The 57671-nt window shown below is 70.3% G+C and carries 45 protein-coding genes, 2 pseudogenes and 1 riboswitch (1 of these 48 running past the window's edge); of the genes and pseudogenes, 22 read left to right on the forward strand and 25 right to left on the reverse strand.

The annotated features are described in order from the left end of the window. Positions 1–18: 18 nt before the first annotated feature. The 4 genes from ACTWQO_RS37905 to ACTWQO_RS37920 are packed head-to-tail and all read left to right on the forward strand — an operon-like array spanning position 19 to position 11532. Positions 19–6996, forward strand: a complete 6978-nt coding sequence (locus ACTWQO_RS37905; RefSeq protein ID WP_443241921.1) for a hypothetical protein — start codon at positions 19–21, stop codon at positions 6994–6996. Next, on the forward strand, positions 6993–9602 hold the full coding sequence (locus ACTWQO_RS37910; RefSeq protein WP_443241922.1) for a right-handed parallel beta-helix repeat-containing protein: 2610 nt from the start codon (positions 6993–6995) through the stop codon (positions 9600–9602). Before ACTWQO_RS37905 ends, ACTWQO_RS37910 begins: the two co-directional genes overlap by 4 nt. A gap of 52 nt (positions 9603–9654) precedes the next feature. Beyond that, the gene (locus ACTWQO_RS37915; protein WP_443241923.1) at positions 9655–10497 is read left to right on the forward strand and encodes an RICIN domain-containing protein; all 843 of its coding nucleotides are present in this window, start codon (positions 9655–9657) and stop codon (positions 10495–10497) included. A gap of 21 nt (positions 10498–10518) precedes the next feature. After that, on the forward strand, positions 10519–11532 hold the full coding sequence (locus ACTWQO_RS37920; RefSeq protein WP_443241924.1) for a hypothetical protein: 1014 nt from the start codon (positions 10519–10521) through the stop codon (positions 11530–11532). 102 nt (positions 11533–11634) lie between these two features. Here ACTWQO_RS37920 and ACTWQO_RS37925 read toward each other — a convergent pair. The 5 genes and pseudogenes from ACTWQO_RS37925 to ACTWQO_RS37945 form a co-directional block, all read right to left on the reverse strand. After that, positions 11635–12572, reverse strand: a pseudogene (locus tag ACTWQO_RS37925) (dihydrodipicolinate synthase family protein). Beyond that, a complete protein-coding gene (locus ACTWQO_RS37930) occupies positions 12569–13600 on the reverse strand; it encodes an oligopeptide/dipeptide ABC transporter ATP-binding protein (RefSeq protein ID WP_443241925.1) in 1032 nt (343 codons plus the stop codon). The pseudogene ACTWQO_RS37925 and the gene ACTWQO_RS37930 overlap by 4 nt, the downstream one beginning before the upstream one ends. Continuing rightward, positions 13597–15567, reverse strand: a complete 1971-nt coding sequence (locus ACTWQO_RS37935) for a dipeptide/oligopeptide/nickel ABC transporter permease/ATP-binding protein (protein WP_443241926.1) — start codon at positions 15565–15567, stop codon at positions 13597–13599. The genes ACTWQO_RS37930 and ACTWQO_RS37935 overlap by 4 nt, the downstream gene beginning before the upstream one ends. Next, entirely contained in the window at positions 15567–16526 is a 960-nt protein-coding gene (locus tag ACTWQO_RS37940) for an ABC transporter permease (RefSeq protein ID WP_443241927.1), read from the reverse strand. Before ACTWQO_RS37940 ends, ACTWQO_RS37935 begins: the two co-directional genes overlap by 1 nt. 27 nt (positions 16527–16553) lie before the next feature. Then, positions 16554–18179 carry an ABC transporter substrate-binding protein gene (locus ACTWQO_RS37945; protein ID WP_443241928.1) on the reverse strand — a complete coding sequence of 542 codons (1626 nt, stop codon included), beginning with the start codon at positions 18177–18179 and terminating at the stop codon, positions 16554–16556. Positions 18180–18414: 235 nt separating this feature from the next. On the opposite strand from ACTWQO_RS37945, the gene ACTWQO_RS37950 reads away from it, so the two are divergent. Continuing rightward, entirely contained in the window at positions 18415–19134 is a 720-nt protein-coding gene (locus ACTWQO_RS37950) for a FadR/GntR family transcriptional regulator (RefSeq protein WP_443241929.1), read from the forward strand. 180 nt (positions 19135–19314) lie between these two features. After that, positions 19315–20442: an abortive phage infection protein gene (locus ACTWQO_RS37955; RefSeq protein ID WP_443241930.1), complete on the forward strand. Its 1128-nt coding sequence runs from the start codon at positions 19315–19317 to the stop codon at positions 20440–20442. 77 nt (positions 20443–20519) lie between these two features. On the opposite strand, the gene ACTWQO_RS37960 is transcribed toward ACTWQO_RS37955, so the two are convergent. The 3 genes from ACTWQO_RS37960 to ACTWQO_RS37970 form a co-directional block, all read right to left on the reverse strand. Beyond that, positions 20520–22007 carry an alpha/beta hydrolase gene (locus ACTWQO_RS37960; protein WP_443241931.1) on the reverse strand — a complete coding sequence of 496 codons (1488 nt, stop codon included), beginning with the start codon at positions 22005–22007 and terminating at the stop codon, positions 20520–20522. Between the two features lie 100 nt (positions 22008–22107). Then, positions 22108–22926 (reverse strand): ABC transporter permease, encoded by an 819-nt coding sequence (locus ACTWQO_RS37965; RefSeq protein ID WP_443241932.1) that lies wholly within the window; start codon positions 22924–22926, stop codon positions 22108–22110. Beyond that, positions 22923–23837, reverse strand: a complete 915-nt coding sequence (locus tag ACTWQO_RS37970; RefSeq protein WP_443241933.1) for an ABC transporter ATP-binding protein — start codon at positions 23835–23837, stop codon at positions 22923–22925. The genes ACTWQO_RS37965 and ACTWQO_RS37970 overlap by 4 nt, the downstream gene beginning before the upstream one ends. A 133-nt stretch (positions 23838–23970) precedes the next feature. On the opposite strand from ACTWQO_RS37970, the gene ACTWQO_RS37975 reads away from it, so the two are divergent. The 3 genes from ACTWQO_RS37975 to ACTWQO_RS37985 all read left to right on the forward strand — a co-directional run bounded on the left by ACTWQO_RS37975 (position 23971) and on the right by ACTWQO_RS37985 (position 29713). Next, entirely contained in the window at positions 23971–25164 is a 1194-nt protein-coding gene (locus ACTWQO_RS37975) for a sensor histidine kinase (protein WP_443241934.1), read from the forward strand. Next, on the forward strand, positions 25161–25814 hold the full coding sequence (locus ACTWQO_RS37980; RefSeq protein WP_443241935.1) for a response regulator transcription factor: 654 nt from the start codon (positions 25161–25163) through the stop codon (positions 25812–25814). The genes ACTWQO_RS37975 and ACTWQO_RS37980 overlap by 4 nt, the downstream gene beginning before the upstream one ends. 92 nt (positions 25815–25906) lie before the next feature. Next, the gene (locus ACTWQO_RS37985) at positions 25907–29713 is read left to right on the forward strand and encodes a chondroitinase-B domain-containing protein (protein WP_443241936.1); all 3807 of its coding nucleotides are present in this window, start codon (positions 25907–25909) and stop codon (positions 29711–29713) included. Between the two features lie 109 nt (positions 29714–29822). Here the strand turns inward: ACTWQO_RS37985 and ACTWQO_RS37990 are convergent, their stop codons facing one another. From ACTWQO_RS37990 to ACTWQO_RS38015, 6 genes are all read right to left on the reverse strand, one after another. Next, entirely contained in the window at positions 29823–31085 is a 1263-nt protein-coding gene (locus ACTWQO_RS37990; protein ID WP_443241937.1) for a hypothetical protein, read from the reverse strand. 132 nt (positions 31086–31217) lie between these two features. After that, a complete protein-coding gene (locus ACTWQO_RS37995; protein WP_443241938.1) occupies positions 31218–32210 on the reverse strand; it encodes an ABC transporter substrate-binding protein in 993 nt (330 codons plus the stop codon). Between the two features lie 12 nt (positions 32211–32222). Then, entirely contained in the window at positions 32223–32990 is a 768-nt protein-coding gene (locus tag ACTWQO_RS38000; RefSeq protein ID WP_443241939.1) for an ABC transporter ATP-binding protein, read from the reverse strand. Next, entirely contained in the window at positions 32990–34042 is a 1053-nt protein-coding gene (locus tag ACTWQO_RS38005; RefSeq protein ID WP_443241940.1) for a FecCD family ABC transporter permease, read from the reverse strand. The genes ACTWQO_RS38000 and ACTWQO_RS38005 overlap by 1 nt, the downstream gene beginning before the upstream one ends. Positions 34043–34089: 47 nt before the next feature. After that, positions 34090–34214, reverse strand: a riboswitch (cobalamin riboswitch). After that, positions 34212–34400 (reverse strand): DUF397 domain-containing protein, encoded by a 189-nt coding sequence (locus ACTWQO_RS38010; protein WP_443241941.1) that lies wholly within the window; start codon positions 34398–34400, stop codon positions 34212–34214. It overlaps the preceding riboswitch by 3 nt. Further along, complete coding sequence (locus ACTWQO_RS38015) at positions 34382–35215, reverse strand: helix-turn-helix domain-containing protein (RefSeq protein ID WP_443241942.1); 834 nt, start codon at positions 35213–35215, stop codon at positions 34382–34384. Before ACTWQO_RS38015 ends, ACTWQO_RS38010 begins: the two co-directional genes overlap by 19 nt. Before the next feature lie 116 nt (positions 35216–35331). Between ACTWQO_RS38015 and ACTWQO_RS38020 the strand changes: the two genes are divergently transcribed. Genes ACTWQO_RS38020 through ACTWQO_RS38040 form a run of 5 tightly spaced genes read left to right on the forward strand, consistent with a single transcriptional unit; the run spans position 35332 to position 38030 of the window. Beyond that, positions 35332–35538: a hypothetical protein gene (locus ACTWQO_RS38020; protein ID WP_301980867.1), complete on the forward strand. Its 207-nt coding sequence runs from the start codon at positions 35332–35334 to the stop codon at positions 35536–35538. Next, positions 35535–35750, forward strand: coding sequence for a hypothetical protein (locus ACTWQO_RS38025; RefSeq protein WP_301980866.1), 216 nt, complete (start codon positions 35535–35537; stop codon positions 35748–35750). The genes ACTWQO_RS38020 and ACTWQO_RS38025 overlap by 4 nt, the downstream gene beginning before the upstream one ends. Positions 35751–35774: 24 nt before the next feature. Then, positions 35775–36389 carry a DUF1266 domain-containing protein gene (locus ACTWQO_RS38030; RefSeq protein WP_443241943.1) on the forward strand — a complete coding sequence of 205 codons (615 nt, stop codon included), beginning with the start codon at positions 35775–35777 and terminating at the stop codon, positions 36387–36389. Positions 36390–36415: 26 nt separating this feature from the next. Further along, entirely contained in the window at positions 36416–37162 is a 747-nt protein-coding gene (recO, locus tag ACTWQO_RS38035) for a DNA repair protein RecO (protein WP_443241944.1), read from the forward strand. Positions 37163–37196: 34 nt separating this feature from the next. Beyond that, entirely contained in the window at positions 37197–38030 is an 834-nt protein-coding gene (locus tag ACTWQO_RS38040) for an isoprenyl transferase (protein WP_443241945.1), read from the forward strand. Between the two features lie 39 nt (positions 38031–38069). Here ACTWQO_RS38040 and ACTWQO_RS38045 read toward each other — a convergent pair whose 3' ends face one another. The 4 genes from ACTWQO_RS38045 to ACTWQO_RS38060 form a co-directional block, all read right to left on the reverse strand. Beyond that, positions 38070–38486 carry a Fur family transcriptional regulator gene (locus ACTWQO_RS38045; RefSeq protein ID WP_443241946.1) on the reverse strand — a complete coding sequence of 139 codons (417 nt, stop codon included), beginning with the start codon at positions 38484–38486 and terminating at the stop codon, positions 38070–38072. A 112-nt stretch (positions 38487–38598) separates the two neighbouring features. Further along, positions 38599–39501: a metal ABC transporter permease gene (locus ACTWQO_RS38050; protein WP_443241947.1), complete on the reverse strand. Its 903-nt coding sequence runs from the start codon at positions 39499–39501 to the stop codon at positions 38599–38601. Further along, a complete protein-coding gene (locus ACTWQO_RS38055; RefSeq protein ID WP_443241948.1) occupies positions 39501–40283 on the reverse strand; it encodes a metal ABC transporter ATP-binding protein in 783 nt (260 codons plus the stop codon). Before ACTWQO_RS38055 ends, ACTWQO_RS38050 begins: the two co-directional genes overlap by 1 nt. A gap of 33 nt (positions 40284–40316) precedes the next feature. Beyond that, positions 40317–41285 (reverse strand): metal ABC transporter solute-binding protein, Zn/Mn family, encoded by a 969-nt coding sequence (locus ACTWQO_RS38060; protein WP_443241949.1) that lies wholly within the window; start codon positions 41283–41285, stop codon positions 40317–40319. Between the two features lie 160 nt (positions 41286–41445). Between ACTWQO_RS38060 and ACTWQO_RS38065 the strand changes: the two genes are divergently transcribed. The 3 genes from ACTWQO_RS38065 to ACTWQO_RS38075 all read left to right on the forward strand — a co-directional run bounded on the left by ACTWQO_RS38065 (position 41446) and on the right by ACTWQO_RS38075 (position 44598). Further along, a complete protein-coding gene (locus ACTWQO_RS38065) occupies positions 41446–42828 on the forward strand; it encodes a glycine--tRNA ligase (protein ID WP_210574321.1) in 1383 nt (460 codons plus the stop codon). 158 nt (positions 42829–42986) lie between these two features. Further along, positions 42987–43919 carry a DUF4394 domain-containing protein gene (locus tag ACTWQO_RS38070; RefSeq protein ID WP_443241950.1) on the forward strand — a complete coding sequence of 311 codons (933 nt, stop codon included), beginning with the start codon at positions 42987–42989 and terminating at the stop codon, positions 43917–43919. A 67-nt stretch (positions 43920–43986) separates the two neighbouring features. Continuing rightward, positions 43987–44598, forward strand: coding sequence for a LysE family translocator (locus ACTWQO_RS38075; RefSeq protein ID WP_443241951.1), 612 nt, complete (start codon positions 43987–43989; stop codon positions 44596–44598). Between the two features lie 131 nt (positions 44599–44729). Here the strand turns inward: ACTWQO_RS38075 and ACTWQO_RS38080 are convergent. Continuing rightward, a pseudogene (locus ACTWQO_RS38080) lies at positions 44730–46223 on the reverse strand (EamA family transporter); the annotation flags it as partial. A gap of 79 nt (positions 46224–46302) precedes the next feature. Here ACTWQO_RS38080 and ACTWQO_RS38085 point away from each other — a divergent pair. Beyond that, complete coding sequence (locus ACTWQO_RS38085; protein ID WP_443241952.1) at positions 46303–47217, forward strand: LysR family transcriptional regulator; 915 nt, start codon at positions 46303–46305, stop codon at positions 47215–47217. Here ACTWQO_RS38085 and ACTWQO_RS38090 read toward each other — a convergent pair. Beyond that, a complete protein-coding gene (locus ACTWQO_RS38090; protein WP_443241953.1) occupies positions 47195–48241 on the reverse strand; it encodes a chitinase in 1047 nt (348 codons plus the stop codon). The two genes, ACTWQO_RS38085 and ACTWQO_RS38090, sit on opposite strands and share 23 nt — an antisense overlap. Positions 48242–48417: 176 nt before the next feature. Here ACTWQO_RS38090 and ACTWQO_RS38095 point away from each other — a divergent pair, with 176 nt between their 5' ends. Both ACTWQO_RS38095 and ACTWQO_RS38100 read left to right on the forward strand, forming a co-directional pair. Next, complete coding sequence (locus ACTWQO_RS38095; protein WP_443241954.1) at positions 48418–49437, forward strand: aldo/keto reductase; 1020 nt, start codon at positions 48418–48420, stop codon at positions 49435–49437. Positions 49438–49465: 28 nt separating this feature from the next. Then, complete coding sequence (locus ACTWQO_RS38100) at positions 49466–50056, forward strand: TetR/AcrR family transcriptional regulator (RefSeq protein ID WP_443241955.1); 591 nt, start codon at positions 49466–49468, stop codon at positions 50054–50056. Here ACTWQO_RS38100 and ACTWQO_RS38105 read toward each other — a convergent pair. The 3 genes from ACTWQO_RS38105 to ACTWQO_RS38115 form a co-directional block, all read right to left on the reverse strand. After that, a complete protein-coding gene (locus tag ACTWQO_RS38105) occupies positions 50053–51207 on the reverse strand; it encodes a serine hydrolase domain-containing protein (RefSeq protein ID WP_443241956.1) in 1155 nt (384 codons plus the stop codon). The two genes, ACTWQO_RS38100 and ACTWQO_RS38105, sit on opposite strands and share 4 nt — an antisense overlap. Positions 51208–51289: 82 nt before the next feature. After that, positions 51290–51496: a hypothetical protein gene (locus ACTWQO_RS38110; protein WP_365278836.1), complete on the reverse strand. Its 207-nt coding sequence runs from the start codon at positions 51494–51496 to the stop codon at positions 51290–51292. A gap of 112 nt (positions 51497–51608) precedes the next feature. Beyond that, positions 51609–53024 carry an MFS transporter gene (locus ACTWQO_RS38115; protein ID WP_443241971.1) on the reverse strand — a complete coding sequence of 472 codons (1416 nt, stop codon included), beginning with the start codon at positions 53022–53024 and terminating at the stop codon, positions 51609–51611. Between the two features lie 116 nt (positions 53025–53140). On the opposite strand from ACTWQO_RS38115, the gene ACTWQO_RS38120 reads away from it, so the two are divergent. Beyond that, positions 53141–54025, forward strand: a complete 885-nt coding sequence (locus ACTWQO_RS38120; RefSeq protein ID WP_443241957.1) for a helix-turn-helix transcriptional regulator — start codon at positions 53141–53143, stop codon at positions 54023–54025. Positions 54026–54077: 52 nt separating this feature from the next. Here the strand turns inward: ACTWQO_RS38120 and ACTWQO_RS38125 are convergent, their stop codons facing one another. Continuing rightward, positions 54078–55529, reverse strand: a complete 1452-nt coding sequence (locus ACTWQO_RS38125) for an MFS transporter (protein ID WP_443241958.1) — start codon at positions 55527–55529, stop codon at positions 54078–54080. A 64-nt stretch (positions 55530–55593) separates the two neighbouring features. Here ACTWQO_RS38125 and dusB point away from each other — a divergent pair, with 64 nt between their 5' ends. Then, positions 55594–56745: a tRNA dihydrouridine synthase DusB gene (gene dusB, locus ACTWQO_RS38130; RefSeq protein WP_443241959.1), complete on the forward strand. Its 1152-nt coding sequence runs from the start codon at positions 55594–55596 to the stop codon at positions 56743–56745. A 64-nt stretch (positions 56746–56809) separates the two neighbouring features. On the opposite strand, the gene ACTWQO_RS38135 is transcribed toward dusB, so the two are convergent. Further along, positions 56810–57671, reverse strand: the 3' end of a protein-coding gene (locus ACTWQO_RS38135; RefSeq protein WP_443241960.1) for a CDP-alcohol phosphatidyltransferase. 932 nt of this gene lie beyond the right edge of the window; 862 of the gene's 1794 nt are visible here — the last part of the coding sequence; its start codon lies off the right edge, out of view; it ends in the stop codon at positions 56810–56812.

Here is a 57671-nt window from a genome sequence, read left to right on the forward strand (position 1 = left end):
GTACCGAGTCTGGGTTCGGTGGCGTCCGGTCCGACCGCGGTGCGGGTGGACATGCCCTCGGTGGACGCGCGGGTGACCGACATCCCCTCGGCCATCCCCTCGGCGCACGGCGTCGGTTCCGTGTCGCCACCGTCCGTCGGCCAGGTCGATGTCCCGGCCGTCGCCCAGGTCAACGTGCCCACGATGGGCCTTGGGCAGGTCAACGCGCCCACGGTGAACATGGGGGGCGTGCCGGACGTCCCCGCGGTGGGCGTGCACCAGGTCAACGTGCCTAGCCTCGGGGCGGTGGCGAACGGCCCGACGACGGCGCGGGTGGACGCCCCGGGGATGGCCGCCCGGGTGACTGACATCCCCTCGGTGAACGGCGTCGGCTCGACCCTGGGCCGGGTGGATGTCCCGTCGGTCGGCAGCGTGAACGTGCCATCCGTCGGCCGCGTGGACGTCCCGTCGGTCGCCGGCGTGAACGTGAACCTGTCGACGGTGGGCCGGGTGGATGTCCCGGCGGCGGGTGGGGTGAGTCTGTCGACCGTGGGTCGGGTGGATGTGCCGGCCGCGGGTGGTGTGGGTGTGGCGCCGGTGGGGCGCGTGGATGTGCCGGCGGCGGGTGGGGTCGGTGTGCCGCCGGTGGGCCGGGTGGATGCTCCGGCCACGGGAGGCGTGAACGTTCCGTCCGCGGGTCGCGTCGACGTTCCGGCCACCGGGAGCGTCAATGTGCCGTCCGTGGGCCGCGTGGACCTCCCCGGCACCGGCAACGCGGGCGGACCGACAGGGGTCGTGTCGGACGTCCCGGCCGGGGCCGCCCACGTGGACGCACCGCCCGCGTCCGCTCTCGGCCGGGTGGACGCGCCCGTCACCGGCACGCCCGCGGTGAACCCGGCGCCGGCGAACGCGCTGACCGGGACCCCGACACCGGGCGGAGTCCAGCACACGCCCACGGGCGGGCTCGACGGCAGCCCGGCCTCGCACGTACCGCCGCCCGGCACCGGGGGACCGGCCAGGAACGGCGGCCTGGGCCTGCCCGGCAACGACAGCCTCGTCGTCGACCTGCCCAGGCTCGGCCGCGTCGACCTGACCGCGTTCCGTGACCAGCACCGCAGCATCCGGGTCTTCGTGCAGGACGGCCAGTCGCTGAACTTCCAGCACACCTTCACCAACATCCCCGGCCTGCCCAACGTGCGGGTCGAAGTCACCCCGACGGCCACCGGGCCGCGGGTCGTCCCCGACACTCCGGGAGTCCGGGCGACCTACGAGACACCGTCGGGCGGAGGCGACCAGTTCCTGCGGGTGGAGCAGGACCTCGGCAACGGCTCGGTCCGCCGGACCGACTACCACCTGAACGCCGGCCTGAACCACCAGCAGATCGGTACCCAGATCGTCCGGGGCATCGAGCTCCAGACCCTCACGCCTCAGGCCCCGCCTCCGCACATCACCGTGGCCGGACCCTCCGGAACCAACAGCGCACCCGCCCACGCCGTCAACGTGCCCGGCCTGGACGGCGTCCGCGTCGACATCACCCCGGGGTCGCGCCCCAACATCGTCAACCCGGACGGTGTCCAGGGTCTGCGCGCAGAACGCATCGGCCAAGGCAACGTCGTCCGCATCGAGCACGTCAACGGGGGCGAGACCCGCCACTGGGACTTCGACGTGGACGCCCACGGCACCCGTCTGGTCGGCGCCGAGCACCAGATCACCCTGCAGAGCGGCCACTTCGGCGGTACGAGGGTCGGCATCGACGTACTGCCGGGCGGCACAAACGGAATACGGCACCTCGACGCGGCCGGGGCACCCCAGCCGGGCGGTGTCACCCAGGTCGGCGGCGAGTACCGCGTCCCCGGGCCAGGCAACCGCACGGTCGTCTACGACGCCAACTTCACGCACGCGTATGACGAACTTCCGTTGAACGGGGGTGCGTTGGGTGGTGGGGTGCTGCGGATCGACGCCAACGGTACGGTCGGTGTGATCGGTCGGCCCGGCGTCAACGTCACGGTCTTGCCGGGCAACGGCGGTTTCCATGTGGGTGAGGCGAACGGCAGCTGGCTGCGGGTGTACGGGGCCGACGGTGGTTATGTGCACCGGGTTCTGCCGGTGCCGGGCGGCAACTTGGTCCGTTTCCCGGAGGGGACCCGTACGACGCACGATCTGCTCGATGCGGGCGGCAATCCGGTGCCGGGCGCTCGTGTGGAGCCACAGCAGCCGACCGGTTTCCGTGTCGAGAGCGGTGCCGGTCAGCCGCACGTCGTGGTCGACGGCGCGGGTGTTCAGACGCATACGGCCCGGCCGCTGAACGGTGGTGCGGCGAACGGCCAGTTCGTCCACACGCCCGTCGCGGGCCAGCCGGGCGGGATCATCCGTACCGACGCGGCGGGGGCACCCCAGGGCGGCATCACCCAGGTCGGCGGCGAGTACCGCATGCCGGGCGCCAACAACCGGTTCGTGGTGTACGACGCAAACTTCACGCACGCGTACGACGAACTCCCGCTGACCGGGGGCGCATTGAACGGTGGGGCACTGCGGATCGACCACAACGGCACGGTCGGTGTGACCGGTCGGCCCGGCGTCAACGTCACGGTCTTGCCGGGCAACGGCGGTTTCCATGTGGGTGAGGCGAACGGCAGCTGGCTGCGGGTGTACGGGGCCGACGGTGGTTACGTCCACCGGGTTCTGCCGGTGCCGGGCGGCAATATGGTCCGCTTCCCCGAGGGGGGCCGTACGACGCACGATCTGCTCGACGCTGGCGGCAATCCGGTGCCGGGCGCTCGTGTGGAGCCACAGCAGCCGACCGGTTTCCGTATCGAGAGCGGTGCCGGTCAGCCGCACGTCGTGGTCGACGGCGCGGGTGTTCAGACGCACACGGCCCGGCCGCTGAACGGCGGTGCGGCGAACGGCCAGTTCGTCCACACGCCCGTCGCGGGCCAGCCGGGCGGGATCATCCGTACCGACGCGGCGGGGGCACCCCAGGGCGGCATCACCCAGGTCGGCGGCGAGTACCGCGTCCCGGGCGCAAACAACCGCACGGTCGTCTACGACGCCAACTACCAGCACGTGTACGACGAACTCCCGCTGACCGGGGGCGCGTTGAATGGCGGGGTGCTACGGATCGACCCCGCCGGCACGGTCCGGCTGAACGGGTACCCGACCGCGACCGCCGTCCCCCAGCCGGGCGACGGCAACGGCTTCCGCGTCCTCCGCGGCAACGACCATGTCGCCGTGGACATCAGGGGTAACCACACCGCCGATGTCCGGGAGCTGACCGGCGGCACCGGCCCCCACACGAACGGCGAGTTCGTCCACATGCCGGTCAACGGACCGGCCGTACTCAAGCAGGGCGACGGCTCCGCCATCCCGAACTCCCACATCACCGTTCGCGCCGACGGCAGTTTCCTCGTCGATCACCCGACCGCCCTCCGCGTCCACCGGGCGGCGGACGGCCGCGTCGACATCGACACCGTCCGGCTCCAGAACGCGGTCGGTGTGCCGGTCGGCCAGAACGTCCGCGCCCACCCCGGCGGGGCCCTGGAGCTGGTGGACAACAACCTGGCCGAGATACCGAACATCAAGGTCACCGCGCGGCCCGGCGGCGGACACCGTGTGGAGCAGACGGACGGCGGCTTCCAGCTCTACGGCATCAACGGCAGGCTGGACCGCTCCGTGATCGACACCGGCCATGGCGGCGTCTTCCGCGTCGACGACGGGAACGGCACGCACCTGTACGACAGCGTCCGGCTCGGCGACGGCATCGGCACCCGCTTCCTGCGTACGGACCTGAACCAGCTCCGCGTCCTGGACGCCGACCTGACCCCGACACCCGGCAACGTCACCCGCGAGCCGAGCGGCCAGTACCGGGTCGACGGTGTCGGCGCCCCGCACCAGGGCGAGTTCAAGCGGTACGACGCCGACGGCCGTCTCGCCTTCCAGCGGATCAACGTCATCCACGAGGGCCAGATCAAGCCCAACCAGCACATCGAGGTGACCTACCCGAACCCGGCCGGGGGCGGCGGCGCCAAGCCGACCTGGCAGCGGATCCACCTGGACGCGGCCGGCAACCCGGTGCCACCGACCGGGAACCGGCCCTGGTACGACGGCGGGACGGTCGACCTCAAGGGCGTCGACCACGGCCGGGTCCGGCTGCTCGGCCACTCCGGCACCGAGGTGTTCGAGCGCCGCCCGCTGCCGTTCGGCACCGGCGGCTCCATCGATGCCTTCCACTCCGCCGCCGGGGTCGGCGCGTTCGGCCGCTTCAACCAGCGCGGTGTGTGGACCGAGTTCGACGGGGCCGGCGCGGCGGTCCGCTACGGCACCCGGCACTGGGGCGAGAGCGGCCGCAGCTACTTCGACGTCACCACGGTCCGGGGCGTCGACACCCGCGTCCGCCATTTCCAGCAGAACCCGGACGGCGGCCATGTGCTGGCGAGCCTGGACCGATCGGTCTGGACGCAGAGCGCGGGCCGCGGCACCTGGCACCGCTTCGACGCGGACTACAACCACCTGGCGGAGGGGGCCAGGAAGTGGGGTCCGGGCCGGGGCTGGACGGACACCATGGCCCACCCGAAGACCGGCGCGAACACCGTCGTCCACGAGAAGTTCGGCCGCTTCACCCCGACCCCGCACGACGTACGCCGCTACTTCCAGGTGGAGATGGGCGCGGACGGCATCCCCAAGCGGGACTGGATGTCCCACTCGCCGCACGGCAAGGAGAACGGCCGCGGTACGACGCTGAGCAACGGCGACTTCCTGGAGACCCACCGGATCGCCGAGCAGCGCCCGCCGTTCTTCGCACGCTGGGCGATGAGCGGGGACTACCGGGCCACCAGCCTGGCCGACGCGAGCTGGCTGCGGTTCGACGGCAAATACCAGATCCACGAGTGGAAGCTCACGCCCGCCGCCGGCGGACTGCCCGAGCGGGGTGTGCGGTTCGTCAGCATGAGCGGTGTCACGACGGACATCGCGAGGAACGGACAGGTCGTCCGGGTGACCGGCAAGACGGCGAGCGGCAATGACCTCACCGTCGGCGACGTCCCGCTGCCGAACGGTGTCAACCGGCAGGCCAACTACCTGCCCTGGTCCGAGGGCGCGGGCAAGCTCGACGGCCACCGCACGTACGTGGCCGCCGACTTCCACGTGCCGCCGGGCCACCAGCGAGGCGACATCCTCTTCCAGGACCGCTTCACCCCCAACCGGGCCGACGGCGACTGGTACTCGCCCGACCCGAACAAGCAGTGGGAGGTCGCCCGCACCGGCTTCAAGGACGGCACGGTGATCGAGTACCGGCCCGCCCCCGCCGTCCGCCCGGACGGCCAGGCGGGCAACGGCGACATCGCCTTCCGGCAGAACATCCACGCGGGCACCGGCGACTGGACGAAGTACGATCCCCACGGCATGGTCGTCGGCCGCAAGGACACCTGGCCCGACCCGGCCGGCGGCGGCAACAACACCGTCACGATCACCGCCACGGGCCCGGCGGGCGCCAAGACCCTGGAGTGGCACGGCCCGAACGGCACCCACGGCATCCGGCAGACACAGCACCAGCGGGGCATGGAGACCTGGGCCTGGGACAAGGAGTCGTTCCAGGACTTCGACGGGGGAAGGCTGATCCGCGAGCACCGGCTGCTCGGGGACGGCACCACCGTCGACGCCTGGCGTGTCAGCCGGGACCCGAACACCGGCGCCGAGACCTGGCAGTGGAACAAGATCGACCGGCACGGCAACGTCATGGACTTCGGCGGCGGCGCCCCGCACCGGGTGCGGAACTGGATCGACTCCAACGGCAATGTGCTCCCCGGCTGGCGGCCCGACGCCCGCTGGCAGGACCAGGTGGCCACTCCGGACCCGAACAACCCGGCCACCATCAACACCATGACCGTGCAGGAGATCCCGGCCCGCCCGGCCACCGGACCGATCCACAGCTGGGCCACCGACGCGCCGTTCCGGGTGCGCGAGTACGTGCCCGACGTGGGCGGCACGTTCAACTCCAACGTGTGGAAGGAGTTCGACAACGGGATCGACATCCGCCGCAAGACCGATCTCGGCGACGGCACCTTCCTGGAGAGCGAGGAGTGGCACAAGCAGTGGCGGCGCTACGGCGGCCCGACCGGCACGACACTCCTGGAGCAGCGCGCCATCTCCGGGTACATCTGGAGCAGCGACACCTTCGGCCGGACCACGCTCATCGGCCGTGAGACCAACTTCATCGGCGCGCTCGGCGAGTACCGGGGCTTCAGCCGGATGTGGCGCGAGCCCAACCGCTGGGACTTCGGCCGCAGTGTCGGCGGCGAGTCCGTGTACACCCCGTTCGCCGGGAAGGCCGCCCAGATGCTGGCCGTCGAGATGGGCCAGGAGTGGCTGCTCGACTTCAGCATGAACCTGGTCGTCTACGGCATCGTCGCGGCCGCCACCGGCGGCGAGTTCGGCTGGAACGACGTCGCCAAGGCGGCCTTCGGCGCGACCGTCAGCGCGGGCGTCAAGGGCACCCTCTCCGCCGGGCACCTCGCCACCTTCCGGGGCGGGCCCTGGAAGACCGGCCTCGGCCAGATCGACATGGGCCAGCCGTACTCCCGGCGCCCCAACGACGACAGCTGGCAGAGCGAGTTCGCGGGCAACGAGAAGGTCACCCGCTGGCGCTCGGGCACGTACGACTTCGGCCTCGGCATCTTCGGCGGTGCCCTCTCCGGCTTCATCGGCGGCAGCGCGAGCGCGGCGATCTTCGGTGTGAAGGACAAGGACGGCAACACCGTCCACCTCTACGGCACCGACGCGCTGCTCGTGGGCGCGGCCGGTGCGGCGGCCGGCGTGATCGGAGGCGTCACCACCGGCCTCGGCCGGACGATCCTGACCCAGAACCTGGCCGGACGCTGGTACCACCGCCAGGGCTTCTTCGACATCTTCGTGGTGGCGGGCATGGGCAAGCTGGCCGACAAGATCTTCGCCAACATGTACTTGACAGGCGCGATCCGCGACTCGGTCGTCGGGGACGTCGGAAACAGCGGGGGCGGCGCATGACGGACCGGACCATCAGGGTCGCGCCGAAGGGCCGGGGCGCCCACCGCAGCATCGCCTCGGCGCTCGCCGCCGCGCCCGCGGGCGCGGTCGTCACCGTCGCGCCCGGCGAGTACGAGGAGACCCTGCGGCTCGACCGGCGTGTCACGCTGGAGCCGGAGTACGGCCCCGGCTCGGTCGTCCTGCGGGCCCCCGCGGGCATCGCCCTCACCGTCACCGCCCCGGAGTGCCTGCTGACCGGCCTGGTGCTGCGCGGCGCGGACCCCGTGGAGGCGCTGATCCGGGTCGAGGATGCCGCCGGGCTCAGCCTGGAGGACTGCCGGCTCGGCCACGGCCGCATCGAGGTGCTCGGCTCCCCGGACGGCTCCGGAGCTGTCGCCAACGCCGCCCTGGACCTGGACAGCGACCTGGCCGCCGAGCTGGCGGACCCGCTGGGCGGCGGAGTCCTGGTGCTGCGCGGGACCCGGCTCAGCGGTGCCCAGCACACCGCACTGCACCTCGCCGGGGACGCCCGCGCCCGTGTCGAGGACACGGTGATCGAGTCGGTCGACGGCATCGGCGCCGTACTGTCCGGCACGGCCGTGCTGCTCGCCGAGCGGCTGCGGATCCAGGAGAACTCCGGATCCGCGCTGCGAGTTCGCGGAGCATCACGGCTGCTGGTGCGCGACGCGCGCCTGGTGGGCGCCGGACGCAACGGCGTCCTCGTCCAGGACACCGCCGAAGCGCTGCTGGCCGAGTGCCGGATCGAGGGCGTGGCCCGCTCCGGTGTCCAGATCTCGCACGAGGCCCGGGCCGAGCTGACCGACTGCCGGATCACCGGGGCGGGCGGCCACGGCCTGGAGGCCGGCGACGCGTCCCGGCTGACGGCACGTGGCTGCCATGTGCTGGACCCGGCGGGCCGTGGGCTGCTGGCGGCGGGCGGAGCGACGGTGATGCTGGCCGACTCGCTGTTCGCCCGCACGGGCGGACCGGCCCTGCAGCTGGACGAGCGGGCGGTCGCGGTGGTGACCGGCTGCCGGGTGTCCGGCAGCGGGGAGCACGCCCTGGTGGCCGCCGACAGCGCGCAGGCCGAGGTCACCCGGACCACGCTGGCCGGGGCGCGGGCGTGCGGAGTGCAGGTGGACGACGAGGCACAGGTGGTGCTGGCCGCCGTACGGGTGGAGGACGGCGAGACGGGCGTACGGGTGCGCTCCGGCCGGGAGTCGCAGCTCCTGGACTGCTCGGTGACCGGTCAGCGGCGGGGCGGTGTCGAGCTGACGGCCGACGCGGTCGCCGTGCTGCGCGGTACCCGTGTCGCCGAGGTGGGCGGCGCGGGCGTGACCGTCGACACCGGGGCCCGGCTGGTCATGGAGGGCGGCGGAGTCTCCGGGGCGGGGGCCGGCGGCCTGGTCCTGGGACAGAAGGCACAGGCCGAGGTGCGGGGCATACGGATCGACGGCACCGGCAAGAACGGCATCCTCGTCGGCGAGGAGTCCGGCGGCACCTTCGACCACTGCGATGTCTCGGCCACCGCGTTCCCCGCGCTGCACATGGCCCGGGGCGCCACCCCGCGATTCCGGGGCTGCCGGGTCTTCGACTGCGGCCACGACGCGCAACTCGCCGAGGGCGCCGAGCCGGAGTTCGAGGACTGCGCCGCGATCCGGGTCGGCACGGCCCTGCTCCCGACGCTCTCGGACCTGCCGACGGCTCCCGCCACACCCCGCACACCCGCGGGAACCCCGGCCACCCCCGCCGAGCCGGCGACCGGCACCCCCGGCCTGGCCCAGCGGGGCGAGCCCGAACCCGAGCCGGAGACCCTGGAGGACCTGCTCGCCGAGCTGAACGAACTCGTCGGCCTGGACGGCGTCAAACGCGACGTCGGCGGCATGGTCAAGCTGATGCAGACCGTGCGGCTGCGCGAGCAGGCGGGCCTGCCCGCCCCGCCGCTCAGCCGCCACCTGGTCTTCGCCGGCAACCCCGGCACCGGCAAGACGACCGTCGCCCGCCTCTACGGCCGCCTCCTCAAGGCTCTCGGCCTGCTCGCCCGCGGCCACCTGGTCGAGGTCGACCGCAGCGCCCTCGTCGGCGAGTACGTCGGCCACACCGGCCCGAAGACCACCGAGGCCTTCCACCGCGCCCGGGGCGGCGTCCTCTTCATCGACGAGGCGTACGCCCTGGTCCCGGCCGGGGCCGCGAACGACTTCGGCGGCGAGGCGATCGCCACCCTGGTCAAGCTGATGGAGGACCACCGGGACGAGGTCGTCGTCATCGCCGCCGGATACCCGGACGACATGGACCGCTTCATCGGCTCCAACCCCGGCCTGTCCTCCCGCTTCACCCGCAGTCTGGTCTTCGCCGACTACTCCACGGCCGAACTGGTCAGCATCGTCGAGCACCACGCCCAGCGCCACCAGTACGAACTCAGCACGGCCGCCCGCAAGGCGCTGGCCGAGCACGTCGAACTGATTCCGCGCAACGACCGGTTCGGCAACGGCCGCACGGCCCGCCAGCTCTTCCAGACCATGACGGAACGTCAGGCCATGCGGGTCGCCGAACTGACCGCGCCCGAGGCGGCCCAACTCGTGCTGCTGGACGAGCAGGACCTGCCCCAGCCCGCCACACCCGTCTGACCGTCCCCTGTCCCTCCTACGGCCCCCACTCCCGACTCCCGGAGCAACCCCCATGCCCCCGAAGCCCTCGAAATCCCCGCAGCGCTTCTCGGAGACCTTCGCCGGCAGACCCGCCCGCTCGCCCCGCGGCCTCGTGCCCGGGCGCCGGGTCTGGATCAGCCTGGGCTGGGCCGGTGCCGTGGCTGCCGTCTGCGCCCTCGGCATCCCGCTGGTAGGCAGCGGGGCCCCTGCCTCGGACAACGGCGCCGAAGTGACCGCGGCGGGCGGCATCCCGGCCACGTCGCCCGCTCCGTCGCCCACGCCCACGCCCTCCCTCAAGTCCGCACCCCCCTCCAGAACCCCGGGGAAGACCACGAAGGAGACCGGGACCCCGGACACGGCCCAGGCCCCGAACCACCCGGGCACCGTAGCCACTGTCACCGCCACCGCGAGTAGCAAGCCACCCGCCGCCAAGCAGAAGCCCGCCCCCGAGACCAGGCGCACCCCCGAATCCACCACCTCCGGCCAGGACTTCTCCCGCCCCCTCGGCCAGATATCCGGCCACTACGACGGGTTCATCGGCAAGTGCGTCCAACTCGTCGGCAGCGCCCTCCAGTTGTACGGCTGCGACGGAGGCTCCGACCAGCAGTGGCAGTTCGCCGCCAACGGCACCCTCCGCAAGGACGGCCGCTGTCTGTCCCTGGCCGGCCGCTCCACCAGCGACGGCACCCGGGTCGTCATGGCCTCCTGCGACGCGACCACGGTCACCCAGTGGCGCTACAGCGCCGCCTACGACATCGTCAACGTCGCCGCCGACAAGTGCCTCGATGTCGCCAACGCCGCCACCACCGACGGCGCTCCGCTCCAGATCGCCTGGTGCTCGGGCAACGCGGCCCAGAAGTGGACGGTCCCCTGAGCGGGTCCGCGGAAGCCGTTCGTGACGTACCAGACGTACCAGAAGACGATGCCCGACTCACCGTCCACGATTCCCGGAGCACCCCCGATGCCCACACCGTCACCGAAGCCTTCGAAGTCCCCGAAGTTCTCAAAGTCGCCGAACGGCTTCTCGGACACCTTCGCCCGCAAACCGGCCCGTTCACCCCGTGGTCTCGTGCCAGGGCGTCGGGTCTGGCTCAGCCTGGGCTGGGGCGGTGCCCTGACGGCCGTCCTCGCCGTCGGCGTCACGCTCGTCGGCAGTGACGTCTTCACCTCGGACGACAGCGGCAAAGTGGTCACCGCGGAGAGCGTCCCCACCTCACCCGCTCCCTCGCGCACCCCTTCGCCCACACCCACTCCGACGCCCACCAGAACCAAGTCCACCCCCACCCCCAAAGCCGTGGTCCCGCCCCCTCCGCCCGTCGTGACACCGGAGACCTCGTCCGCGGCACCGGTCGCGTCGGCGCCGGCCGCCGGTACGGGGTCCGGGGGCGACGTGACGAAGGAGGCGGCCAAGCCGCGGGTGAGGACCGCCGCGGTCGCCGTGCAGGCGCTGGCCACGCGGAATCCGGGCCGGCACATCTGCTACCGGGCCTATGTGGAGAACCTCGGCTGGCAGGCCGCGGTGTGCGACGGCGCCACCGCCGGCACGGTGGGCCAGGGCAGGCCGATCAAGGCGCTGAACATCGCCGTGTCCGGCACCAACGGCACAGCCGCCACCGCCTTCGTCCACAACCCCGACTCGACCGACGGCAAGGGGCACTACCCCACTGGGTGGAAGGGCGCGGTCGACGGCATCGACAACTACATCGGCAGCAGCAAGAACAGCGCTCCGGACATGCTGGGTTTCGCCATCAACGTCGGTGAGAGCACGAGTGTCATCTGCCAGACCTCGAACGTCCGCAACGAGGGCTGGCACGGCATGGGTTGCGACGAACCCGGCGGCGAGAACCTGATCTTCGGCGGAACCCTGAACAACGACCTGTGGCTAGAAGCAGTCAAGTTCACTGTGTGAGCTGACCTTGAGCGAAGCGCCCCGATAGGGGCGCGGGGCTGTATCGATATGCGGCTCCGCCGCGTGGGCGCGACCAGCCACAACGGCGCCGCAAAGAACCGACTACAACAACCCCGCCGCAGCGAGATGCTTCCCCACCCTCTCCACCTCGTCCTCCGCCAGCGGCACCTGCGGCTCCGCCGTCGCCGCGCACGCGATGACGCCCCGCAACTGCAACGCCGCCTTGAACGCACCGAGCGCCGAAGAACTGCCCCCCATCCGCGCCGGATCACCGACGCCCACCATGCCGAACAGCCCGCACAGCCGCTCCTGTTCGGCGCGGGCCCGGTCCCAGTCGCCCGCGCGGCAGAGCCGGTAGAGGCGGACGTAGCCGTGCGGGTCGACGTTGGCGAGGCCGGGCACCGCCCCGTCCGCGCCCAGCGCGAGCGCCGCGTCGACGATCACCTCGGAGCCGGTCAGCACGCTGAAGCCGGTGATGCCGGGGTGGGTGCGGACGCCGGTCACGACGGTGCGGAAGGCGCCCAGGTCGCCGCTGGAGTCCTTCAGCCCGGCCAGCACGCCGTCGGTGGCGAGCTCCAGGACCAGGTCGGCGGGGAGCTTCGTGTGGACGGCCATCGGGAGGTCGTACGCCACGACGGGCACGGGGGAGGCGGCGGCGATCCGCCGGTAGTGGCGGGCGATCTCGGCGCGGTGGGTGCGCGTGTAGAAGGGCGCCGTCACGACGACCGCGTCCGCGCCCTCCTCCGTCACCTCCGCCACATGGTCCAGCACCCGCGGTGTGTCGTCATGTCGATCGCGCCGGCCAGCAGCGGCAGCCGCCCGCCCAGATGCGCCGCCACCGACTTCACGACCAGCCTGCGCTGCCCGTCCGTCAGAAACGCGGCCTCCGAGGACGACCCGAGCACGAACAGCCCGTCCACCCCGCCGTCGATGAGATGGTCGACCAGCCTGAGCAGCGAGTCCACGTCCACCTCGCGCTCCGGCGTCAGAGGCGTGCAGACGGGCGGGATCACTCCGGTCAGCGGGGTGGGGAGTTTCATGTCGGCTCCTGGTGCTCTTCCGGTACGGCCGCCTGGCTCACGAGGTCGCGGGTCGGTCGGCCCTCCTCCACTGGATGGTGACACCGGAACCGGTGCGCAGGAGTGGACGCAACGGAAAATTCGGGCATCGTGTCGGCGCACTCCCCGTCCGCCTTCCAGCAGCGGGTCCGGAAGGGGCACCCGCTCGGCGGGCGTGTCGCCGACGGCACCGGTCCGATCAGCGGGATCGGGTCGATCGGGTGCAGCAGTCCGGGGGTCGCCGAGAACAGGGCACGGGTGTACGGGTGCCGGGAACCCTCCGTCACCAGTTCGGCCGGTGCCTCCTCCACGATCCGGCCCAGGTACATCGTGATCACGCGGTCGCTCATCCGCCGCACCGTCTGGATGTCGTGCGAGACGAAGACCAGCGCGAGCCCCAGGCGCTCCTTCAGGTCGAGCAGCAGATTCAGGATCTGGGCGCGCACCGACACGTCGAGCGCGCTGGTCGGCTCGTCCGCGATCACGAGATCGGGGTCGAGGGCGAGGGCCCGGGCGATGGCGACGCGTTGCCGCTGGCCTCCGGAGAGCTGGCCGGGGAGCGCGTCGGTGAGCGCCTTCGGCAGGCCGACCAGGGACATCAACTCCCGTACGCGTGCGTCCCGTTCCTTCGCTGTGCCCTGCCGGTGCACATCCAGCGGGTCCCGCAGGATCTGCCGGACCGTCAGGCGCCGGTTCAGCGCGGTGGACGGGTCCTGGAAGATCATGCCGGTGTGGCGGCCGACCGCCGCCCGGCGTTCGGCGGGCGCCATGCTCCACAGGTCACGGCCCCGGAAGGACACCGTGCCGGACGTCGGCCGCTCCACGCCGACCAGCACCTTCGCCAGCGTCGACTTGCCGCAGCCGGACTCGCCGACGACGCCGACCGTCTCGCCGGACGCGATGGCGAGATCGGCACCGGTCAGGGCGTACACCCGGTCCCGGGTGAACAGGCCGCCGCTGCGGGCCTTGTGGACGACATGCGTGTCGGACAGCTCGACGAGCGCGCTCACTGGGCGACCTCCACGTCCATCAGGTCGACGGCCGGATGGTGGCAGGCCGCCGTATGCGTGCGGGTACCCGCCAGGACGGGAGCAGTCGTACGGCAGACCTCGCTCGCCCGCGGACACCGGTCGGCGAACCGGCAGCCCGCCGGGAAGTCCGCGGGGGACGGCACGACGCCCTTGACCTGCGTCATCCGCTCGGCCGCGCTTTCCAGGGACAGCACGCTGCCGAGCAGTCCGCGCGTGTAGTGGTGGGCGGGTGCCTCCACCAGGTCGGCGGTCACGCCCGTCTCCACGATCTGCCCGCCGTACATCACCACCACCCGGTCGGTGATGTCGGCGATCAGCGCGAGGTCGTGCGAGACGAGGATCAGCGCGAACCCCAGCTCCTCCCGCAGCCGGAGCAGCAGCTCCATGATCTGCGCCTGCACGGTCACATCGAGCGCGGTCGTCGGCTCGTCGGCGACGATCAGCATCGGGTCGCGGGACAGCGCCATGGCGATCAGGACGCGCTGGCGCTGGCCGCCGGAGAGTTCGTGCGGGTAGCTGCGCAGGGTGCGGTCGGGGTCGAGGCCGACCATCGTCAGCAGTTCCTGGGGGCTACGGCGGCCGCCGCGTCGTACGACCTGTTTGATCTGCGCGCGGATCGTCATCGCCGGGTTCAGGGACGACAGCGCGTCCTGGTAGATCATCGCCATCTCGTGGCCGAGCAGCTTGCGGCGCACGCGCATCGGCTCGGCGAGCAAGTCCCGCTGGTGGAAGCGGACTTGGCCCCGCACGCGGGCCCCCTTCGGCTCCAGGCCCATCACCGTCAGCGCGGTCAGCGACTTGCCGCAGCCCGACTCGCCCACCAGGCCGAGGACTTCACCGGGCTGCACCTCGAAGCTGATCCCGTCGACGATGTCCACGCCCTGGTGCCGGGCCTCGAAGCCGATGGCCAGGTTCTCCACCGCGAGCACCGGCTGAGCACCGCCGGGCAGCGGACGGGCCCGTGCCCGCAGCCGCGCCGCCGCCTCCGTCAGCCCCGGCAGCTGCACGATCTCCCCGCTGCCCGGCTCCGGCGCCTCCAGCCGGTCGTCCTCGTCGCGGACCTCGACCTCCCGCGCCGACGGGGCCGCCCACGCGTCCGAGACACCCTCGGAGAGGATGTTCAGCGACAGCACGGTCACCAGCATCAGCAGCCCGGGGAAGACGGTCGCCCACCAGCCGCCGGTCAGCACCATGTTCTTGCCGTCCGCGATGACACTGCCCCAGGACGGGTCCGGCGGCCGTACGCCCGCGCCGATGAAGGACAGCGACGCCTCGAAGACGATGGCCTCGGCGACCTGGACGGTGCAGAACACCAGGACCGGGGCGGCGCAGTTGATGGCCACGTGTCGCCAGACGATGTGCGGGGTGCGGGCGCCGATCACCCGCTCGGCCGTCACATAGTCCTCCCCGTACTGATCGAGCACGTTGGCCCGTACGACCCGTGCCACCGGCGGCGTGAACAGGAACGCGATCGCGCAGATGAGGACCGTGATCCCGCCGCCGAACACCGCGACCAGCACGGCGGCCAGCGCGATCCCCGGGAACGCCATCACCACGTCCAGGCAGCGCATCAGCGTCTCGTCGACGGCCTTGCGCGAGGTCGCCGCGATCGCGCCGATGAGCGCGCCCACGACGAGCGCTAGCCCGGTCGCGCCGAGCCCGATGGCGAGGGACCAGCGGGCGCCGTACATCAGCCGGCTCATGATGTCCCGGCCCAGGCTGTCCTGGCCCATCCAGTGCTCGGCGGACGGATGGCCGGTGCCGTCGACGGGCGGCTGCTGGTCGAGCGGGTCGTCCGGCGCGAGCAGCGGGGCGAACAGCGCCACCAGGACCACGACGGCCAGGAAGCAGACGGAGATCTTCGACAGCAGCGGCAGCCGGCGCCAGCCGCGCAGCCGGATGCCGGGCCGGGCCAGGGCCTCGGTGAGCCCCTTGCGCGTGAACATCAGGAGGCTTCCCTCAGTCGCGGGTTGACCAGCAGGTAGAGGATGTCGATCACGAGGTTGATGACGACGAAGCCGGTCGCGGTCGTCAGGACGACGCCCTGGACGACAGCCGGGTCGCCGTTCTTCACGGCGTCGATCATCAGCTTGCCCATGCCGGGCAGCGAGAAGATCGTCTCGATGACCACCGCGCCGCCGAGCAGATAGCCGACGCGCAGGCCGAGCACGGTGAGCGGATTGATCAGCGCGTTGCGGAGGACGTTCCGGCCGACCACCACCCGGGGCGGCAGTCCGCTGCCGATCGCTGTGCGGACGTAGTCCTTGTCCAGCTCCTCGACCACGGACGTCCTGACGATGCGCGTGAGTTGGGCCGCCACCGGCAGGGACAGCGCGAGCGCCGGGAGCGTCATCGTCTTCAGCCAGCCCGTGAAGGAGTCCGCCGGGTTGATGTAGCCGCCCGTCGGGAACCAGCCCAGGTCGACCGCCAGGTACTGGATCATCAGCAGCGCCAGCCAGAAACCGGGCGCCGCCACGCCGGTCAGCGACACGACCCGGATGATCTGGTCCGGCAGCCGGTCCCGGTAGATCGCCGCGGTCACCCCGCCGATCAGCGACAGCACCACCGCGATGCCCAGGCCCAGGAAGGTGAGCTGGAGCGTGAGCGGCAGCGCGGTCGTGACCTGGTCGATCACCGGCGCCCGGGTCAGTGCGCTGATGCCCATGTCGCCGTGGAGCAGGGCGCCCACGAAGTCGACGTAGCGCACCGGGAGCGGGTCGAGCAGACCGTTCTCCTCACGGAACTCGTGCAGTTGCTCGGGCGTCGGATTGGCGCCCTGGAAGAAGGCGGACGCCGGGTCGACGTCCGAGAACCGCATCACCAGGAACACGAACAGCACGATGCCGAGCATCAGCGGCACGAGCAGGGCGACACGGCGGGCCAGGATCCTGGCGATGGCGACCACGGACCAACTCCCGTACGACTTCGGTGGCTAGACCCACTTGGCTTGGAGCAGGTTGATTCCGGGGTACGGCTGTGCCCTTATCCCGGCGAGTTCGGTGGGGTCCCAGGCGGTCATCAGCTCGTTGTGGACGACCGGGTAGAGCACGGCCTGTTCGGCGACGACGTCGATGTAGTCCTGGATCATCGCCTTCTTCTTGTCCGCGTCCGGCTCCCGGGTCGCCGCGTCCATGTCCTTGAAGAGTTTCTTGGCGACGGCGTTGTCCGCCCAGCGCGTGTACCCCATCCACAGGTTGGTGGGCCCGTAGTTGTAGTGCATGATCAGGTCGGCGTCGAGGCCGAACTGGTTGGGGTTCGAGGCGGCGGCGACGACCTGGTAGTCCTGCTTCTGGTCCATCTTGGTGAAGACGGCCGTGGTCTCCTGCGGCGACAGCGTCGTCTTCACGCCGATCGCGTCCCAGGACGCCTTGATGGTCGGCAGGCAGTCGACGATCCAACTCACGTTCACCGCAAGGATGTCGATCTTCAGCCCGCGGACCCCGGCCTGCTTCAGCAGCGCCTTCGCCTTCTCGGGGTCGTAGTCGTAGACCGTCTTCGCGCGCCGGTAGCCGGGGTTGCCCTCGTTGAGGAAGGACGACGACGGCTTGCCGTGTCCCTTCAGCGCCACCTCGACCATCTTCTCGGTGTCGATGGCGTAGTGCAGCGCCTGCCTCACCCGCACGTCGTCGAAGGGCTTGTGCTTGGTGTTGAACATCAGGAACAGGTTGTTCATCCCGGCCCCGCCCGCGACCGTGAGCCCGCCGCTCGTGAGCTGGCCGATGTTGGCGTACGGGATGTTGTCGGCGATCTGCGCGCCCGCGCTGGCGCCGGAGATCCGGGCGACGCGCGGGGCGGCGTCCACGATCGTCAGCCAGTTCATCTTCTGGAAGGCGGCCCTGCGCGGGCCGTTGTAGTCGGCGTACGCCTCGAAGGTGGTGTTGGACTTCGGGTGGTGCGCGGTCTGCCGGTACGGTCCCGAGCCGATCGCCTTGCCCCTGATCGCGTCGTCGAAGGCACCCGGCTGCGAGAACACGTGCTTCGGCATGATCTTGGCGAGGGTGAGCCGCGAAACCCCTTCCGGGAAGGGGAACTTGAGCACCAGCTCGACGTTCTGCGCGTCGATCTTGCGGACTTCCTTCAGCCAGCTCGCGAAGAACCCCTTGGCCAGGGTCTGTGTCTTCGGGTCGAGGATCCGGTCGAAGACGAACACCACGTCGTCGGCGGTGACCGGCTTGCCGTCGTGGAAGGTGGCGCCCGCCCGCAGCGTGAACTTCCAGGACGTGCTGTTCGGGTCGCCCGGCACCTGCGTCGCGAGCGCCGCATACGGCTCGCGGGAGATCGGGTCGGTGTCGAGCAGCCCCTCGTAGATGTGGTTGTTGGCGGCCATGCAGAACGCCGACGCGGTCTGCGTGGGATCCCAGCTGCCGTCGTTGCCGTAGCCGATGACCGCGGTCAGGGTGCGGTTCTTGCCGCTGCCGCCGGTGTCATTGGTCGACTCCGGGCCCGACGAACAGGCCGACAGCGACGCGGTGACGGCGGCGGACGCTCCCAGCGCGCCGGTGTACTTCAGGAACGTCCGGCGATGCAGCGCCGGCACGTCGTCGGTCACGTCGCGCACGGTTCCTCCAGCGAGATGAGAGGGGGGATACGAGAGGACGGGCGGAAAATATGAGGAGATACGACGTCCTACGTCCTGCAGTCAGCGCGACCATAGGAGGGGCTGTGAGGGCGGTCAAGGGAACGCACACGAATGGCGTATATGCCAGAGGTCGGACCAATGACGCTGTGACATGCCGATGTTGACGAACCGTCATCGGTCAGACGTGGGACGTGGGACCTCCGGGGCGCGTACGATGCGGCGCATGTCCGCCGAGCCCAGGAACAGCCGGATACAGCGCGAGGTCGTACAGCTGATCCTCGACCGCAAGCTCCGGGTCGGTGCGCCGCTGCCCACCGAGACCGAGCTGATGGCCGACCTCGGCGTCAGCCGCAACTCCGTCCGCGAGGCCCTCAAGGCACTCCAGGCGCTCGACATCGTGGAGATCCGGCACGGCTTCGGCACGTACGTCGGGCAGGCCTCGCTGACCCCGCTGATCGACGGGCTGACCTTCCGCACACTGGCCCGGCACGAGGGCGACGCCGACGCGCTCGCCGACATCCTCCAGGTGCGCGAAGTGCTGGAGGAGGGGCTGATCCAGCGGGTGGCACCGCTGCTCACCGAGGCTGACCTGGACCGCCTAGAGTCCGTGGTGGACCGCATGGAGGCCGCGGGCCGGGCCGGTACGCCCTTCGCGGAACTCGACCGGGAGTTCCACGAGTTGCTCTACGCCTCGCTCGGCAACGCGCTCGTGCCACAGCTGCTCGGCGCCTTCTGGACCGTCTTCCGGCGGGTGGCCGGCGCCCTCGGCCGCCCCAACGAACCCGCACCGGAACTCACCGTCAGCCGCCACCGCGACATCGTCACGGCCCTGCGCGCTCACGACGTCGAGGGCGCGCAGCGCGCGATGGCCGTCCACTTCCACGGGATCGAGGCACGGACGGCGGCCCCGGCCGATCCCACCGGGGCGCGGTGAGCCGGGGCGACTGACAGGGGACGACGGAGGGGGCGCCGTCCCCTGTGCGGCGCCCCCGTGGACAGTGTTCGTGCCACGGAAGCGCCTGGATGTGCTCGGCGCAGGACCTCATACCTTGGTTGCCGAGTCATAGACCTTCGGGCGACAGCCCGGCCGGCCCCCGCTCGCCACAGTGAGGGCATGGAGAACACCAAGAACGGGATCAGCAGGGCGCGGTTCCTGGCCGGGGCCATGGCCGCCGGAGTCGCGGGGGCGGTGCTGCCGGCCACCGGTGCACGGGCGACGGAGGCGACGGCGGGACGTGGCGGGCTGCGGCACCGGGGTGTCGTCTACACCGTCGGCGCGGGGGAGACGCCCGGTACGGCCTTCAGTACCGCCCGCATGCGCAGGGACATCCGCGTTATCCGCGACGACCTGCACGCCGACACCGTCGACGTCACCGGCGACGGCGTCGAACGCCTCAACACGACCGCCACCGAGGTCGCCGAAGCCGGACTGCGCGTCTGGCTGCAGCCCACCCTCGGTGACGCCCCCGAGCGCGACATCCTCGACCACATCGCGGAGACCGGCCGGCACGCGGAACGGCTACGCCGGCAGGGCGCGGGTGTCGACTTCAGCGTGGGGTGCGAGTTCTGGCTGTTCGTGCCGGGGATCGTGCCCGGCGAGACGGTCCTGGAGCGCATCGAGAACCTCAAGAACGGCACCGTCGACTGGGCGAAGATGCAGCGCAGCCTCGACGCCTTCATCGCCAAGGCCGCCGCGGTCGGACGCTCCGTCTTCCGAGGCCGCCTGTCCTATGCCGCCGCGCAGGACGACAAGGTCGACTGGAACCTGTTCGACGTCGTCGGCATCGACTACTACTCGTCCCACCCCAACCGCGCGGACTACGTACGGGAGTTGAAGCGCTATCTGCGCTGGGGCAAGCCCCTCGCCATCACCGAGTTCGGGACGTGCACGTTCGTCGGCGCCCCCGAAGCGGGCGGCATGGGCTGGGACATCGTCGACTACGACAAGACCCCGCCGGAGATCAAGGGCAATCCGGTCCGCAGCGAGCGCACCCAGGCCGACTATCTGGTCGAGCTGCTGGACGTCTTCGAGTCGATGGGGCTGTACGCCGCCATGGCCTTCGAGTTCATCACCGCGGACGCCGAGCACCGCCCGGACGATCCTCGCTACGACCTCGACATGGCGAGCTACGCCATCACAAAGCCGATCAAGGACCGCCCGGGCGATCCGGACTCTGACTGGCACTGGGAGCCTAAGGAGGCGTTCGGGGCGGTTGCGCGCCGCTGGGGGTGCCGGGTGTAGGCCGTGAGCGTCTGCGGGTCCGTTGTGGCTGGTCGCGTAGTTCCCCGCGCCCCTTTGGGGCGCGGTTGTACCGCCGGCTAGTCGCAGTACGTGTCCTTTCGCGGCCGCTCTCCGGTCGCCAGGAACCTCGACACCATGTCGTCGCCGCACGCCGTGCCGTTGGCCAGGTACGCGTCGTGGCCCGTCGCGTCGTTGACGACCATGACCGCGCGCTTGCCGAGGGCGGCACGCAGCTTCAGGGCGCCGCTCAGCGGGGTGACCGGGTCGCGTTCGTTCTGGATGAGGAGGACGTTGGACGGGCCGCGGTCGGTGATGCGTACCGGTGCCTCGCGCGGGTCGGTCGGCCAGGCGGCGCAGAGCATCGCGTTGCGGGGCATGCCCGCGGTGAGCGGGAACTCGGCCCGGCTCTTCGCGACGTCGTCCTTGTACGCGTCGGCGGACTCGGGCCAGTCGGCGTCGTTGCAGATGGTCCCGGCGCCGACCGCGGTGACGTTCTGCAGCAGCTCCTCCGGCGGGGACGGCGGCGCGGGCGGCACGGTCCCCTTCCGTGCGGCCAGGATCAGCTGGGCCAGGCCCTGGAAGTCGTCCGGGTCGTCCAGGTCGTTCAGCATGGCCTGGCGCAGCTCGTTGCCGTTGAGCACGGGCGGGTTGGCGCCGGGCCAGGGGATCGGCTCGCGGTCGAGGCGGGCGGCCAGGCTCAGGAAGCCGGCCCTCACCTTGGCCGGGGTCGCGGCGACGCGGTCCGGATTGCCGGGCGTGGAAGCCCACTTGGCGAACTCCGGGAACGCGTCCTCGACACCCTGCTCGTGCCCGGCCAGCCAGGCGCGCTGGACCTTGACGGGGTCGGGGTTGTCGTTGCTGTCCAGCACGACGCGGTCGGTGCGGTGCGGGAACAGCTCGTTGTAGATCGAGCCGACATAGGTGCCGTACGAGACACCCCACGCGGAGACCTTCCGCTCGCCGAGCGCGGCCCGGATCCGGTCGAGGTCGCGGGCCTCGTTGACGGAACTGAGGTGCTGGAGCAGCTCGCCGCCGTTGCGTGCGCAGGCGTCCGACAGGCGCTTCGCGGTGACCAGGTTCTCCGTGATGGAGCCGTCGGGGGCGGGCCAGGGCCGGGTCGCCGTGAGAGCGAGGTCGCGGCGTTCGAGGCCGCAGTCGACGGAGGTGGACGGGGCCAGCCCGCGCGGGGCGAACCCGATCAGGTCGTAGGCGTCGCGCACCTTCTTCGGCAGCTGTTGGCCCTTGCCCGACGGGTCGTTCAGGCTGGTGCCGCCGGGTCCGCCGGGGATCAGCAGTAAGGCGCCCCGGCGGGCGGACGGGTCCTCGCTCGGGATACGGGAGACGGCGACGTCGATCGTCGGCCCGTCCGGGTCGGCGTAGTCCATCGGCACCTCGACCGTCGCGCACTGCTGTCGCGGGTCGAGTCCCTTGCCCTCGCACTTCGTCCACTTCAGCGACGTTGACGTGGGGCCGCTCGTGGCGGACGCGGTGAGAGGCGTCACGACGCCGAACACGATTCCGGAGGAGGCGGCGATCAGGGCGAGGCTCTTGGTCATCGGCTTCATGGGTACGAGCCTCGCGGAGCCCGCCCATCCCTCACATCCGGGCAACAACCCACTTCACACGGGGGTTTACCCCAGTGTCCCCGTCAGGGTCACCCCCGACTCACACATCCCGCCGGTCCACGACCACCACCGCGACCACGGCCGCCACCGCCGCCCACGCCGCGAACACCACCCAGCTGCTCGTCACCGTCGTCGGATAGTGCGGCGGATAGATCCGGACCGCCGACTCGCCGTAGGTCACATCGACCAGCCGGGACCAGGCGTTGACGGGCAGCGCGTTGCGGACGGCCGCCGTCCAGGCGTAGCGGTCGGTGATGAAGGTCGGCAGGAGCAGCAGTACGACGGTGATGGCGCCCGTCGTCGTGGCCCCGTGCCGGATCACCGCGCCCAGCCCCATCCCGACCAGCGCGGAGACGGGGGCGAGCAGGGCGGAGGCCAGCAGCAGCGACAGCACGCCCGGGTGACTGACCGGGACGTCCGCGCCCCGGCCGGAGAGGATGGCCTGCGTGGCGGCGAACGACGCGCCGACGACCACGGCCCCGTAGCCGGTCATGACCCCCGCCGTCACCGTCACCTTCGCCGCCATCAGCGCCCGCCGGTCCGGAACGGCCGCGAACGTCGTACGGATCAGCCCGGTCGCGTACTCGCCGACGATCGTGAGCGCGCCGACGCTCGCGCACACCAGGATGAGGATCAGCGCGGCAGCGGCGGTGAACGCGTCCCGCAGCGCCCACTCCACGTAGCCCGCCTTCATGTCCGCGGGCATGTACGGGTAGTTGGCGTAGTGGTTCCGGGCGGCGTTCGCGTTGAAGCCGACGACGGTCAGCGCGCCGATGCCGAGCGCCCAGTAAGTGGAGCGCAGGGAGCGGAGCTTGAGCCACTCGGCGGCCAGGAGGTCGGTGAAGCGGGCGTCCGTCATCGTGGGTCTCCGGCGGTGTACTCGGCGCTGTCGGCGGTCAGTTCCATGAAGGCCGCTTCCAGGGAGGCGGCGCGTGTGGTCAACTCCCGGACCAGGAAACGGTGTTCGAAGGCCAGCTCGCCGACCCTCTCGGCGCTCAGCCCCGCCACCTGCAGTGTCTCCTCGTCGTACGCCGCCACCGCCGCGCCCTGGGACGCCAGTACGTCGGCCAGCGCCCCCGCGTCCGGAGACCGTACGGTCACCGTCGGCGCCGTCCCCCGCGCGGCGAACTCGGCGAGGCTCTCGGCGGCGATCAGCTCGCCCCGCCCGATGACGATCAGCTCGTCGGCGGTGTGCTCCATCTCGGACATGAGGTGGCTGGAGACGAAGACCGTGCGCCCCTCGGCCGCCAGCTTCCGGAACAGTCCCCGCACCCACAACACCCCTTCCGGATCAAGCCCGTTGAGCGGTTCGTCGAAGACCAGCACCGGCGGCTCGCCGAGCAGCGCGGTCGCGATCCCGAGCCGCTGCTTCATGCCCAGCGAGAACCCGCCGACCCGGCGTCGGGCGGCGCCACCACCGAGCCCCACCTCGGCCAGCACCTCGTCCACCCGGCGCGCGGGAATGCGATTGCTCCGGGCCAGCGCCCCCAGATGCGCCCGCGCACTCCGTCCGCCGTGCACATCACCGGCGTCCAGGAGCGCGCCGACGTGCCGCAGTCCACGGCGGTGGCGGCGGAAGGCGTGGCCGTCGACGGTGGCGGTGCCGCCGCTCGGCTCGACGAGCCCCAGCAGCATCCGCAGGGTCGTGGTCTTGCCCGCGCCGTTCGGACCGAGGAAGCCGGTGACGCGGCCGGGGCGGACGGAGAAGGACAGATCACGGACGGCGGTCGTGTCGCCGTATCTCTTGGTCAGTTCATTGACTTCGATCACGGGACCACGGTCGCGCGGTCGGCCGGTGCGGCACATCGGCCGCCCGCTGACACTCGTACGCGCCCGATGTCGACCGTGGTTGTACACCCCCGGTCCGATGACCAGCTCACAGAGCCCGCTCTACGATCCCCTCATGCCCGCCACCGAACCGCCGCCGCCCCTGCACAGACGCGTTCCGCCGGGTGCCTGGGTGGCGCTCGCGTGGATTGCCGGAGAGCTGTTCACCCGCCTCGCACGGGTGCGTCTGCCCGGCCAGGTGGAGCCCGAGGAATGGCCCGCGGCGCAGCTGTACCGCTGGGAGGGGCTGATGAGTCTGGCGCTGTCCGGTGCCCTGGCTCTGTGCGGCAGTCACCTGCTGTCCCGCAGGCCGCTCGCCGCCCTCACCTGGCTCCTGCTGGCCGCGGGTTTCGCGACGACCGCGCTGGGAGAGGCCGAGATACCGTTGGCCCAGTTCCTCGCGGCCATCGTCGCCCTGTACTTCATCGCGGCCTCGCGGGCCCGCCGGACCGCCGCGATCGCCCTGGCGATGGCACTCGGCACGCTGGCCACCTGGCTGGCCGTGCGGCTGCTGTACGGCTGGGTCGTCGGCACCTCGGCCGAACTCACCGTGGCCATGATCGCCGTCATCGCCTGGCTGCTCGGCAACTCCTCCCACCAGGCCCGCGTCCACGCCGAACGGCTCGTGGCCGAGCATGCCGCACAGGTGGTCACCGCCGAACGCCTGCGCATCGCCCGTGAGATGCACGACACGGTCGCCCACAGCATCGGCATCATCGCCCTCCAGGCCGGAGCGGCGGCCCGCGTGGCGACGGCCCGTCCGGAGGCGGCTCTGGAGGCGATGCGGGCGGTGGAGAACGAGGGGCGGGAGACGCTGGCCGGCCTGCGGCGCATGCTGGTCGCGCTGCGGGCGGCGGACGAGGGGCAGAGCGTGACCCCGGCCGGTCTCGCGGACGTGGACCGGCTCGCGGCCACGACGACGGCGGCGGGCGTCCAGGTCGAGGTGCGCCGCGTCGGCGACCCCAGAGCCCTGCCCCCGGACATCGACCTGTCGGCCTTCCGCATCGTCCAGGAGTCGGTCACCAATGTCGTACGGCATGCGGGCACGCGCGCGTGCCGGGTGACTCTCGACTACCGCGCCGACGACGAACTGGCCCTGGAGATCACCGACGACGGCCGGGGCAGCGGCAGTTCGACCGACACGGGCTTCGGGCTGGCGGGCATGAGAGAGCGCGTCGCCCTGCTGCACGGCGAGTTCACGGCGGCACCGCGCCCCGAGGGCGGCTTCCGGGTGACGGCGCGGCTGACGGTGCCGGTGGCGGTCCGATGAGCGTCCGCGTGGTCCTGGCCGACGACCAGCAGCTGATCCGCACGGCGCTGAGCATGGTGCTGGCCGAACTCGACGACGTGGAGGTGGTCGGGGAGGCGGCGACGGGGGAGGAGGCGGTACGGCTCGTGGCCGAACTCGCCCCGGACGTCGTGGTGATGGACATCCGTATGCCCGGGATGGACGGCATCGAGGCCACGGACCACATCACCCGCGACGAGCCCGACACCCGGGTGGTCGTCCTCACCACCTTCGACGACGACGATTACGTCTACGGCGCCCTGCGCGCCGGCGCGTCCGGCTTCCTCGTCAAGGACATGGCCCTGGACGACATCATCGCGGCCGTACGGATCGTCGCGGCCGGCGACGCCCTCATCGCCCCCAGCGTCACCCGCCGCCTCATCCGCGACTTCGCCTCCCGCCCCCAACCAACCGGCTCTCGCCGCGACTTGACGGCCATCACGGAACGCGAACGCGAGGTCCTCACCCTCGTCGGCTCGGGCCTGTCCAACACGGAGATAGCCACCGAGCTGTGCATCAGCGTGGCGACCGCGAAGACGTACATGACCCGCTTGCTGACCAAACTGGACGCCCGGGACCGGGTCCAGCTGGTGATCATCGCGTATGAGGCGGGCCTGGTGTCGGTGAGCTGAGCTTCGGGACCCCTCCCGTCACAGGACAGACACAGTATCTCCGCGAACGGCGCACCACCCCGCGGTGCGCCGCCTCACGGAATTGAGGGCCTATGAGACGCATGTGTCATGCGCTGTTAGTGGGTGCGGTCGCCGTCGGAGTCTCGGGTGTGTTCCACCCGGTGGCGTCGGCCGCCGACACCTCTCCGCTGGAGGTCAAGAACGTCACGGCGAGTCCCGATGACGGCAACGTTCCCGCCAACACCCTGGACAACAACCTGAGCACCCGCTGGTCGTCGCAGGGCGACGGGGCGTGGATCCGGTACGACCTCGGCTCGGCGCAGACCGTCGGATCGGTGTCGCTCGGCTGGCACCAGGGGAACAGCAGGACGAACACCTTCGACGTCCAGCTGTCCGACGACGGATCGTCGTGGAAGACGGTCCTGGCCCGGAAGACCAGCAACGGCAGCACACTTGAACAGCAGAGCTACGACTTCGCCGACGCCTCGGCCCGCTACGTGCGGATCGTCGGCCATGGCAACACGGTCAACGCCTGGACCAGCATCACCGAGACCGACATCTACGGAGCCGACGGCACCGGCGGCGGTGGCGGCGGCTCCTGCGCGTACCCGGCGGACGTGCTGGACCTGACGAACTGGTACATCGGGCTGCCGGTGGGCGAGGAGGAGTCCCCCACCAACGTCTACCAGCCGGAACTCGCGACATACGCCAACGACCCGTGGTTCGTCACGAGCGACGACTGCACGGCCGTCCGGTTCCGCGCCCCGGTCAACGGGGTCACGACCAGCGGCTCCAAGAACCCCCGCTCGGAGCTGCGGGAGATGACGGACTCCGGGGAGACCAAAGCGAGTTGGTCGTCCACGTCCGGCACCCACACGATGGTGATCGACCAGGCCATCACGACGGCTCCCAAGGAGAAGCCGGAAGTCGTGGCCGGGCAGATCCACGACGCCTCCGACGACGTCAGCGTCTTCCGCCTGGAAGGCGAGAAGCTCTACGTCACCGACGGCAACGAAAAGCATCACAAGCTGGTGGACGAGAACTACGAGCTGGGGGAGCGGTTCCAGGCGAAGTTCGTGGTCAGCGAGGGCAAGATCAAGGCCTACTACAACGGCCAGTTGCAGACCACGCTGTCGAAGAAGTTCTCCGGCGCCTACTTCAAGGCGGGCGCGTACACCCAGGCCAACTGCACCAACTCGAAGCCGTGCAGCAGCGACAACTACGGCCAAGTGAAGATCTACGACCTGAAGGTCACGCACGGCGACGGCGGTGACGGCGGCGGTGGCGACGGCGGCAGCGGCGGCGACGGGGACTCGACCGAGGCCGCCAAGCGGTACGGCTGGGGCAACCCGCTGCCGATATCCGATGAGTTCGACTACACCGGCCCGGTCGACCCCGCGAAGTGGGACGTACCGTCGGGCAGCGTCGGCGGCACGCCCCAATGCTGGGCAGGCCACAGCGAAAACGGCCGCCGGTGCGGGAAGAACAGCACCGTCGCGGACGGCATGATGACCATGCGCGGTGAGGCGAACGGCGACACGGGGTGGATCAGGCAGCACGAGCCCACCCAGTACGGCCGGTGGGAAATCCGGTCCCGCTCACGGAACACCGGCTCCGAGGGCAAGCCCTACCACCCGCTGCACCTGATCTGGCCCACCGCGGGCAACCGGCTCGAAAACGGCGAGTACGACTGGGTCGAGTACTCGGACCCCGACGCGCAGTGCCTCGGGGCGTTCCTGCACTACCCGAAGAGCCCGTCGGACAAGAAGGAACAAGAAGACCTCTGCCCCGTGGACATGACGAAGTGGCACAACTTCGCCTTCGAGTGGACGTCCAAGGCGCTGGTCGGCTACGTCGACGGTGTCCAGTGGTTCCGGCTGGCGGACGGCGCGAACGCCGACCGGGGGAACATCCAGGACATGCCCCTGGGGAACCTCGTCATCCAACTGGACAACTTCGCTGAAGAGGGCAGCCCGCGCCCGGCCGTGTTCGAGGTCGACTGGGTCCGGACGTACGACGTCGATGCGGGCGAAGACCCCACGGACCCGACTGACCCCACCGATCCGACCGACCCCGGCGGGGACTCTCCGTTCCAGGTCGCGGACGTCACGGCGAGTCCCGATGACGGCAACGTTCCCGCCAACACCCTGGACAACAACCTGGGCACCCGCTGGTCGTCGCAGGGCGACGGGGCGTGGATCCGCTATGACCTCGGCTCGGCGCAGACCGTCGGTTCGGCGTCGGTCGCCTGGCACCAGGGGAACAGCAGGACGAACACCTTCGACGTCCAGTTGTCCGACGACGGATCGTCGTGGAAGACCGTCCTGGCCCGGAAGACCAGCAGCGGCAGCACACTTGAGCAGCAGAAGTACGACTTCGCCGATACGTCGGCCCGCTACGTACGGATCGTCGGCCATGGCAACACGGTCAACGACTGGACCAGCATCACCGAGACCGACATCTACGGAGCCGACGGGGGCGGTGAGGGCGGCGGGGATCCGACAGATCCAACGGACCCGACAGACCCGACGGACCCGACGGATCCGGCCCCCGTCCGCACGGTCCGTGTCTCGGACTCGACCGCGTTGAAGAGCGCCTTCGGCGACGCGCGGCCCGGCGACCGCATCGTCCTCGCGGACGGCACGTACTCGATCGGCAAGATGACCGGCAAGAGCGGAACGGCCGCCCAGCCCATCACCGTCGTCGCGGAGAACCGCGGCAAGGCGGTGATCGGCGACGGGCAGCTGGAGGTGGCGAACTCCTCGTACGTCACCTTCGAAGGGCTGAAGTTCACGAACAGCAACACCCTGAAGATCACCAGCTCGAACAACGTACGGCTGACCCGCAACCACTTCCGGCTGACGGAGGGGGAGTCCTCGCTGAAGTGGGTGATCATCCAGGGTGAGAACAGCCACCACAACCGGATCGATCACAACCTGTTCGAGGAGAAGCACCAGCCCGGGAACTTCATCACCATCGACGGATCCGAGAGCCAGCAGTCACAGCACGACCGTATCGACCACAACCACTTCCGTGACATCGGCCCCCGCGTGGAGAACGAGATGGAGGCCATCCGGGTCGGCGAGAGCAGCCTCTCCGAGTCGAGCGGATTCACCGTCGTCGAGTCGAACCTCTTCGAGAGGTGCGACGGCGACCCGGAGATCGTCTCCGTCAAGAGCAACGACAACATCGTCCGCCACAACACCTTCCGCGCCTCACAGGGCGTCCTGTCCCAACGGCACGGAAACCGCGGCGCGTTCTACGGCAACTTCTTCTTCGGGGAGGGCAAGGCGGGAACCGGCGGGATCCGCATCTACGGCCAGGACCACAAGATCTACAACAACTACTTCGAGGGCCTGACCGGCACCGGTTTCGACGCCGCGCTGCAGATCGACGGCGGTGACGTGGACACCTCGGGCGCGCTGAACGCACACTGGCGCGTCTACCGGGCGACCGTCGTGAACAACACCTTCGTGAACAACGTGTCGAACATCGAGATCGGCGCCAACTACAACCTCGCCCCGGTCGACTCGGTCATCGCCGACAACGTCGTCACGGGCAGCCGGGGCAAGCTGCTCAACGAGGTCAAGAAGCCCGTGGGCATGACCTACGCCGGGAACATCGCGTGGCCGACCGGATCGGCGACCGTCGGCGTGTCCGTACCCTCCGACTCCGTCAGGGCAGTTGACCCGCTGCTCGCCTCCGACGGATCGCTCTACCGGATCGGTGCGGGCAGCCCGGCGATCGACGCCGGCACCGGCGGCCACGCCTTCGTGACCGACGACATGGACGGCCAGGCCCGAGTCGGCACCATCGACGCCGGCGCCGACGAACGGTCGTCGTCCACGGTTACGCGAACCCCGCTCACCGCGACGGACGTAGGCCCAGGCGCCGCGTAAGACGCGCAAAAGCACCGGTGGCGGGTAAAACCCCGCCACCGGTCGCGCCCCGATAGGGGCGCGGGGAACTGCGCGACAAGCCACGACGGCGCCGCAGCCGCGCAACGACCTATCGCGGCACCCCCGCGGAGCGCTGGGGGAGGTGGACCTCTGTGCCGTCGTCCGTGTAGACCAGCGCGGCATAGGCGCTGACGCGATCGGGCACGATCCCCGCGTCGGCGCTGACCGTTCGTCCCGTACGCCCGTCGACGACGAAACCTCCGTCCTTGCCCTTGGCGTAGAACCGATCCTTGAACTCGGCTTCCACGGTGGCGTTCCACTTGCCCGGGCCGTCCCCCGCCGCCCGGCGCCACAAGACCTTGCCGGCCTGGTCCACCGCGAGCGCGCCGTCCTGCTTCGAGGAGCACAGCAGGACCGTGCCGCCGTCGCCGTGCAGGCAGCTCATGCCCTTGGTCAGCCCGGCCCGCTTGGACAGGACGAAGTCGCCGGTCGCGATCTCGATCAGCCGCGCCTGCTTGCTGTCGTCGTCGAGTTTGGCCAAGGGCGTGTCGTTCGACTTGACCGCCCAGGTGGCTCCGGCGGGCAGCCCCTTGACCCACAGGTCACGGCCGCTGGACGCGGCGACACCGGCCACCGAGTACTGCTCGTCCGGCTCTTCGCGGAACCCCAGAACGGCGTCGCCGTATCCGGCGACCGTCCAGAAGTCCGCACGCTGCCACAGCATTTGGGGCTGCTTGGCGTCCAGGGAGACCGCGAAACTGCCTGTCGTGTAGTCGTCCTCCGTCCAGGTGACGCTCACCACGCCGTCCCCGGGCTCGACCACGAGCGCGCCGAGCTTGCCGGCCGGGTCACCGTAGATGTCCACGGGCAGCCGCCAGATCGGCTTGCCGTTGTCCGCCCGGGCGGCGATCACCTCGAACCCATCCTGCGCCGAACCGCTGCCCTGCTTGGCGAGCTTGACCGGCACGGCGGCGACCACAGCCGGTACACCGCCGATCTCCACCGGCACAGGGAACGACACGCGGCTACGTATCATCTCGGCCTGCTTCTTGCTCATATCGCCTGGCGCCGGCAGATCGTACGTGGGCGTGTTCTTGGTCTTGATGTCGGTGACGGCCTTGCCCGTGGCCAGGTTGTACATCGTCAGGCCGGACGCGTGCGTGAGCCAGGCCGCACGCCCGTACAGGCTGAGGGGAGGGAAGCCCTTCGGGCCCGTCGGCAGGACATGCGCCGCCTTGCTGTCGAACGCCAAGGGCGCCGCAGCCCGTGGATCGCCGCTGAGGTCGAGGGCCTTCCGGGTGGGCGAGCCGGAGGCCTCCGGACTGTCGCCGTCCCCGGACGAGCCTGAGGTGCACGCGGCCAACAGAGCCACTGCAGCCAGAGCGACGACACCTGCACGTACCGGACTTCGACTTCTCATCCGACTCTCCGCGTTCCGTGACCTGTACTGCTGACGGGCGCAGATTCGACCACGGGCGAGCCGGGACCGGTCCCGGCCTCCGGGTCAGGGCGTCGTCGTCCGCAGGTACTCCCCGAGGCGGGCGATCGCGGACGGGTTCCGCGGACTCTCCACCAGGTCGACGTAGTCGAGGGTGAAGATCCGCTTGTGCTTGATGGCGGAGACATTCCGCAGCGGGGCGTAGGACAGCAGGAACTTCTTCTTCTGCTCCGCGCTCACGTCCCCGTAGTCGCAGATCACGATCACGTCGGGGTTGCGTTCCACCACGGTCTCCCAGCCGACCGTCGTCCAGGAGTCCTTGAGGTCGTGCATCACGTTGCTGCCGCCGGCCTCGCTGATGATCTGGTCGGGCGCGGCGTAGCGGCCGGAGGTGAAGGGCTGGTCCTCGCCGCTGTCGTAGAGGAAGACCTTGGGGGAATCGGACGGAGCCTTGGCCTTCACCTCCGCCACCTCGCGTTTGAAGCCGGAGATCAGCGCCGCCGCCCGCTTCTCCACGCCGAACAGCTTGCCCAGGTTGGTGAGGTCCTCGTACAGCGCGTCCAGCGGCGGCATGATGCCCCGCGAGGTCTCCGTACGGCCGTTGCGGCAGGACTCGGTGAGGATGTACGAGGAGATGCCGAGCTTGCGCAGGGCGTCCGGGGTGAAGTCGCTGTCCTCGCGGAAGCCGTAGTTCCAGCCGGCGAAGACCCAGTCGGCGCGGGCGTCGAGGACGTTCTCCTTGGTGAGCTGGTCCTTCGACAGCCACTTCACCTTGTCGTAGCCGTCCTTCCACGGCACCGCGTCCAGGTCTCCCTTGTCGTCGGGCATCGCGAACCCGGCCATCCGGTCCTCCAGGCCGAGCGCGAACATCAGCTCGGTGATCCCGACATCGTTGGTGACGACCCGCTCCGGGACCCTGTGGTATGTCACATTGCGCCCGCAGTTGGTGAGGGTGACGGACGCCGCGGCCTTCGAGTCCGGCGAGGGCTCGACCTCGGCACCGCAGCCCGTGGCGAGGGCGGCGAGGCAGAGAGTGGCGGCAACAACGGGCTTACGCATGCGGGGAGTTCCTTAATCCGACGGCGGGAGAAGGTCGAAGAGCAACTGCACGGCACCCGTCTCCGGATGCCGGACGGGATGCGCGCGCACGCCGAACACCTCGGCGAGCAGGTCCGGGCGCAGGACGTCGTGCGGCGGCCCGGCTGCGACGATCCGGCCCGCCGAGACGACGTACAGCAGATCGCAGTGCGCGGCGGCCAGGTTGAGGTCGTGCAGCGCGGCCAGCACCGTCAGGCCGCTTGCCCGGACCAGGGACAGCACGTCCAACTGGTGGGCGATGTCGAGGTGGTTGGTCGGTTCGTCAAGGACCAGCACCTGGGGGCGCTGGGCCAACGCCCGTGCGATGAGCACGCGTTGCCGCTCCCCGCCCGACAGGGCCAGGAAGCCACGGTCGGCCAGATGGTCCACGCCGGTGGACCGCATCGCCTCCGCGCAGATCGCCCGGTCCTCGGCCGCCGTACGGTCCCGGTGCGGCAGCCGCCCCATCCCGACCACCTCGGCGACGGTGAAGTCGAACTCCGAGGACGACTCCTGCGGCAGCGCGGCGAGGCGCCGCGCGGCGGCGCGAGGATCCAGCGTGTGTACGTCGTCCCCGTCCAGCCGTACGACCCCGGCAGCCGGCCGCAGCGCCCGGTACACGCACCTCAGCAGCGTCGACTTCCCGCTCCCATTGGGCCCGACGAGCCCCACGAACGCCCCGCTGTCCACGGTGAGCTTGATCTCGTCGACGAGCCGCTTCCCGGCCGCCTCGACCGTCACGCCCTCCACATCGAGCCGCATCAGCGCCCCCCGAACGCATAGCCGCCGCGCCGCATCAGCAGCAGGAAGGCCGGGACGCCGACCACCGCAGTGATCACCCCGACCGGCAATTCCGCGGGCGCCAGCAGCAGCCGGGACAGCACATCCGCCCACACCAGCAGTACGGCCCCGGCGAGCGGCGCGACGGCCAGCACCCGCCGGTGATCAGCGCCCACCAGCATCCGTACGACATGCGGCACCATCAGCCCGACGAACCCGATCGCCCCGCTGACCGCCACCACGGTCCCGGTCACAGCCGCCGTGACGAGGAACAACTCCCGCCGCAACCGCCCGGGCTGCACGCCCAGCGTCGCCGACGTCTCGTCCCCCATCGCCAGCGCGTTCAGGGCCTCCGCCCGCCACCGCAGCCACACCCACCCGGCGACGACGGTCACGGCGGCGATCGGCACCCGTGGCCACGTCGCCCCGCCCAGACTCCCCAGCAGCCACATCATCGCCGACCGGGCCGCCTCGCCCCTGGCCGCGCCGAACACCATCACGGTGGTCAGCGCCTCGAAGCCGTACGCCAGCGCCGTCCCGGTCAGGATCAGCCGCAGCGGCGTCAGCCCGTGCGTCGCGGAACGGGCGACGGCGTACACGATCGCCATCGCGACCAGCGCCGAGCAGAACGCCGACACCGACAGCGCCCACACCCCGAGCCCCGCGAACGCCCCGAGCAGGATGACCGCGTTGGCCCCCACAGCGGCACCGGACGAGATCCCCAGCACGAACGGATCGGCCAGCGCATTGCGCACCATCGCCTGCACGGCCACCCCGACCGTCGCGAGCCCCGCCCCCACGACTGCGGCGAGCACGACACGCGGCAGCCGGATCTCCCAGACGATCGTGTACGACGCCACGTCCGCGGCGTGGATGGTTCCGCCGGTGAACCCGGCCCCGAGGAAACGGATGACGTCGCCCCAGCCGACTCCGGCGGCCCCCAGCCCGACGCCGGCGACAAGGGAGACGAGGAGCAGGATCGCGAGGGCAGCAACCAACAGCGGCACAGGTGTTCGGCCTGGAGAGGGGCGCACGCTCGGCGGTCCTTCGCCTCGGCTCGCAGTCCTCGGCGAGCGGTCAATGGGCTGGCAAACCGCCTGCGGGTAATCGGGCTTGCGCGTCGGCCCCAGGGGGCCACGCACACACCGTTGCGGGTCAGCGCCGGACTCTCACCGGACTTCCCCCGCAGGAGGCTCGGGGAGACTAGCAGGCGCGGATGAAAGCCGCCCAGGCGGTGGCGCCGAGGAGGATGACGGGGCCGTCGGCGACTTTGCTGTCGCGGACCGGTACGACGCCGGGGATTTCGTCGCCAACCTCGACGCAGTCGCCGCCTTGGCCGTTGCTGTAGCTGCTCTTGCGCCAGTGGGCGTTGCTCAGGTCGTACTCGCGCATCGTCTGAAGTCCTCAGCCGCCGATTCGAGCAGGGCCAGGGACGCCGACGGCGACAGTGCGGCGCCCCTGAGCAGATCGTATGTGCGCTGGGTGCGCTTCACCATGGCCGGGTCGTCGATGAGCGTTCCCGAATACTCCGTCTCTGTATAGGCGACCGGCGGTGCGTCCTCGAACTCCATGAGCTTCAGGGACCCGCCCATCGACGCATGCGCTCCAGCCGCGAACGGCACAACAGTCACCCACACCTTGCGCTCGCGCATCAGTGCCGCGATGTGCTCCAGTTGCTTGGCCATGGCCTCCGGGCCGCCCACCGGGCTGCGCAGCACGCCCTCATGCAGGATCACCCAATACTCCGGCCTTGTAGCGTCCTTGAGGATGTGCTGGCGCTCCAGGCGGGCCGTAACTTTCTCCTCCACGTACTCGTCGGTGACGAACGGGTTGGCCGCGATGGTGACCGCCCGCGCGTAGGCGGCCGTCTGCAACAGGCCCGGCACCACAGTGGGCGCGAACTCCGCAATCTTCGTTGCCGTCCGTTCCAGTTCCACGACGGCCGCAAAGTAATCGGCATACCGTTTGTCGTCGATGAGCTTCCGCCACGCCCGCTCGAAAATACCGTCGGTTTGCAGTACCTCATCAATCCGCTGGGCGATATCCAACTGCGGCTTTCGAATCGCCTGCTCGAACTGCCCGATATAGGCGCCCGAGACGAAGACGCGCGCCCCCAACTCGACCTGAGTGAGCCCCCTGTCCTCCCGGTGCCGCTTCAGTTCCGTGCCGAAGAACTCCCATGCCGCCTGACGTGAACCGTTGGCCACAGTTCAACCCCCTTGTACTGCCCCGCACTTGTAGAGCACAGACTCCTGCCGAGTGTAGATGTGGTGCGCCACCCTTGAGTTGCGAAGCGTAAAACCCGAAAAGGGAGGGGAACCACGTGAAGGCACAGCACTCGGCGCTCTGCGTCGAAGAGGCGGAGGAAGCAGTGAAGGAATTGCGGGCAGCATTGAAAAACGCAGGAATCATTCTGCCGTCCCTGCGGATCGACCCGGCAAGTCTCGCGCGGGAGGCGCCCTGTCCGCTCGTCGAATTGGGCCGCTGTTCCGTGGAGGCCGCGCAGCGACTCACGGCGGTTCTGCGGTGAGGCCGCCGGTCGGGTCGTATGTCGTGGACACCCGCAACGGGAGGCTCGGCATCGTCATGGGGCATGAGGGGCCCTATGTCCAGCTGAGACCGTACGGCGGCGGCAGGGAGTGGGACGCGGAGCCGGGCGCGGTGCGCCGGGCCACCCCGGCCGAGCGGCTCAGCGCGGCGACGGCGTACGCCAACGCCCGCAGTCGGGGTGAGGTGCCTTGACGGCGTGAATTAGGGTGCACCGCCATGGCGATATGGGACCGGCTCAAGCCGAAGGCGGAGCGCAAGTACCCCGTTCCGCTCACCATGCATCAGTTGTGGATGGTCTCGCTGAGCGCGCCGGTGAGCCGGGACCGGGACGCCTCGCGGACGACTCTGTATCCGTTCAAGCGGATCGAAGACGACAGAGCCCGGCGGTGGCTGGCCGACCAGTGGGAGATCACCTCGCGCGAGCAACTGGTCGGCCGGCTCGGCGGGCTGGCGCGTACCGGATACCGGGTGCAGGCGTACCGGCTGCTCGGCGTCGAGCCGATGGCCTGGGACGCCGCCCTGTACGTCGACATCGCCCGGCGCGGCTTCGGCTGCGGGATGATCTCGGAGTACGAGGCCTGGACCGCGCTGAAGAGCCTTGTCCCGGCGGTCGTGCGGTCGTACGCCTCCTGGAACGAGTACGCCGACCACTATCTGCTCGGGCGGATGGTGTGGCGGGACGGACTCCAGGGCACGCCGGACGCCGCCTTCCTCGCCCCGCAGGCGGCGTCCGACGCGCATCTGAGGCGCCTGCTGGACCCGGCGAACAAGACCAGCCCCTGGAACCTCGCCCCCTGGGACACCATCAGTCACCCCGACCGCACCCGCTGACCCAGGGCGTACGCGAGAATGAACCCATGAGTCTCTTCCGGGACGACGGGGTCGTGCTGCGGACGCAGAAGCTGGGCGAAGCGGACCGCATCATCACCCTGCTCACCCGCGGTCACGGGCGGGTACGCGCCGTGGCCCGCGGGGTGCGGCGGACGAAGTCGAAGTTCGGGGCGCGGCTCGAACCCTTCTCCCATGTGGATGTGCAGTTCTTCGCGCGGGGGAGTGAGCTGGTCGGGCGCGGGCTGCCGCTGTGCACACAGAGCGAGACGATCGCTCCGTACGGTGGCGGGATCGTGAGCGACTACGCCCGCTACACCGCCGGGACGGCCATGCTGGAGACCGCCGAGCGTTTCACCGACCACGAGGGCGAGCCGGCGGTCCAGCAGTATCTGCTGCTCGTCGGCGCCCTGCGCACGCTCGCCCGGGGCGAACACGCCTCCCACCTCGTCCTGGACGCCTTCCTGCTCCGCTCGCTCGCCGTCAACGGGTACGCGCCCAGCTTCAGCGACTGCGCGAAGTGCGGGCTGCCCGGGCCGAACCGGTTCTTCTCCGTGGCCTCCGGAGGCTCCGTCTGCGTCGACTGCCGGGTGGGCGGGAGCGTCGTACCCTCGCCGCAGACCCTGGACCTCCTCGGCGCGCTGCTTACGGGAGACTGGGAGACCGCGGACGCGTGCGAGCCGCGGTATGTGCGGGAGGGCAGCGGGCTGGTCTCCGCCTACCTGCACTGGCACCTGGAGCGCGGGCTGCGCTCACTCAGGTACGTAGAGAAGTAGCGAAACCGGCACGGAGCGAGGAGACGAGAAACACATGGCCGTACGCGGGTTCCTGGGGCGCCAGCGCCGCGAGTACAAGACACCGGAACCGCACCCGTCCGGTGCCCGCGCGCCGAAGCTCCCTGGCGAGCTGATCCCCCGCCATGTGGCGATCGTCATGGACGGGAACGGACGCTGGGCCAAGGAGCGCGGGCTGCCCCGCACGGAAGGCCACAAGGTCGGCGCCGAGCGCGTGCTCGACGTGCTGCAGGGCTCCATCGAGATGGGCGTCGGAGCGATCTCGCTCTACGCCTTCTCCACCGAGAACTGGAAGCGCTCGCCCGACGAGGTGCGCTTCCTGATGAACTTCAACCGCGACTTCATCCGCAAGAGCCGCGACCAGCTCGACGAACTGGGTGTCCGGGTGCGCTGGGTGGGCCGGATGCCCAAGCTGTGGAAGTCGGTCGCCAAGGAGCTCCAGATCGCCCAGGAGCAGACCAAGGACAACGACAAGCTGACCCTGTACTTCTGCATGAACTACGGCGGGCGGGCGGAGATCGCGGACGCCGCGCAGGCGCTGGCGGAGGATGTGAAGGCCGGGCGGCTGGACCCGTCCAAGGTCAACGAGAAGACCTTCGCGAAGTACCTGTACTACCCGGACATGCCGGACGTGGACCTCTTCCTGCGCCCCAGCGGCGAGCAGCGCACCTCCAACTACCTGCTCTGGCAGAGCGCCTACGCCGAGATGGTCTTCCAGGATGTGCTGTGGCCGGACTTCGACCGGCGTGACCTGTGGCGCGCGTGCCTGGAGTTCGCCTCGCGGGACCGGCGGTTCGGCGGTGCGATCCCCAACGAGGAACTGCTGGCCATGGAGGGCAGGCAGGAGTGAACGGCTCTGGGGCGTCCCGTGCGGGGCGCCCCAGGTGCGTTACCCGTTGGCCGCCGCGCACTCCGCACAGGTGCCGAAGATCTCCACCGTGTGCGCCACGTTGACGTACCCGTGCTCCTCGGCGATCGCGTCCGCCCACTTCTCCACCGCCGGGCCCTCGACCTCGACGGCCTTGCCACAGACGCGGCAGACGAGGTGGTGGTGGTGTTCGCCGCTGGAGCAGCGGCGGTAGACGGACTCGCCGTCGGAGGTGCGCAGGACATCGACCTCACCGGCGTCGGCGAGGGACTGCAGGGTGCGGTAGACCGTGGTGAGGCCGACGGAATCGCCCTTGTGCTTCAGCATGTCGTGCAGGTCCTGCGCGCTGCGGAACTCGTCGACCTCGTCGAGCGCCGCCGCCACGGCGGCACGCTGCCGGGTGGCTCGGCCCTTCACCGGCTGTCCAGCGGTCGTCACCGGTTCCTCCTTTTTGCTCGGTCGCCTCCGGGCGCTTGCGCCGGTGTCGACCGAGCGACTCACATCTGCGCTTGCCGTGCCGGGCCATTGTGCCAGCCCGACATGTGCGCGGTCAGACTCCTACCTTTCCGTCCCGTTCCCGGCTGGCCGGAATCGCACACTCCGCAGGGTCTCCCACGGGGTGGGCCGCGGCCAGGGCCCGCGCGCGGCGCCGGGCCAGCGGAGCCGCCGTCGCGGTCAGCACGATGAACGCGCCGATGGTCAGCAGCACGATCGTCGCGCCGGGCGGCACGTCCTGGTAGTACGACGTCACCGTCCCGCCGATCGTCACGGTCACCCCGATCGCCACCGCGATGGCGAACGTGAGCGCGAAGCTTCGGCTGAGCTGCTGCGCCGCGGCGACCGGCACCACCATCAGCGCGGACACCAGCAGCAGCCCGACCACGCGCATCGCGACCGTCACCGTCACCGCCGCCGTGACCGCCGTCAGCAGGTTCAGCGCCCGCACCGGCAGACCCGTGACCCGCGCGAACTCCTCGTCCTGGCTGACCGCGAACAGCTGGCGGCGCAGACCCAGGGTGACCAGCACCACGAAGGCCGCCAGCAGACAGATCGCCGTCACGTCCTCCTCGGAGACCGTGGAGAGCGAGCCGAAGAGGTACGAGTTCAGGTTGGCGTTGGAGCCGCCCGGGGCGAGGTTGATCAACATCACACCGCCGGCCATGCCGCCGTAGAAGAGCATCGCGAGGGCGATGTCGCCGCGGGTCCGGCCGTACCAGCGGATCAGCTCCATCAGCACCGCGCCGATCACCGCGACCGCCGTCGCCATCCACACCGGCGAGGTGGAGAGGAGGAAGCCGAGGCCGACGCCGGTCATCGCGACATGGCCGATGCCGTCGCCCATCAGGGCCTGGCGGCGCTGGACGAGGTAGATGCCGATCGCGGGGGCGGTGATGCCGACCAGGACGGCGGCGAGCAGGGCCCGCTGCATGAAGGCGTAGTCGAGGATCTCCATCAGCTCAGCAGTCCCGTGCGGATCGGTTCGGCGTCCTGCGCCGCGTGCGGGTGGACGTGGTCGTGACCGGGCAGCGCGTGCTGGCCGACCGCCTTCGGGGGCGGGCCGTCGTGCAGGACACAGCCGTCGCGCAGGACGACCGCGCGGTCGATCAGCGGCTCCAGGGCGCCCAGTTCATGCAGGACGAGCAGGACCGTCGTACCGGCTGCGACCTGCTCCGTGAGCGTCTGCGCCAGCACCTCCTGGCTCGCCAGGTCGACGCCCGCCATCGGCTCGTCCATGATCAGCAGATCGGGGTCGGAGGCGAGCGCGCGGGCGATCAGCACCCGCTGGTGCTGGCCGCCGGAGAGCGCGTTGACGGAGTCCTTGGCGCGGTCCGCCATGCCGACCAGTTCCAGTGCGTGCCGTATCGCGTCCCGGTCGGTCTTGCGCAGCACACCGAAGCGGGTGCGGGAGAGGCGGCCCGAGGAGACGACCTCGGTCACCGTCGCCGGGACACCGCCCGCGGCTGTCGTGCGCTGTGGGACGTAGCCGACCCGCGCCCAGTCGCGGAACCGGCGTCGCGGGGTGCCGAAGATCTCTATCTCGCCGCCGGACACCGGGACCTGGCCGATGATCGTGCGCACCGCGGTCGACTTGCCGGAGCCGTTGGCGCCGAGCAGCGCGACGACCTCACCGTGGCCCACGGTGAGGTCGATGCCGCGCAGCACGGGGCGCGAGCCGAGCTCCGCCGTCACGCTCCGCAGGGATATGACGGGGTCGCCGGCTTTACGTGCCGTCATGGCGTGCGCCTCCGAACTGCTGGGTGCTGCTGGTCACTTCGCGCCGAGCGCCTTCTCCAGGGCCGTCAGGTTCGCCTGCATGACCGCGAAGTAGTCGTCGCCCTTGGACTTGTCGGTGATGCCCTCGATCGGGTCGAGTACATCAGTTTTCAGCCCGGCGTCGTCGGCCAGGGTCTTGGCCGTCTTGTCGGAGACCAGGGTCTCGTAGAAGACGGTGGTCACGCCGTCGGCCTTCGCCTCGGTCTGGAGCTCCTTGATCCGCGCGGCGCTCGGCTCGCTGTCCGGCTCCAGGCCGGAGATGGCCTCCATGGTCAGGCCGTAGCGCTCGGCGAGGTAGCTGAAGGCGGCGTGGTTGGTGAAGAACACCTTGGTGTCGGTGTTCTTGAGGCCGGTCTCGAAGTCGGTGTTCAGCGTGTTCAGCTTCGCGACCAGGTCCACGGTGTTCTTCCGGTAGTCGGCCGCGTTGTCCGGGTCGGCCTTCGCGAGGGCGGTGCCGACACCCTCGGCGACCTCGGCGTACTTCACCGGGTCCAGCCAGACGTGCGGGTCGAGCGTCGACTCGGACGCTTCCTCCTCGGCGTGCTCTTCCTCGCCCTCATGGGCGTGGCCGGTCTCGCCGTGGTCCTCCAGCTTGGTGAGGGTCGCCGCGTCGATCTTCGTCTTGACCTCGGACTGCCCCACCGCCTCGTCGACGGCGGGCTGGAGGGACTTGAGGTACAGCACCGCGTCGGACTCCTGGAGTGCCGCGGTCTGCTTGGCGCTGATCTCGAGGTCGTGCGGCTCCTGGCCGGGCTCGGTCAGCGTGGTGACGTTCACATGGTCCCCGCCGATCTGCTCGGCGAGGAACTGCATCGGGTAGAACGACGCGACGACGTCGAACTTGTCCGTGCTGCCGGCGGCGCTCGCGGTGTCACTGCCGCTGTCGCTGGAGCAGGCGGAGAGGGCGGCGAGACCGAGGGCGGTCACCACGGCGGTGGGTATCAGACGACGACGTGCGTTCATGACAGTCATTTTCAATGAATCTGGAAACGATTGTCAACAAACGTCCGAGGTGGCGCTGAGCACAACCCGATTTGGTTGAGGGGGAGGCTCCGCCGGTAACCTGAAGCATTCGCTGGAAGCACCTCGCTTCGTCGCCCGTCGTCGTAATGAAGAGAGCACCGTGGCCGCCGACAAGATCGACACCATCGTCAGCCTGAGCAAGCGCCGTGGCTTCGTATTTCCCTGCAGTGAGATCTACGGCGGACAGCGCGCCGCCTGGGACTACGGGCCGCTGGGTGTCGAGCTCAAGGAGAACCTCAAGCGCCAGTGGTGGCGCTACATGGTGACCTCGCGCGAGGACGTCGTCGGTATCGACTCGTCCGTGATCCTGGCCCCCGAGGTGTGGGTCGCCTCCGGCCATGTCGCCACCTTCACGGACCCGCTCACCGAGTGCACCTCCTGTCACAAGCGGTTCCGCGCGGACCACCTGGAGGAGGCGTACGAGGCCAAGAAGGGCCACCTCCCCGAGAACGGCCTCGCCGACGTCAACTGCCCCAACTGCGGCAACAAGGGCCAGTTCACCGAGCCCAAGCAGTTCTCGGGCCTGCTCTCCACCCACCTGGGCCCCACCCAGGACTCCGGCTCCATCGCCTACCTGCGTCCCGAGACCGCGCAGGGAATCTTCACCAACTTCGCCCAGGTGCAGACCACCTCGCGCCGCAAGCCGCCGTTCGGCATCGCGCAGATGGGCAAGTCCTTCCGCAACGAGATCACGCCCGGCAACTTCATCTTCCGCACCCGCGAGTTCGAGCAGATGGAGATGGAGTTCTTCGTCAAGCCGGGCGAGGACGAGACGTGGCAGGAGTACTGGATGGAGCAGCGCTGGAACTGGTACACCGGCCTGGGCCTGCGCGAGGAGAACATGCGGTGGTACGAGCACCCGAAGGAGAAGCTCTCCCACTACTCCAAGCGCACCGCTGACATCGAGTACCGCTTCCAGTTCGGCGGCAACGAGTGGGGCGAGCTGGAGGGCGTGGCCAACCGCACCGACTACGACCTCGGCGCCCACTCCAAGGCCTCCGGCCAGGACCTCTCCTACTTCGACCAGGAGGCCGGGGAGCGCTGGACGCCGTACGTCATCGAGCCCGCGGCCGGTGTCGGCCGCGCGATGCTGGCCTTCCTCCTCGACGCCTACATCGAGGACGAGGCGCCCAACGCCAAGGGCAAGATGGAGAAGCGCACGGTGCTGCGCCTGGACCACCGCCTCGCTCCGGTGAAGGTCGCGGTGCTGCCGCTGTCCCGGAACCCCGAGCTGTCCCCGAAGGCCAAGGGCCTCGCCCAGGCGCTCCGCCAGAACTGGAACATCGAGTTCGACGACGCCGGCGCCATCGGCCGCCGCTACCGCCGCCAGGACGAGATCGGCACGCCGTACTGCGTGACGGTCGACTTCGACACCCTGGACGACAACGCGGTGACGGTGCGCGAGCGCGACACCATGAAGCAGGAGCGGGTGTCGCTGGACCAGATCGAGGGCTACCTGGCGGGTCGCCTGATCGGCGCGTAGCTCTCCCCGGTGCTGTCCGAAAGCCCCGGTTTCGTTACGGACGTAACAGACGTAACGGAACCGGGGTTTTTCCCATCCAGTGCCCATCCGGCTCCGAAGAGGGGACATGCGCGGCCCGCAGCGGGCGGGTCGCGGTGAGAACCTTCACGGGGGCACCAATGCGCAAGCAAGCAGTCATCGCCGCGTCCGTCATGGCACTGGCCATCGGCACCGTCGGCTGCGGAGCGATGGGCGACGGGGCGGCGAAGGCCGAGACTTCCCCCACCGCCATCGAGAACAAGGGCGGCCTGATCGGTGCCGGCGCGGCGCAGAGCGACCGGCTCACCGCCATCGGCCTCACCGCCGACCAGCGGCTCGTCAGCTTCCGCACCGACCGTCCTGACCGCGTCCTCCCGCTCGGCAAGGTGAACGGCCTCCAGGGCGACACCAAGCTCGTCGGCATCGACTACCGCGTCCAGAACGGCAAGTTGTACGGCGTCGGCGACCGGGGCGGCATCTACACGGTCCGCGAGATCGGCGCGAAGGCGAAGAAGGTCAGCCAGCTGAGCGTGGCGTTGCAGGGCGGGTCGTTCGGCGTCGACTTCAACCCCGCCGCCAACCGCCTGCGCGTCATCAGCGACACCGGCCAGAACCTCCGCCACAACATCGACGACCCGGCGGGCGCTCCGGCGGCGGGTACGACCGCGACCGACGGCACCCTGACCAACCCGCCGGTCCCGCCCGCGACGGTGGGCGCCACGGCACAGGGCGTGACGGGAGCGGCGTACACGAACAACGACCTTTCCCAGACCACCGCCACCACCCTCTTCGACGTGGACACGGTCAACGACCAGGTCTCCGTCCAGTCCCCGGCCAACGCGGGCAACCTCGCCCCCACCGGCAAGCTGGGCGTCGACGCGGGCCCGAGCGCGGGCTTCGACATCTACACGTCCACGAGGAGCGGTTCGAACACGGCGTACGGCGTCCTCAGCGTCGGCGGGGACCAGCGGCTGTACCGCGTGGACCTGCTGAACGGCTCGGTGACGCGGGCCGGGACCTTCGACGGCGGCCGGGCGGTGGTGGACCTGGCGCTGCCGCTGAAGCAGGGCTGAGTGGTCCCCGTACGGGCCGGTTGATTGGTCCTGTACCGGTCCGGGGCGGCCCCGACAGGGTGGCGGCATGAGCATCGCGTTCCTGCTGACCACCCTGATCGTGGTCGCCACTCCCGGTACCGGCGTCGTCTACACCCTCGCGGCGGGGCTGTCCCGAGGCCGCCGCGCGAGCGTCGTCGCGGCGGCCGGCTGCACCCTCGGCATCGTCCCGCACATGCTGGCGACGGTCACCGGAGTCGCCGCTCTGCTGCACACCAGCGCGACGGCGTTCCAGATCCTCAAGTACGCCGGTGTCGCCTACCTCCTCTACATGGCGTGGGCGACGCTGAAGGACCGGGAGGCGATCGCGGTGGACGATCAGCAGGCTCCCCTCTCCGCGGGCCGGGTGATCGCCCGGGGCGTGCTGATCAACATCCTCAACCCGAAACTGACGATCTTCTTCTTCGCGTTCCTGCCGCAGTTCGTGACCCCGGGGGAGCCCAACTCGGTGCTCCGGATGCTCGCACTCAGCGGCGTCTTCATGCTGGCGACCTTCGTCGTCTTCGCGGCCTACGGCATCCTCGCCGCGTCCGTCCGCAGCCACGTCACTTCCCGGCCGAGGGTGATGACGTGGCTGCGGAGGAGCTTCGCGGGGTCGTTCGTGGCGCTGGGGGCGAAGCTTGCGTTCACCGCGCGGTAGCGATCGACTGCGGCGCCGTCGTGGCTGGTCGCGCCCACGCGGCGGAGCCGCAAATCGACACAGCCCCGCGCCCCTTCGGGGCGCTGATGCTGGGCCACGGTGAACAGGCGGTCGGCGCCGGGGGTTTCCAGTTCGTCGAGTACGGCGACCGCCAGATCCTCCGCGCTGATCCAGGAGCGGCCGTCGGCGGCCGTGAGCAGGGTGTCGGTGCCGCGCCGGTAGTGGCCGGTGCGCTCGCCGGGGGTCAGCAGGGCGGGCGGCGCGAGATAGGCCCAGTCGCCGCCGTGCCCTTCGCAGGCCCTCAGTTGAGCCACCCCGGCCGCGGCTACCGGCTTCACCTCTTCCGGCACGTACACCGAGTTGTCGGCGACCAGCAGCTCACGGTCCTCCGGACTGCGCAGCACCCCCGCGCCGCCCACCACGAGGGTGCGTATCCCGGTGTCCAGCACCGCACGGGTCGTACCGACGAGGAAGTCCTGGTCGACGGGATCGGTCCGCACGGCGACCACGACGGCGTCGGTGCCCGCGAGGGCCTCGCGCAGGGCGTCCGTGTCGTTCGCGTCGACGGCGACGGACGTGACGTTGCGGTTCTCGTCGGCGGGCTTCCGGGACAGGGCGCGCACGTGGTGTCCGCGGGCGACGGCCTCGGTGATCACCCGGCTGCCGACCATGCCGGTGGCGCCGAGCACGGCGATCGTCAGGCTTGTCGTCTCTGTCGTCCCTGTCGTCCTTCTCGTCATGGACTGCGCTCTCCTTGTGTGCGGGGCGTTGAACTGTGCGGCCAGCAGGGCGGCCAGGGCGAGGGTGAAACCGAGGGCCTGGAGCGGGTTCAGGGTCTCGCCGAGCGTGAGGCCTACGACGGTGGCGACCAGCGGGGACAGCAGCACCAGCGGGGCGGACGCTCTGACCGGCAGCTTCCCGATGCCGCGGAACCACAGCGTGAACGCGATCAGCCCGCCCATGCTGCCGAGCCACAGATAGCCGGCGACGGCCTCCGAATCGATCGACGGCGGCGTCCCCTCGAACACGACGGTGAGGGGCAGCAACACCAGCCCGCCGACTGTCAGTTGCCAGCCCGCCAGGGTCATCGGACCGACCCCGGCGGGGCGGCCCCAGCGCTTGGTGAGGACGACTCCGGCCGCCATGCCCGCCGTACCGCCGAGACCGGCGAGTACGCCCACGGCGTCCAGCCGGGCCTCGGGCCCGAGCACCACGAGCCCGACGCCGACCACACCGAGCACACCCCACGTCCAGGTCCAGGCGGTTGGCCTGGTGTGGAGCACCGAGATGGCCAGCCCGGCGACCAGCAGCGGCTGGACGGCGCCGAGCGTGCCGGCGACACCGCCGGGGAGCCGTTCGGCCGCCACGAAAAGCAGGGGGAACAGGGCACCGATGTTGAGGGTGCCGAGGACGGCGGCCTTCCACCACCAGTCGCCGCGCGGCAGGACACGGGTGAGCGCCAGCGCGAGCAGCCCGGCGGGCAGGGCGCGCAGCAGCGCGGCGAACAGCGGATGCCCGGGCGGCAGCAGCTCTGTGGTGACGGCGTACGTGGTGCCCCAGGAGGCCGGGGCGAGTGCGGTCAGGGCGACGGTCGCCGCGTGCTGCGCGGACGGGTTCCTCTGCATGGGGTGCAGTCTCGGCCGGACCGCATCATGATTCCAAAGCATGGTTGCCATGGCAGCGATGAATCAGAACGATGGGTGGATGGACCTTCAGCAGATGCGCTACGTCGTCGCCGTCGCCGAGACCCGCAACTTCACGCGGGCCGCCGAGCGGTGTTCCGTGGTGCAGTCGTCACTGAGCCACCGGATCGCGGGCCTGGAACGGGAGCTGGGGGTCCGGCTGTTCGCCCGCTCCAGCCGTCGGGTGGAGCTCACCAGCGCCGGGGAGGCGTTCGTCGCGCGGGCCCGCGAGTGCCTGACGGCGGCCGACCGCGCGGCTGCCGACGCCGCCGCGGCGGCCGGGGTGGTACGGGGCCGGCTCGCCGTCGGCGTGATCGTGACCACCGCCGCCGTCGACGTACCGGAGCTGTTGCAGCGGTATCGCGCGCTGCACCCGGAGGTCCGGGTCGTGCTGCGCTCCGGGCGCAGCGACGATCTGGTGGCGGCGATCCGGGACGGCGAACTGGACATCGCCTTTCTCGGTCTGCCCGAGGACCAGCGGCCGTCCGGGGTGGAGACCCTGGTGCTCGATCACGACGAGCATGTGCTGGTCGTGCCGGCCGGGCACCGGCTCGCGGACGCTTCCCGGGTGACCCTGCGGGACATCGCCGAGGAGACGTTCGTGGACTTCATGCACGGCACCCCCGCCCGGGCCCAGTCCGACCAGGCGTTCGCCGCGGCGGGGCTGGCGCGGGACGTGGCGTACGAGGTCGGGGTCGTCGAGCTGATCACCCGGCTGACCGCCCGCGCCCTGGGCGTCGCGCTGCTGCCGTCGGCCTTCGCCCGGCCGCTGGCGGAGGGCGACCCCGAGCTGGTGCTGGTCCCGGTGGTGGGCGGGCCGCACCGCATCGAGGTGCTCGCGTGGAGCCGGTTCAATCCGAGTCCGGCGACGCGGGCGATGCTCGATGTGCTCGGGGTTCCCTCCGCGAAGCCGGTCAACGGCCCTGGAGCGCCTTGACGTTGTCGCCGAACGTCCAGTTCTTCGAGCCGTCCCAGTTGATCGACCAGGTCATCAGGCCCTTGAGGCTGCTGCCGTAGTGCCGCCAGGCCTCGGCGACGAGGGACGGTGACATATGGCCGCCGCCGGCGCCCGACTGGGCGGGCAGGCCCGGGACTTGCTTGTCGTACGGCACCTTGATCGTCGTACCTTGGATGACCAGGCCCTTGTTCAGGCAGTCGGTCTGGGCCACGAAGCCCGCGACGGTGCCGGCGGAGTAGGAGTCGCCGGAGCAGCCGTACATGCTGCCGTTGTAGTACTGCATGTTCAGCCACCACAGGCGGCCGTTGTCGGCGTACTTCTTGATGATGGGGAGGTACGCACCCCAGATCGAGCCGTACGTCACGCTGCCGCCGGTGACGTAGGCCGTCTCCGGGGCCATGGTGAGGCCGAAGTCGGACGGCATCTGCGCCAGGACCCCGTCGATGATGCGGATCAAGTTGGCCTGGGACGTGGAGAGTTGGCCGATGTTGCCGCTGCCGGTGAGGCCGGTCTCGATGTCTATGTCGATGCCGTCGAAGTTGTACTGCTTGAGGATCGGGACGATGGTCGCGACGAACCGGTCCGCTACAGCCGTCGAGTTGAGGTCGATACCGGCCGTCGCACCGCCGATCGACAGCAGGATCGTCTGCCCGGCCGCCTTGGCCGCGCACATCTCCGCGGGCGTCGCCACCTTCACGCCCGTGTCCATGCCGTCCTCCCACAGCGCGGTGCCGTCGGAGCGGATGACGGGGAAGGCCGCGTTGATCACGTTGTAGCCGTGCGCGGCGATACGGGAGTCAGTGATCGGGGTCCAGCCGAAGGGCGGGTGGACGCCGTTCGCGGCGCCGTCCCAGTTCTCCCAGTAGCCCTGGAGCACCTTGCCGGCGGGCCTCGACTTCACGGCGCAGGTGTCGGCGGCGGAGGCGGTGGGGGTGAGCGGGATCTGGGCGAGACAGGCGGTGGTGAGGGCTGCGGCCAGCAGGCTGAGGGCGCGGCGGAACATGCGAGGCCTCCCGGTGGGGGTGCGGTGAGGTGTCGTAGGCATGACAGTTGCGCGGTCCAGACCTTTAGTCAATAGGTCTGGACCACTCGCTCTCGGTGGGTAGGTGGCTGAGGTGGCTGACGAATGACAGCTGACAGATATTGAAATCTGTCAGCTGTCATGTCATCGTGGAGCACATGACGATGCAAACCCGAACCCTCGGAACCACCGGCCCCCAGGTCTCCGCCCTCGGCCTCGGCTGCATGGGCATGTCCGCGCTGTACGGCGACGCGGACCGGACCGAGTCCATCGCGACCATCCACGCCGCACTGGAGTCCGGCGTGACCCTGCTCGACACCGGCGACTTCTACGGCATGGGCCACAACGAGATGCTGATCGGCGAGGCCCTGCGCACCGCGCCCCCGGCCCGGCGCGAACAGGCGCTCGTCAGCGTGAAGTTCGGCGCGCTGCGCGACCCGGACGGCGGCTGGAGCGGATACGACGGCCGTCCCGCCGCCGTGAAGAACTTCGCCGCGTACTCGCTCCAGCGCCTCGGCGTCGACCACATCGACGTGTACCGGATCGCCCGGCTCGACCCGGCCGTACCGATCGAGGAGACGGTCGGTGCGATCGCGGAGCTGATCGAGAAGGGGTACGTGCGCCATGTCGGCCTGAGCGAGGTCGGCGCGGACACCATCCGCAGGGCGGCAGCCACGGCCCCCATCGCCGACCTGCAGATCGAGTACTCGCTGATCTCACGCGGCATCGAGGACGAGATCCTGCCGACCACGCGCGAGCTGGGGATCGGCATCACGGCGTACGGCGTGCTCTCCCGTGGTCTGATCTCCGGCCACTTCTCCGCCGGCCGCCAACTCGCCGCGAACGACTTCCGGTCGATGTCGCCCCGCTTCCAGGGCGACAACCTCCAGCACAACCTGAACCTGGTCGAGGCGCTGCGGAAGATCGCCGAGCAGAAGGGCGTCTCGGTCGCCCAGATCGCCATCGCCTGGGTGCTGTCGCGGGGCTCGCAGCACAACAACGACATCGTGCCGCTCGTCGGCGCCCGCACCCGGGACCGGCTCACCGAATCCCTCGGCGCGCTGGACGTCACGCTGGACGAGGCCGATCTGCGGGCCGTCGAGGAGGCCGTACCGGCGGACGCCGCGGCGGGCGACCGCTACCCGGCGGCGCAGATGTCCCACCTGGGCAGCAAGTAGCGACCGGGCCGCCAGGTACGGTCTGACCATGTCACCCACCTCCGAGACCCTGACCGCCGAGCGCATCCTCGAAGCGACCGAGGACGTGCTGCGCCGCCACGGCCCCGCCAAGGCCACCGTGGTCGACGTGGCCCGCGCGCTCGGCGTCAGCCACGGGAGCGTGTACCGGCACTTCCGCACGAAGGCGGCGCTGCGGGAGGCCGTGACGAAGCGGTGGCTGGACCGTACGTCGGCGTCCCTGTCCGGCATCGTCGCGGCGACCGACCGCGACCCGGAGTCCCGGGTCCGCGACTGGCTGCAGGCCCTGTTCGACGCCAAGCGCCACAAGGCGGGCGACGACCCCGAACTCTTCGCCACCTACTCCGTCCTCACCAGCGAGAACAGCCACGCCGTCGACGAACACCTCACCGACCTGACCGGCCAGCTCACGGAAATCGTCCGCGCCGGCACCGAGTCCGGCGCCTTCACCACCGCCGACCCGGCAACCACCGCCACCGCCCTCTTCCAGGCCACGGCCCTCTTCCATGACCCGCGGTACTACCGGGAGTGGGAACGGGCGGAGATCCAGAGGGAGTTCGAGGCGATGGTGGATCTGCTGGTGCGCGGACTCAGGGCCTAACCTCCCGCCGTACACCGCCAGAAGTCCACCAACAACCGCACGGGCTCCGGGCTTTCCACGCCCACCTGGGTCAGCAGGATCGTGATCGTGCCGGTGGGCGGGACGAGGTAGGCGGTGGTGCCGGTGCCGCCGACCCAGCCGTAGCGGCCGGGGGTGTTCCAGGGGTTGCTGGGGGTGACGTCGACCTGACCGCCGTAGCCCCAGCCCTGGTCCTGGAGGAAGAGGGTGCCGAGTTCGCGTTGGTGGGCGGTGAGGTGGTTGGTGGTCATGCGGCTGACGGAGGCGGGCGTCAGGAGGCGCTGGCCGCCGGATGCACCGGATTCACCGGAGGAGCGGAGCAGGCGGACGAAGGCCAGCAGGTCGTCGGCCGTGGAGACCAGTCCGCCGCCGCCCGACGGGAGGACGGGCAGCCGGCTCCAGTCGCCGTCCGGGGTGTCCGCCGGCTCCAGGGCGCCGGTCGGGCCCGTGCGGTAGTAGGTCGTGAAGCGGTCGCGTTTCGTCTCCGGGACCTCGAAGGCCGTGTCCTTCATGCCCAGCGGTTCGAAGATCCGTTCCGCGAGGAACTCCGGGAGGGTACGGCCCGACGCCCTGGCGATCAGGATGCCCTGGAGGTCGGACGACGTGTGGTACAGCCAGCCGTCGCCGGGCTGGTGGAGCAGCGGGACCTGGGCCAGCTGCCGTAGCCAGGTGTCCGGATCGGGGTAGGTGTGCGGCTCCCGGCTGTCCTTCTGGACTGCGGCGAGGGCCTGGACCGCGGGGAGCGAGAAGTCGGACGCGTACCCCCAGCCCGTCCGGGAGGTGAGCAGGTCCTCGACCGTGATCGGGCGGACCGCCGGCACCACGTCGTCCACGGGACTCGACGGCGTACGCGCCACCATCGGCTTCGACAGCTCCGGCAGCCATTCGTCGACGGGGTCGTGGAGCCCGATCCGCCCGTCCTCCACCAGCATCAGCACCGCCGCCGCGGTGATCGGCTTGGTCAGCGAGGCGATCCGGAAGATCGCGTCCCGGGGCAGCGGCGCGGTGCCGCCGGCGGTCAGGGAACCGACGGTCACCACCTCGACCTCGTCGCCGCGGTCCACCAGGCCGACCGCTCCCGGCACCGATCCGTCGTCTACATGCCGTCGCAGGGTCTCGCGCAGAGCGCTCATCGGCCGGCCTTCCGCCTTGATCGTCGTATGCCTTCGTACGTACGACCGCCGCCGCCACGGAAAGTCATCGCCACCGCGACCCCTACGCCGCCGATGGATCCACCGTCGCCTGATGCGCCTCCGCCAGATGCTCCTCCGCCTTCAGCCACGGCAGGAACTGCGCCGGCTTGCGCCAGCCGCACGTGTCGCACCTGATCGTGCGCTGCACTCCGGTGCGCTGCACCCGCACCACGTGCTCACGGCCGTGCTGGTCCCAGCGGCTTACCTTGCTCGAGTCGATCTGCGGCATAACGCCTCCAGCGTCCTGGGAAAGTCGTCCCGGGAAAGTCAAGGAGGAGTGTGCATCACGACCAACATCAACAGGTGGTCCTTCACAGTGAGTTGTCCAAGCTGTGGCCGAGTCAACCGATCGTGCGCGGCAGGCGGAGGCTGAGCAGACCCGTCAGCGCCACCCCCGCCAGCTGCACCACCAGCGTCGTGACCAGGGCGTCTCGCATGCCGAGGCCGGGGACGAGGGAGAGGAAGAGCGTGCCGAGGGTGGCCACGCCGAGGGCCAGGGCCGACTGCTGGGTGGTGATCATCACGCCGCTGCCGACGCCCGCGCGAGCGGTCGGCACCTCGGAGAGGACGACGCGGAAGATGATCGGGAGCTGGAGGGCCTGACCGGCTCCGGCGATCGCCGCGCCCGGCAGCAGTTCGACGATGCCGAGGTCCGGCCAGGAGCGCCATGCGGCCAGCGCCATCAGCGCCACGCCCACGGCCTGGAGCCCGGCGCCCGCTGTCACCACGCGGGTGCCGTACCGGGTGACCAGCCGCGGCCCGGCGAGCGAGGTGAAGAAGAACACCACCGCCATCGGTGCGAGCGCGAGTCCCGCCGCGACCGGGCCCCGCCCAGCGCCCTGCTGCAACGCCACCGCGATCACGAACATGAACCCGCTGAAGCCGATGGAGAAGGGCACGATCATCACCAGCCCGCGCCGCAATGACGTCAGCGCGAACAGGCTCGGCGGGACGAGTGGCGTACGGCCCTGCCGGTCCGCCCGCCGCTCCACCGCGTAGAACGCGCCCGCCAGCAGCGGGAACGCGGCCAGCGACAGCCACGTCCACAGCGGCCAGCCCGCAGCCCGGCCCTCGGTGAGCGGCGCCAGCAGCGCGAGCAGGGAGGCGGCGAGCAGGACCGTGCCGGGGGCGTCGATCGGCTCCGGGTGCTGCGAGCGGGTCTCCGGGACGGCACGGGCGGCGAGCACCAGGCCGAGCAGCACGACCGGCACGTTCACCAGGAACACGGCACGCCAGCTGGTGCCCCAGAGGTCCGCTGCGACCAGCACGCCGCCGAGTATCTGCCCCGCCACCATGGACAGTCCGGCTGTCGCGCCGTACAGGCCCATGGCCTTCGCCCGGCGCGGTCCTGAGGTCGCCGCCTGGATCGTGGCCAGCACCTGCGGCAGCATCGCCGCGGACGCCACGCCCTGCGCGACCCGGGCCGCGACCAGCGTCCACGCGGTGGGCGCGAGCCCGCACGCCAGCGAGGTCAGCCCGAAGGCCGCCATGCCGCCCAGGAAAAGGCGGCGCCGGCCGAAGAGATCGCCCAGCCTGCCGCCGAGGACGAGCAGCACGGCGTACGCGAGGCCGTACCCGGAGACGACGAGCTCCAGGACGGACTCGCTCGCCGCAAGGTCCTGGCCGATGGTGGGCAGGGCGACGTTGACGATGAAGAAGTCGATGAGCGGAAGTGCCGCACCGAGCAGCACGGTGAGAAGTCCGAGACCGCCGAGTACGGGTGGCGCGGCGGGGGAGCGGACCGTGGTCGTGGACATCGTGGTTTCGGTCACGACCACGAGCCTGCTCCTCCCCTCAAACGGGTACCAGATTCTCCTTATCCTGGTAGTAGGCGAACCTGGCAACAGGGTTCGCGCTCGCGCACGCTGGAGGCATGACGACCATGGCCCAGGAGACGGCGGTACGACAGCCCCGGCCTGCCCGCGAAGCGGAGATCCGCCGCCACGAACTCGCCGCCTTCCTCCGGCACCGCCGCGAGCACATCGCCCCCGAGCAGGTCGGCCTCCCGCGCGGCCGACGCCGCCGCACCCCGGGCCTGCGCCGCGAGGAGGTCGCCCACCTCTCCGCCGTCGGCGTCACCTGGTACACGTGGCTCGAACAGGCCCGCGACATCCAGGTCTCCGTCCAGGTCCTGGACGCCCTCGCCCGCACCCTGCTCCTCGACCCCAGCGAGCGCGCCCACCTCTTCCAGCTAGCCGGCGCCGTGGACCCGGCCCCGGCCACCAGTTGCGCGTCGGTGACTCCCGCCCTGCGCGCCGTACTCGAACAACTGGAACCGTTCCCGGCCTGCCTCCAGAACAGCCGCTACGACATCCTCGCCTACAACCGCACCTACGGCCTGCTCCTCTGCGACCTGGACGCCGTCCCGCCCGAGGACCGCAACTGCATGGTCCTCTGCTACACCCACGACGACTGGCGCTCCTCGATCGTCCACCTGGAAGAAACCCAACGCCTCATGGCCGCCCGCTTCCGCGCCGCCATGGCCGGCCACCTCGCCGAGCCCGCCTGGAAGATGCTCCTCAAACGCCTCCGCACCGAGTCCCCCCAGTTCTGCGAGGCCTGGGACCGCCACGAGGTCAACACTCACCGCAGCAAGCGAAAGGAGTTCGACAACGCCTACGTAGGCCGACTCACGGTGGACCACACGGACTTGTGGCTGGGCCCGGGGCAGGGGCCGAGGATGGTGACGTACATACCGGCGGACGAGGAGTCACGACGGCGACTGGAGAACCTGCACGTAATAGCGCAGGCGAGGTGAGAGACCTATAGGGGCGCGGGGAACTGCGCGACCAGCCACAACGAACCCGCACTCACCGACGCTCAGAAACCCCTACGGTCTGACGCACGTCCACCGCGTCCAGCTCCTCAGCCGTACGCTCAGCAGTCCCGCGAGCCCACCGCCCACTGCTCAACAGCCCCACCACCAGCACGGCCACCCCGCACCCGGTCAGAATCCACCACCCGGGCACGGCGGCAGCCACAAACGCATCCTCATATGCCGCCGCCCCCACGCCGGCGGCCAGCACGGCCCCCACGACGGCAACACCGAGCGTCTGCCCCAACTGACGGCTCGTGGAAGCCACCGCCGCCGCAACCCCCGCCTGAGCCCGCGGCATCCCGGACACCGCCGTATTGGTGATCGGCGCGTTCACGAACCCGAACCCGATACCGAACAGCGCGTACCCCAGAAACAGCGTCACGTCAGAGGTCTCCGCATCGAAGACCGCGAACAGCAGCGCACTGCACGTCATAGCGACCCCCGCGATCAGCAGCGGCAACCGTGGCCCCCGGCTGCCGACCAACCGCCCGGCCAGCGGAGCGCACACCAGCGTCGGCACAGCCATCGGCAGCATCCACAGCCCGGCGTGCAGCGCGTCCAGCCCCCGCACGTTCTGCAGATACAGCGTCGACAGGAACAGGAACCCGCCCAGCGAGGCAAACGCACTGATCGCGATCACGGTCGCCCCACTGAACGGCGCCGACCGGAAGAACCGCAGATCGATGAGGGGCTCGGCGCGCCGAGGCTCGTACCGAAGGAGCCCGATCAGCGCGGCGACCGCGACCACCGCGAACGGCAGCACCGTGGCGAGCGAGGCGTGCGGCGCCTCGATGATTCCGTAGGTCGCGCTGCCGAACAGCGCGATCACCAGGATCTGGCCGACGGGGTCGGGACGGCGGGCCCGGTCCGCACGGGACTCGGGGACGTAGCGGAGGGTCAGCAGCAGCGCGGCCAGCCCCACCGGCAGGTTGACCCAGAAGATCGACCGCCAGCCCACCGACTCCACGAGCAGTCCGCCGACCAGTGGGCCCGCGGCCATCGATATACCGACGACAGCGCCCCATACGCCGATCGCGCGGGCCCGCTCACGCGGGTCCGTGAAGGTGTTGGTGATGATGGACATGGCGACCGGGTTCAGCATCGAACCGCCCACCGCCTGCACCATGCGGAACGCCACCAGCGCTTCCAGGTTCGGCGCGATCGAGCACAGCGCCGAGCCGATCGTGAAGACGACGAGGCCCGCCATGAAGACGCGCTTGCGGCCGATCCGGTCGGCGGTGGAGCCCGCGAGCATGAGCAGCGAGGCAAGGACCAGGGTGTAGGCGTCGATGGTCCACTGCAGGCCCGCCGTACTCGCGTGCAACTCGCGCTGCATCGAGGGCAGGGCCACGTTGAGGATCGTGTTGTCGAGGCTCACGATCAGCAGGCTCATGCAGCAGATCGCGAGCACCAGCATGCGACGGCGGGGGCTCAGCTCGGGCATGCATGAATAGTACGCCTAACTAATGAATCTGGCAGCACCCCCCTCGGTACGTGAGAATGGGTGGATGTCCACGCCCACGTCCACGATGAACTCGACCCTGCGGATCGGCCCGCACACCGTCCAGCCGCCCGTCGTCCTGGCCCCCATGGCCGGGATCACCAACGCGCCCTTCCGCACGCTGTGCAGGGAGTTCAGCGGTGGCAAGGGGCTGTTCGTGAGCGAGATGATCACGACGCGGGCGCTGGTCGAGCGCAACGAGAAGACCATGCAGCTGATCCACTTCGACGCGACCGAGAAGCCGCGCTCGATCCAGCTGTACGGCGTCGACCCGGCGACCGTCGGCAAGGCCGTCCGCATGATCGCGGAGGAGGACCTCGCCGACCACATCGACCTGAACTTCGGCTGCCCGGTCCCGAAGGTGACGCGCAAGGGCGGCGGCTCGGCGCTCCCCTACAAGCGCCCCCTGCTCCGCGCGATCCTCCGTGAGGCGGTCAGCGGCGCCGGCGACCTCCCGGTCACCATGAAGATGCGCAAGGGCATCGACGACGACCACATCACCTACCTCGACGCCGGCCGGATCGCGGTCGAGGAGGGCGTGACGGCCATCGCCCTGCACGGACGCACCGCGGCCCAGCACTACGGCGGCACGGCCGACTGGGACGCCATCGCCCGCCTCAAGGAACACGTGCCGGAGATCCCGGTCCTCGGCAACGGCGACATCTGGTCGGCGGAGGACGCGCTGCGGATGGTGCGGGCAACTGGATGCGACGGGGTGGTTGTCGGCCGGGGTTGCCTTGGGCGGCCCTGGTTGTTCTCTGACCTGGTGGCGGCGTTCGAGGGACGGACGGACTTCGCCGAGCCCACTCTCCGTGAGGTCGCCGACGTCATGGTCCGCCACGCGGCGCTGCTCGGGGAGTGGATCGGGGACGAGGCGCGCGGCGTCATCGACTTCCGCAAGCATGTGGCGTGGTATCTGAAGGGTTTCGCCGTCGGTTCGGAGATGCGGAAGCGTCTTGCGATCACGTCGTCGCTTCAGGAACTCCGTTCTGGTCTGGATGAGTTGGACCTCGACCAGGCCTGGCCGGCCGGGGCGGACGGTCCCCGCGGGCGTACCTCCGGAAACAACCGGGTCGTTCTGCCGGATGGGTGGCTGAAGGATCCGTATGACTGCGCGGGCATCGGTGAGGACGCGGAATTGGATACGTCCGGTGGGTGAGCGATTCGGTCGTCTGCGGCGCCGTGGGGGCTGGTCGCGCAGTTCCCCGCGCCCCTTTAGGGCGCTAGGGGGCCGGTGTTGAGCCGTATGCCATCAGGAAGCGGTCGCGGAAGGCGTCCATCTTCCAGACGGGGGCCTTGGTGTCGGGCTTGATGCCGTCGGTCCAGTTCCAGGAGGAGATCTTGTCGAGGACCTTGGGGTCCTTGGCGACGATCGATACGGGGACGTCGCGGCTGGCGTTGTCGCCGCTGACGCGGGCAATGGGCTGGTGGTCGCCGAGGAAGACGAGGACCGTGTCGTCGGTGCCGTAGCGTTCGAGCCACTGGGTGAGTGAGGTGACCGAGTACTCGATCGACTTGCCGTATTCCTCACGGGACTTGGCGCTGTCGGACATGACGTCCGACGGGTTGTTGCCCGCCTTCTGGATGCTGTTGAAGATCGAGCCGTCGCCCAGTTCGTCCCAGCCGACCATCTTGGGGATCGGGGCCCACGGCTGGTGGCTGGAGGTCAGGATGACCTCCGACATCAGCGGCTTGTCGCGCTTCTTGCCGTGCACCTGGCGCTGGAAGGCCTCCAGGGCGTACTGGTCCGGCATCGTCGACCAGCTGAACTTCGGGCCCTTGTAGCCCAGTTCGAAGGCGTCGTAGACCTTGTCGAGGCCGTAGAACTCCTCCTCCGGCCAGCGCTTCTGGATGCCCGGCATGATGCCGACCGTGTCCCACGCGCCGGTCTTCTGGAACATCTTGGTGAGGGAGAGCCGGTCGCTGGACATCACCGTGCGGAAGCGCTGCTGGTTGTCGATCCACAGGCCGGACAGGAACGTGGAGTGGCCGAGCCAGCTGCTGCCGCCGTAGGTCGCCGACGTCAGCCAGCCGCTCTTCGCGGCGAAACCGGCCTTCGTGAGCGCCTCGCTGCTCGTGTCGAGC

The organism is Streptomyces sp. 4N124 (assembly GCF_052245395.1).
GTDB lineage: Bacteria > Actinomycetota > Actinomycetes > Streptomycetales > Streptomycetaceae > Streptomyces.

What these genes read in the sequence shown, in the direction of transcription:
- ACTWQO_RS37910 (WP_443241922.1), top strand. Translation starts at nt 6,993, where the DNA reads ATGACGGACCGGACCATCAGGGTCGCGCCGAAGGGCCGGGGCGCCCAC.
- ACTWQO_RS37915 (WP_443241923.1), top strand. Translation starts at nt 9,655, where the DNA reads ATGCCCCCGAAGCCCTCGAAATCCCCGCAGCGCTTCTCGGAGACCTTC.
- ACTWQO_RS37935 (WP_443241926.1), bottom strand. Translation starts at nt 15,567, where the DNA reads ATGTTCACGCGCAAGGGGCTCACCGAGGCCCTGGCCCGGCCCGGCATC.
- ACTWQO_RS37950 (WP_443241929.1), top strand. Translation starts at nt 18,415, where the DNA reads ATGCGGCGCATGTCCGCCGAGCCCAGGAACAGCCGGATACAGCGCGAG.
- ACTWQO_RS37955 (WP_443241930.1), top strand. Translation starts at nt 19,315, where the DNA reads ATGGAGAACACCAAGAACGGGATCAGCAGGGCGCGGTTCCTGGCCGGG.
- ACTWQO_RS37960 (WP_443241931.1), bottom strand. Translation starts at nt 22,007, where the DNA reads ATGAAGCCGATGACCAAGAGCCTCGCCCTGATCGCCGCCTCCTCCGGA.
- ACTWQO_RS37965 (WP_443241932.1), bottom strand. Translation starts at nt 22,926, where the DNA reads ATGACGGACGCCCGCTTCACCGACCTCCTGGCCGCCGAGTGGCTCAAG.
- ACTWQO_RS37975 (WP_443241934.1), top strand. Translation starts at nt 23,971, where the DNA reads ATGCCCGCCACCGAACCGCCGCCGCCCCTGCACAGACGCGTTCCGCCG.
- ACTWQO_RS37980 (WP_443241935.1), top strand. Translation starts at nt 25,161, where the DNA reads ATGAGCGTCCGCGTGGTCCTGGCCGACGACCAGCAGCTGATCCGCACG.
- ACTWQO_RS37985 (WP_443241936.1), top strand. Translation starts at nt 25,907, where the DNA reads ATGAGACGCATGTGTCATGCGCTGTTAGTGGGTGCGGTCGCCGTCGGA.
- ACTWQO_RS37995 (WP_443241938.1), bottom strand. Translation starts at nt 32,210, where the DNA reads ATGCGTAAGCCCGTTGTTGCCGCCACTCTCTGCCTCGCCGCCCTCGCC.
- ACTWQO_RS38000 (WP_443241939.1), bottom strand. Translation starts at nt 32,990, where the DNA reads ATGCGGCTCGATGTGGAGGGCGTGACGGTCGAGGCGGCCGGGAAGCGG.
- ACTWQO_RS38010 (WP_443241941.1), bottom strand. Translation starts at nt 34,400, where the DNA reads ATGCGCGAGTACGACCTGAGCAACGCCCACTGGCGCAAGAGCAGCTAC.
- ACTWQO_RS38030 (WP_443241943.1), top strand. Translation starts at nt 35,775, where the DNA reads ATGGCGATATGGGACCGGCTCAAGCCGAAGGCGGAGCGCAAGTACCCC.
- recO (WP_443241944.1), top strand. Translation starts at nt 36,416, where the DNA reads ATGAGTCTCTTCCGGGACGACGGGGTCGTGCTGCGGACGCAGAAGCTG.
- ACTWQO_RS38040 (WP_443241945.1), top strand. Translation starts at nt 37,197, where the DNA reads ATGGCCGTACGCGGGTTCCTGGGGCGCCAGCGCCGCGAGTACAAGACA.
- ACTWQO_RS38050 (WP_443241947.1), bottom strand. Translation starts at nt 39,501, where the DNA reads ATGGAGATCCTCGACTACGCCTTCATGCAGCGGGCCCTGCTCGCCGCC.
- ACTWQO_RS38055 (WP_443241948.1), bottom strand. Translation starts at nt 40,283, where the DNA reads ATGACGGCACGTAAAGCCGGCGACCCCGTCATATCCCTGCGGAGCGTG.
- ACTWQO_RS38060 (WP_443241949.1), bottom strand. Translation starts at nt 41,285, where the DNA reads ATGAACGCACGTCGTCGTCTGATACCCACCGCCGTGGTGACCGCCCTC.
- ACTWQO_RS38070 (WP_443241950.1), top strand. Translation starts at nt 42,987, where the DNA reads ATGCGCAAGCAAGCAGTCATCGCCGCGTCCGTCATGGCACTGGCCATC.
- ACTWQO_RS38075 (WP_443241951.1), top strand. Translation starts at nt 43,987, where the DNA reads ATGAGCATCGCGTTCCTGCTGACCACCCTGATCGTGGTCGCCACTCCC.
- ACTWQO_RS38085 (WP_443241952.1), top strand. Translation starts at nt 46,303, where the DNA reads ATGGACCTTCAGCAGATGCGCTACGTCGTCGCCGTCGCCGAGACCCGC.
- ACTWQO_RS38090 (WP_443241953.1), bottom strand. Translation starts at nt 48,241, where the DNA reads ATGTTCCGCCGCGCCCTCAGCCTGCTGGCCGCAGCCCTCACCACCGCC.
- ACTWQO_RS38095 (WP_443241954.1), top strand. Translation starts at nt 48,418, where the DNA reads ATGACGATGCAAACCCGAACCCTCGGAACCACCGGCCCCCAGGTCTCC.
- ACTWQO_RS38100 (WP_443241955.1), top strand. Translation starts at nt 49,466, where the DNA reads ATGTCACCCACCTCCGAGACCCTGACCGCCGAGCGCATCCTCGAAGCG.
- ACTWQO_RS38105 (WP_443241956.1), bottom strand. Translation starts at nt 51,207, where the DNA reads ATGAGCGCTCTGCGCGAGACCCTGCGACGGCATGTAGACGACGGATCG.
- ACTWQO_RS38110 (WP_365278836.1), bottom strand. Translation starts at nt 51,496, where the DNA reads ATGCCGCAGATCGACTCGAGCAAGGTAAGCCGCTGGGACCAGCACGGC.
- ACTWQO_RS38115 (WP_443241971.1), bottom strand. Translation starts at nt 53,024, where the DNA reads ATGTCCACGACCACGGTCCGCTCCCCCGCCGCGCCACCCGTACTCGGC.
- ACTWQO_RS38120 (WP_443241957.1), top strand. Translation starts at nt 53,141, where the DNA reads ATGACGACCATGGCCCAGGAGACGGCGGTACGACAGCCCCGGCCTGCC.
- ACTWQO_RS38125 (WP_443241958.1), bottom strand. Translation starts at nt 55,529, where the DNA reads ATGCCCGAGCTGAGCCCCCGCCGTCGCATGCTGGTGCTCGCGATCTGC.
- dusB (WP_443241959.1), top strand. Translation starts at nt 55,594, where the DNA reads ATGTCCACGCCCACGTCCACGATGAACTCGACCCTGCGGATCGGCCCG.